The organism is Streptomyces cinerochromogenes (assembly GCF_014648635.1).
Lineage (GTDB): Bacteria > Actinomycetota > Actinomycetes > Streptomycetales > Streptomycetaceae > Streptomyces > Streptomyces cinerochromogenes.
In genome coordinates this window covers 227,488-285,010 of record NZ_BMRM01000001.1, presented here as the reverse complement: position 1 = coordinate 285,010, position 57,523 = coordinate 227,488, and the positions used below count along the sequence as shown (strand labels likewise).

Here is a 57,523-nt window from a genome sequence, read left to right as displayed (position 1 = left end):
GCTGCTGACCACCAGCGAGCGCTGGCGGCGGGACTTCCTGGACCGGGACGAGATGCTGCGGGACCTCATCGCCAAGTACCGGGCGGCCATGGCCGAGCATGTGGCCGAGCCCGCGTGGAAGCAGCAGCTGAACCGGCTCCTCGGGGTCTCCGCCGAGTTCCGCGAGCTGTGGGAACGGCACGAGGTGGCGCCGATGTCCCCGCACGTCAAGCGGTACCGGCACCCGGTGGTCGGGCTGGTCCGGCTGGAGCACCGGAACATGTGGCTGGCCCCGCAGGCCCCGGCCCACCGGGTGGTCGCCTACCTGCCCGCGGACGAGGAGAGCGAGGAGCGGCTGGAGCGGCTGGCCGAGCTGCCGGACGAGCGCCCGGCCGGGTGAGGGACAATGGAGCCTTGCCCCTGCCGCCGTAGATCCGTCCCGGAGCCCTGACGATGACCCACCCGCTCTCCATCGGACCGCACGCCGTGACGCCGCCCGTCGTGCTCGCACCCATGGCGGGGATCACCAACGCGCCCTTCCGCACCCTGTGCCGGGAGTTCAGCGGCGGCAAGGGCCTGTTCGTCAGCGAGATGATCACCACCCGGGCGCTGGTCGAACGCAACGAGAAGACCATGCAGCTGATCAGGTTCGACGCGAGCGAGCAGCCGCGCTCGATCCAGCTGTACGGCGTCGACCCCGCGACCGTCGGCAAGGCCGTCCGCATGATCGCGGAGGAGGGCCTGGCCGACCACATCGACCTGAACTTCGGCTGCCCGGTGCCCAAGGTCACGCGCAAGGGCGGCGGCTCGGCGCTGCCGTACAAGCGGAACCTGCTGCGGGCCATCCTCAGGGAGGCCGTGAGCGGTGCCGGTGACCTTCCCGTCACCATGAAGATGCGCAAGGGCATCGACGACGACCACATCACCTACCTGGACGCCGGCCGCATCGCCGTGGAGGAGGGCGTGACGGCCATCGCCCTGCACGGTCGTACGGCCGCCCAGCACTACGGCGGCACCGCCGACTGGGACGCCATCGCCCGGCTGAAGGAGCACGTGCCGGAGATCCCCGTGCTCGGCAACGGCGACATCTGGTCGGCCGAGGACGCGCTGCGCATGGTGCGGGAGACCGGCTGCGACGGGGTCGTGGTCGGCCGTGGCTGCCTGGGCCGGCCGTGGCTGTTCGCGGACCTGGTGGCCGGGTTCGAGGGGCGTACCGAGGACTACGTACGGCCGACCCTGCGGGAGGTCGCCGACGTCATGGTCCGGCACGCCACGCTGCTCGGTGAGTGGAGCGGCGACGAGTCCAAGGGCGTGGTCGACTTCCGCAAGCACGTCGCCTGGTACCTGAAGGGCTTCGCGGTCGGCTCCGAGATGCGCAAGCGGCTCGCGATCACGTCGTCCCTTCAGGAGCTGCGGTCCGGCCTCGACGAACTGGACCTGGACCAGCCGTGGCCGTCCGGCGCGGAGGGCCCGCGCGGGCGTACGTCCGGCAACAACCGGGTGGTGCTGCCGGACGGCTGGCTGAAGGACCCGTACGACTGCGCGGGCGTCACGGAGGACGCCGAACTCGACACGTCGGGCGGGTGACCGTCAGCCCTTCCTCGGATGCGGAGCAGAGCCGTAAGCCCGCAGGAAGCGGTCGCGGAAGGAGCTCATCTTCCAGACCGGGGCGTCGTGGGCGGGGCGGAGGCCGTCCGTCCAGTTCCAGTCGGCGATGTGGTCGAGCAGCTTCGGGTCCTTGGCGACGATCGACACCGGGACGTCGCGGCTGGCGTGGTTGCCGCTGACGCGCGCGATGGGCTGGTGGTCGCCGAGGAAGACCAGGACGGTGTCCTTGGTGCCGTAGCGCTCCAGCCACTCGGTCAGCGCGGTGACCGAGTACTGGATCGACTTGCCGTACTCCTCCCGGGACCTGGTGCTGTCGGCGATGACGTCCTCCGCCTTGTTGCCCGCCGCCTCGATGCCCTTGAAGACGGAGCCGTCGCCGAGCCGGTCCCAGCCGACCATCTTCGGGATGGGCGCCCAGGGCTGGTGGCTGGAGGTCAGGATGAGCAGGGACATCCGCGACCTGCCCTTGGCCGGCGGCTTGCTGTGCACCCGTTCCTGGTACTGCTGGAGCGCGTACTGGTCGGGCATGGTCGACCAGCTGAACTTGGGGCCCCGGTAGCCGAGCTGGAAGGCGTTGTACACCTTGTCCAGGCCGTACCACTTCTGCTCCGGCCACCCCTTCTGCACCCCCGGCATGACCCCGACCGTGTCGAACGCGCCGGTCTTCCGGAACGCCTCCGTCAGGCTGAGGTGGTCGCTGGCCATGACCGTGCGGTAGCGCTGCTGGTTGCTGATCCACAGGCCCGACATGGTGGTGGAGTGACCGAGCCAGCTGCTGCCGCCGTAGGTCGCCGAGGTCAGCCAGCCGCTCTTGGCGTGGAAGCCGGCCTTGGCCAGGGCCTTGGTGCGGATGTCGAGGGTCCGGTCGACGCCGGGCGCCATGACCGGGTCCTCGATCGCGCTCCGGCCGTAGCTCTCGATGAAGGTGAAGACCACGTCCTTGCCGCGCAGATCGGGGACCAGCTGGCTGCCGGGCGTGTTCCCGAACGCGTCGACCCGGGCCACCTTCTCGAACTCGGCCTCGTCCTCCAGCGTGTCCGAGACCCGGCGGGCCTGTGCCTTCAGCGCGGTCGCGGTGCGGTCGGAGGCGAGCGGCACACCGGCCATCTGGAGGCCGAGGGAGGAACAGGTGATCCAGACGACCCCGGCGACCAGCGTGCCCCGCGTCGCGGCCTGGGGGTGGCGGGCGAGGAGGTTGCCCAGCCGGACCACGGACAGGGCCAGCAGCACGCACAGCAGCAGGATCAGGGCGATCACCCCGGCCACCGCGGCGATCGTGGTCGTACGGCCCAGGGAGTCCTCCAGGTACGACTCCGCGTCGCCGAACAGGCTCCAGTCCAGTACGACGTTGAAATCGCGGCCGAGGTACTGGTTGAACCCCATGTCCAGCGCGTTCAGCACGGTCATGATCCCGAGCAGCACCCCGGACACCGCCGCCACCACCACCCGGGGCCGCCGCGGCAGCGCGAGCAGGACGGCGGCCCCGATGACCGCTTCCGCGGGTATGCGGAAGAACTTCGCGGGCCCCAGCCGGACCACCGTGGCGGGCATCACCAGCGCGGCGACGACGAGGGCGGCGGCGAGGACGGTGACGGTGACGGACAGGGCCTGAACGGCGGTGGGGTACCGCTCCCGCCAGCGCTGCCTGGACACGGGCGCGGTGACCTCGTCGGGGACGGTCTCCTCGGCTGACTGGAGCGCACTCATGCCCTCCCGTACGGCCCGCGGGAAACCACCGTTCAGGACGGCCGGGCAAACAGCTGGTCAATCCCCCGGCACCTCAGGCGCCTCCCACCGCCGTCAGCAGCGCCAGGGGTGCCGCCGCCGACCGGGCCTCCCTGCCGCACGCGTGCGGGTACGGCACCGGCGAGCCCTGGGGGGTGCGGCCGTAGCCCGCCAGGACCTCCGGCAGTCGGTGCCCGCCCCTCGTCGCCGCGTCGACCAGCGCGTGGGCGACCGTGCGGGCCTCGTCGTGCAGCCCGTACCGGGCGAGCCCCAGGGCGATCAGGGCGTTGTCGTGCGGCCAGACCGAGCCGCGGTGGTAGGAGAGCGGGTGGTACGCCGGCTGTCCGGCGGCGACCGTGCGGACGCCCCATCCGGAGAAGAAGTCCGGCTCCAGCAGCCGTCGGCCCACCACCTCGCCGTACTCCTTGTCCAGCAGCCCCGACCACAGCAGGTGTCCCGCGTCGGAGGCCAGCGCGTCGATCTGCCGGCCCCGGTCGTCCAGCGCCAGCGCCGGGAAGGACTGCTCCCGCATCCAGAAGTCCCGCTGGAAGCGGTCCCGGAGGTCGGCCGCCGCCTGCTCCAGTAACGCGGCGTACGTCTCGTCCGCCCACACCGACCGCGCCACCCCCGCCGTGCGGCGCAGCGCGTCGTAGGCGTAGCCCTGGGCGCCCGCCGCCATCACCGCGCCGGTGGGCCGGGTGCCGTCGGCGCAGCAGATCGCGCCAGGGGAGTCCTTCCAGTTCTGGTTGGCGAGGCCGCCCTCGTCGGCACGGTAGACGAGGTAGCCGCGCGAGGTGAGGCCGCCGTGGTCCAGCATCCAGCCGATCGCCGCGCGGGCGTGCGGCTCCAGGCGGCGGGCCAGGTCCGTGTCGCCGGTCTGTTCGACGTAGGCGCCGAGCAGGACCAGGAAGAGCGGGGTGGCGTCGACCGAGCCGTAGTAGCGGCGGAAGGGCACCTGGCCGAAGTGGGCCAGCTCGCCGTGCCGTACCTCGTGCACGATCTTGCCGGGCTGGGCGACCGGGGCGCCGCCGGTGCCGGTGGCCTGGGTGGCGGCGAGCGCGGGCAGGGTGGCGGCGGCCAGCCCGGGGCGGTACGGCAGGGCGAACAGGGAGGTGAGGAGCGCGTCGCGGCCCAGCAGGGTGAGGAACCAGGGCGCGCCCGCCGCCGGTACGCGCAGCTCCTCGCCGTCCGGTCCGGTGGCCGGTACCTGGAGCGCCGCGAGGTCGGCGAGGCCCCGGGCGCAGGCGGCGGACAGCTCCGGCCAGCCGGTCGGGAAGGCCACGCCCTCCATGAACTCGGCTTCCCGGTCGAGGAGTTGCCCGTGCACGGCGGCGGGGTCGCGGGGCACGCGCAGGGCGCGCTTCTCGCCGTGCGGGCGGGCGATCACCCGCAGCAGCAGCTCGGTGGTGCCGTGCGGGTCGAGGTCGAGGCTCCACACCAGGCGGCGGGCGCCGGTGCCGGTCTCCTCCACGGCGTCGGGGGCCGGGTCGGCGGTGATCGTCGTACAGGAGCGCCACTCCGCGCGCCGGTAGGTGAACTCGATGCCGTCGTCGAGGACCTCGCGGGAGCGTACGGCGCCGGCCTTTATGTAGGTGCGGTGGTCGGAGCGGAGTTCGAACTGGTCGGTGAAGTCGGCGTCGACGGTGAGCGCGAGCCGGACGGTGGTGGGCACCGGCCGGTTGCTGGTCACCTTGACCGATTCCACGAACGAGCTGTCGCCCACGGCCTGTTCCCGGAACAGGGTGTGGGCCGGGGGCTCCTGCCGGCCGCCGCGCGGGACGAGGACGCAGCGGGCCGCGTCCCCGTCCGTGACCGGGGTGAGCACCTCGGGCACCGCGCCGTCGACGGTGAGCTGCCAGCGGCTGAGGTGCCGGGCGTCCCGGACGAACAGCCCGTCCGGGGTGCCGCCGCCTCGCACCCCGCTGATGTCGCCACGGTCGCCCACGGCGGCGAAGGTGGCGCCGTGCACGAGCAGATGATGCCGGTCCGTCATCCCCGGTCCCCTCCTCTGTCACTCCTGTCGAACGGTGCGCTGTCCGTGGGGGGTACGTCTCTTTGTGGGCTCTTGTCCAAGCCTTGTGAGTTCTTGTCCGGCCGTTGACGCTGGGGGGCCCGCTCTTGACGCTTCGGCGGTGCGGGCCGCTGGTGGTGCAGGTCGAGCGCGAGGGCCGCCGTCCAGCTGAAGCCGGTGGCGCCGCAGGCCTCGCCGGTGAACGGGTCGACGTACTCGGCGAAACCGGTGGCGGCGGCGAGGTCCAGCACCGCCTCCCGCAGGGCGTCGGCCCGCTCCCGCTCGCCGTGGGTGCGCAGTCCCCGCTCCAGCAGCCAAGCGGTGTTGAACCAGGCCGGTCCGCGCCAGTAGCGGTGCGGGTCGAAGGCCTCGCCGAGGAGGTCGTAGCTCGCCGGCAGCCGGGTGCGGCCGCCGAGCGCGAAGTGCGGGCCCGTCAGGGTGCGGACGAGCGCGGCGGCGATGTCCCGGGGCAGTCCGGGCAGCAGCAGCGGGACCAGGCCGGAGACGCTGCGCTCGAAAACCGGGCCCGCGCCCCGCAGGTCCCGGCACAGGAACATCCCGGCCTCCGCGTCCCACAGCCGTTCCACCAGGGCCGCCGTCAGCCGTTCGGCGCGCGCGTGCCGGGCCGAGCCGGCCGCGCCCAGCTCCCCGGCGATCCGGGCGAGGGCGTGCTCGGAGGCGATGAGGAGCGCGTTGAACGCCGGGTCCTCCACGGCGAACCGCCCGGTCCCGTCGGCGTATCCACCGTCCCGGTAGTCGGCGGCCAGCCGCACGTACCGCCCGTAGTCCAGGTCCGTCGGCCGGTCCTCGGCGGCGCCGTGGTGAAGGTCGGCGCGCCGGAAGGAGCGGGCCGGGGCCGGGGCGATCCGGGCCAGCGGGGCGTCCCAGCAGGGGCTGTTGTCCATGCCCTGCTCCCACGGATGGACCACGGACGCGAGTCCGCCGCCGCCCAGGTCCCGCCGGTGCAGCAGGTACCGGTGCCAGGCGGCCAGCCGCGGGTACAGGCGGGCCAGGAAGCCGCGGCTCCGGGACAGCTCCGGGTCGGCGCGGTGGACCAGCCAGGCGGCCAGCGCGTGCACGGGTGGCTGCACGATGCCGGAGGTCTGTACGGTGCGCGGGGCGCCCGCGGTGCGCCCGGCGGTGGAGGAGCGCCAGAAGTCGGGGCTCGGGAAGTACGCGTCGAGCGGGACGGAGGGGTTGAACACGATGTGCGGGACCCGGCCGTCGGCCCACTGGGCCGCGAGCAGCGTCTCCAGCTCCGTCTGGGCCCGCAGCGGGGAGATGTGCCGCAGCCCGATGGCGACGAACGCCGAGTCCCAGGACCACTGGTGCGGGTACAGGTTCCGGGACGGCACGGTCGAGCCGCCGGTCCAGTTCGCCTCCAGCACCGCGGCGGCTCTGACGTGCAGGGACGCCGTGGTCGCCGGTGCGGCCGGTGGATCGTATGCGATCTCTCGCTTCGTGGGACGGGCAGTGAGCTGGGCAGTGCGATCCACTCGGGGCTCCCCGAAGACGTCCGGCCGGCCGGGTTTGGCGGCGGCCACCGTAGGGTTACGTCTATTTAACACGCAAAACCCACTATGTAATGCAGGCTTGAGGAACACAAGGGGGTGCGCATGACGGGACGTCCGGGAAGGACCGGCAAGGGCGGAAACCAGGCCGGGGCCGGCGATCTGCTCGAACTGGTGCGCAGCGGGCGGGCGGTGACGCGTGGCGCGCTCCAGCAGGCGACCGGGCTCTCCCGGGCCACCGTCGGCCAGCGCCTGGACCGGCTGTTCCGGGCGGGCTGGCTGCGCGAGGGCGCCGGCGGCCCGGTCGGGTCACCGCTCGGCGGACGCCCCTCCATCACCCTGGAGTTCGACGACTCGCACGCGGTGGTCCTCGCCGCCGACCTGGACACCCGGCACGCCCGTGCGGCCGTGCTCTCCCTGACCGGGGAGATCCTCGCCGAACACGGCGGCACGCTGGTGGTCGAGGACGGCCCGGACGCCGTCCTCGGCGAACTCGGCCGCTGGTTCGCCGAGTTGCTGGCCAAGACCGGGCACCGGGGCGGGGAGGTCTGCGGGATCGGGCTCGCGGTGCCGGGCCCGGTGGACAGCGAGAGCGGCCGCGTGGTCCAGCCGCCGATCATGCCGGGCTGGGACGGCTACGACATAACGGGCAGGCTCTCCCGTGCCTTCACCGAGCACACCGGCGCGCCCGCGGTCCCGGTCCTGGTCGACAACGACGCCAACCTCATGGCCTACGGCGAGCAGCGCACCGGGCACCCCGACTGCACGGCCTTCGTGCTGGTGAAGGTGTCCACGGGCATCGGCGCCGGGGTGGTCGTGGACGGCTCGATCTACCGGGGCGTCGACGGCGGCGCCGGCGACATCGGGCACATCCGCGTCGGTGCCGACGCGCTGTGCCGGTGCGGGTCGTACGGCTGTCTCGCGGCGGTCGCGAGCGGCGGCGCCGTGGCCCGGCGGCTGGCCGCGTCCGGGGTGCCGGCCGCCTCCGGCTCGGATGTGCGGGACCTGCTGGCCGCCGGGCACCCGGAGGCCGCCGCGCTGGCCCGGGAGGCCGGGCGCACGGTCGGGGACGTGCTGGCGACGGTGGTGACCCTGCTCAACCCGGGCGTGCTGATGATCGCGGGCGACCTGGCCGGTACGCCCTTCCTGACCGGGGTGCGCGAGCTGCTCTACCAGCGGGCGCTGCCCCGCTCCACGGCCCACCTGGACGTCGTCACCTCCCGGCTCGGCGACCGGGCCGGGCTGGTCGGCGCGGGCGCGCTGGTGGTGGAGCACCTGTACGCGCCGGACCGGGCGGAGGAGCGGTTGTCGGAGATGGGCGTCTGACGCCCGTGTTCCGGTCCTGGAACCGGTCCGCGGGAGGGTCCGCATGGTGAAACGGGGCGGTCTGTGGCAGCGTGATTCTCGCCACCCTTGATAAGGGTCGCGCTCAGATGAGCGAATCGAGCACGACTGCACTTCCTCAAGGGGTGGCACTCGGTGCCACCCCTTGATCGTTCATCGACCGAAATCAGTCGTGCTGGAGTCCGCTCATCTGAGCGGAAAACCGCACCTGTGGGCGCGCTTGTCTTCAAGAAGTGAAAACATACGGCTGGCTTCGCTTGCCAAGCTTTGACTTTCGATCCGCTGGCGGACGAGTGGTTACGGGCGCATGACGCGCAAGTGGACGTACCCAGGAACCTTCGATCTGGGTATGTTCCTGGCCGTCAGGGCAGCCACCGTGGCCTCAAGGAGTCGAGACCCGTGTCGGAAAACAAAGAACCCCACGTAGCGAAGTTCGTTTACGACTTCACCGAGGGCAACAAGGACCTCAAGGACCTCCTCGGCGGCAAGGGTGCCAATCTCGCCGAGATGACCAACCTCGGTCTGCCGGTCCCTCCCGGCTTCACGATCACCACGGAGGCCTGCAAGGTCTACCTGGAGAGCGGTGAGGAGCCCGCGGCACTGCGTGACGAGGTGACCGCGCATCTCGACGCCCTCGAAGCGAAGATGGGCAAGAAGCTCGGCCAGGCCGACGACCCGCTGCTCGTCTCCGTCCGCTCCGGCGCCAAGTTCTCCATGCCCGGCATGATGGACACCGTCCTGAACATCGGCCTCTCGGACAAGTCCGTGCAGGGCCTCGCCGCCCAGGCCGGCGACGAGCGGTTCGCCTGGGACTCCTACCGCCGCCTCATCCAGATGTTCGGCAAGACCGTCCTCGGCGTCGACGGCGACCTCTTCGAGGAGGCCCTCGACAAGGCCAAGGCCGCCAAGAAGGTCACGGTCGACACCGACCTGGAGGCCGCCGACCTGAAGAAGCTGGTCACCACCTTCAAGAAGATCGTCAAGAAGGAGGCCGGCCGGGACTTCCCGCAGGACCCGCGCGAGCAGATGGACCTCGCCATCAAGGCGGTCTTCGACTCCTGGAACGGCGACCGCGCCAAGCTGTACCGCCGCCAGGAGCGCATCCCGCACGACCTGGGCACGGCCGTCAACGTCTGCTCGATGGTCTTCGGCAACCTGGGCCCCGACTCCGGCACCGGTGTCGCGTTCACCCGTGACCCCGCCTCGGGCCACCAGGGCGTCTACGGCGACTACCTGCAGAACGCGCAGGGCGAGGACGTGGTCGCGGGCATCCGCAACACCGTCCCGCTCGCGGAGCTGGAGCAGATCGACAAGAAGTCGTACGACCAGCTCATGCAGATCATGGAGACGCTGGAGAACCACTACAAGGACCTCTGCGACATCGAGTTCACGATCGAGCGCGGTCAGCTGTGGATGCTCCAGACCCGGGTCGGCAAGCGCACCGCCGGCGCGGCCTTCCGCATCGCCACCCAGCTGGTCGACCAGGGCCTGATCGACGAGACGGAGGCGCTGCAGCGCGTCACCGGCGCCCAGCTCGCCCAGCTGATGTTCCCTCGCTTCGACGAGCAGGCGAAGGTCGAGCAGGTCGCCCGGGGCATCGCGGCCTCGCCGGGCGCCGCGGTCGGCAAGGCGGTCTTCGACTCGTACACGGCGGTCAAGTGGTCCCGCTCGGGCGAGAAGGTCATCCTGGTCCGCCGTGAGACGAACCCGGACGACCTGGACGGCATGATCGCGGCCGAGGGCATCCTCACCTCGCGCGGCGGCAAGACCTCCCACGCCGCCGTGGTCGCCCGGGGCATGGGCAAGACCTGTGTCTGCGGCGCGGAGGAGCTGGAGGTCGACACCAAGCGCCGCCGTATGACGGTCCCCGGCGGACACGTGGTGGAGGAGGGCGACCTGATCTCCATCGACGGCTCCTCGGGCAAGGTCTACCTGGGCGAGGTCCCGGTGGTCCCGTCCCCCGTCGTGGAGTACTTCGAGGGCCGGATGCACCCGGGCGCGGACGACGCGGACGAGCTGGTCGAGGCGGTCCACCGGATGATGGCCTTCGCCGACCGCAAGCGCCGCCTGCGGGTGCGCGCCAACGCGGACAACGCCGAGGACGCGCTGCGGGCCCGCCGTTTCGGCGCCCAGGGCATCGGCCTGTGCCGCACGGAGCACATGTTCCTCGGCGAGCGCCGCGAGATGGTCGAGAAGCTGATCCTCGCCGACACGGAGGAGGAGCGCGAGGCCGCCCTGCGGGAGCTGCTGCCCCTGCAGAAGAAGGACTTCGTCGAACTCTTCGAGGCGATGGACGGCCTCCCGGTGACGATCCGTCTCCTGGACCCGCCGCTGCACGAGTTCCTCCCGGACATCACGGAACTCTCGGTCCGCGTGGCCCTGGCCGAGTCCCGTCAGGAGCCGCACGAGAACGACCTGCGCCTGCTCCAGGCGGTCCACCGCCTGCACGAGCAGAACCCGATGCTGGGCCTGCGCGGTGTCCGCCTCGGCCTGGTCATCCCCGGCCTGTTCACGATGCAGGTCCGCGCCATCGCGGAGGCCGCGGCCGAGCGCAAGAACGCCAAGGGCGACCCGCGCGCCGAGATCATGATCCCGCTCGTCGGCACGGTCCAGGAGCTGGAGATCGTCCGCGAGGAGGCTGACCAGGTCATCGCGGAGGTCGAGGCGGCGACGGGTGCGAAGCTGAAGCTGGCGATCGGCACGATGATCGAGCTTCCGCGGGCGGCCCTGACGGCGGGCCAGATCGCGGAGGCGGCGGAGTTCTTCTCCTTCGGCACGAACGACCTGACGCAGACGGTGTGGGGCTTCAGCCGCGACGACGTCGAGGCCAGCTTCTTCACCGCCTACCTGGAGAAGGGCATCTTCGGCGTCTCCCCGTTCGAGACGATCGACAAGGACGGCGTCGGCTCCCTGGTGAAGGCGGCCGCGGAGGCCGGCCGCCGCACCCGCCCCGACCTCAAGCTCGGCGTCTGCGGCGAGCACGGCGGTGACCCGGAGTCGGTCCACTTCTTCCACGAGGTGGGTCTGGACTACGTCTCCTGCTCCCCGTTCCGCATCCCGGTCGCCCGCCTCGAAGCCGGCCGCGCGGCCACCCAGTCGGAGGGCAGCGACCACCGCTGACCTCCCGAACCCCGGAGCCGCCGCCGGTCCCCGACCCTCACCGATCGGCGGCGGCCCCGGCGCACGAAAGAGGAGGGGCGACATCCCGGTGCGGGGGGTGTCGCCCCTCCGGCGCGTCCGCCATCGCTGTCCGCAACGGCCACAACTCGTCTTCCGTAATCGTCGCCCACCGCTGATCGTTGGGCCGTGCATCGATGACGACGGACGTCAGGGGGCGCACGATGGGGAGTGTCAGTCGCAGGGGTCTGCTGGCCGCGGGAGCCGGGTTGCTCGCCGCATGCGGGTCGAACACCGGGCGCGGCGGCGGGAGTTCGGGCAGCGGGCTCGTGCAGTGGTACCACCAGTACGGTGAGGCCGGTACCGAGCAGGCCGTCCGGCGGTATGCCGCCGCCTTCACGAAGGCGCGGGTCTCCGTGCAGTGGCGGCCCGGGAACTACGACCAGCAGACCGCCGCCGCGCTGCTCACCGACTCCGGGCCCGACGTGTTCGAGGTCGACGGGCCGACCCTCGACCAGATCCAGGGCGGGCAGGTCCTCGACCTGAGCGCGTTGGTGGAGGGGGTGAAGGGGGACTTCAACCCGGCCGTGCTCGGGCCCAAGACGTACCGCGGGAGGGTGTACGGCATTCCGCAGGTCATCGACACGCAGATGCTCTACTACCGGAAGAGTCTGCTCAGGGAAGCCGGGGTCGAGCCGCCCGTCAGTCTCGACGCCCTCCTCGATGCCGCCCGCGCGCTCACCAGGGGCACGGTCAAGGGGCTGTTCCTGGGGAACGACGGGGGAGCGGGGGTGCTCGGGGGGACTCCGCTGTACGCGGCCGGGCTTCGGCTCGTCACCGAGGACGGCGGGGTCGGCTTCGACGAACCCGCCGCCGCCCGCACCCTCGGCAAGCTGCACCGGCTCTACGCCGACAAGTCCCTCCTCCTCGGCGCGCCCAGCGACTGGGCCGACCCGTCCGCCTTCCTCCAGGGGCTGACCGCCATGCAGTGGTCCGGGCTGTGGGCGCTGCCCCGGGTGCGGGAGGAGCTCGGGGACGATTTCGGGGTGCTCCCCTTTCCCGGGGACGGCGTGGGCGGCCGGCCCTCCGTGCCGGTGGGGGCCTACGGGGCCGCCGTCAGTGCGCGGAGCAGGCACAAGGAGGTCGCCAAGGAGTACGTGAAGTGGCTGTGGGTGGAGCGGACCGACCTCCAGCAGGACTTCGCGCTGGACTACGGGTTCCACATCCCGGCCCGGGTCTCGCTCGCCAGGAGAGCCCGCCGCCTCCGTACCGGTCCCGCCGCCGACGCCGTGCGGTTCGCCACCGAACACGGCCATGCCCAGCCCCTGCTGTGGACCCCGGCCGCCCAGACCGCCTACCAGGACGCGCTCAGCCGGATCATCCAGGGCGGGGCGAGCCCCGAACGTGAGGTGCGGGGGGTCGTACGGAAGGTGTCGGAGGAGCTGGCCCGGGTGACGAGGAAGCGATGAGGCGCACCAGGGCGCTCTGGTTCTGGGTGTTCGTCGGGCCGTTCGCGCTCGGGCTCGCCCTGTTCACCTACGTACCGCTGCTGTGGAGCGTGGCACTCGGTTTCTTCGACGCGCACAACACCGTCACGCCCACGCACTTCGTCGGTCTCGGCAACTACGCGGCCGTGCTGCGGGACGACGCGTTCGTCGGCAGCCTGGAGACCTTTGTCGTCTTCACCGCCTTCATCGTGCCCGCCACCTACGTCTTCTCCCTCTCCCTCGCCCTGATGGTCAACCGGGTCCGGCGGGCCCGGGCCTTCTTCCGGTCCGTGTTCTTCCTCCCGGCCGCGTGCAGCTACGTCGTCGCCGCGCTGATCTGGAAGATGTCGATCTTCAACGGGGTGCGGTCCGGGCTGGCCAACACCGTGCTGGGCTGGTTCGGGGGCGAGCCCGTCGCCTGGCTGGCCGGCACGGATCCGCCCTGGTACTGGCTGGTCGTCGTGACCGTACGACTGTGGCTGCAAGCCGGGTTCTACATGATTCTCTTCCTCGCGGGGCTGCAGCGGATCGACCCGGTGCTGTACGAGGCGGCGGCCGTGGACGGGGCCCGGCCCGGCTGGACGGTGCTGCGGCACATCACGCTGCCGCAGCTGCGGGCCACCTCGGTCGCCGTGGTGCTGCTGCTCGTCGTCAACGCCTTCCAGGCCTTCGACGAGTTCTACAACCTGCTGTCCGACGCCCGCGGCTATCCGCCGTACGCCCGGCCACCGCTCGTCTACCTCTACTACACCGCCCTCGGACAGGGACAGAACCTGGGGCTCGGCAGCGCGGGCGCGGTGATCCTCGCGCTGGTCGTCGCCGTCGTCACGGTGGCGCAGGCGCGCTGGCTCGGGCTGGGCAGGAGGGAGGGCGATGGGTGACGGCCCGGTGCGGGTCGGGCGGGCGCTGCGGCTGGTGCTGCTGATCGCCCTCGCACTCCTGTTCCTGATCCCCTTCTGGCTGCTGGTGCGCAACGGGCTGGCCGCCGACCGGGACATCACCTCCGCCGAGTGGAGCCTCCTGCCGCGCCAGGTGCGGTGGTCGAACGTGCGTGAGGTGTTCGGGGACTCCTCCGTGCCCTTCGCCCGCTCCCTGCTCAACTCCGCGCTGATCGCCGTCGCCACCACCCTCGGCACCCTGCTCCTGGCCTCCCTCGCCGGTTACGGGCTCGCCCGCATCCCGTACCGGCACGCGAACAAGGTCTTCTACGGCATCCTGGGGACCCTGTTGGTCCCGGCGGCCGTCACCTTCGTGCCGAGCTTCGTGCTGGTGTCGTCGCTGGGCTGGGTCTCCACGCTGCGCGGGCTGATCGTGCCGACCCTGTTCTCCGCGTTCGCCTGCTTCGTCTTCCGGCAGTACTTCCTCGGTTTCCCGCGGGAGCTGGAGGACGCGGCGCAGATCGACGGACTGGGGTACTGGCGGACGTACTGGCTGGTCGTCGTGCCGAACGCGCGGCCCGTGTTCGCGGCCGTCGGGACCATCGTGTTCCTCGGCGCGTGGAACTCCTTCCTGTGGCCGCTGGTGATCGGGCAGGACCAGAGCGCCTGGACGGTGCAGGTGGTCCTGTCCTCGTACACCACCGCCCAGGTCGTCCGGCTGCACGAGCTGTTCGTCGCGGCGGCCGTGTCGATCCTGCCCCTGCTGCTGGTGTTCCTGTGCTTCCAGCGGTGGATCGTGGCGGGGGTGGAACGGTCCGGGATCGACTGACGGGGGACGGGAAGGGGCAGGCGGCCCGGGCCGGCGGGCCCGGGGTCAGGCCGTGGCGCCGCTGTCCACGACCAGGTCCGTGCCCACGACCGAGGCCGCGTCGTCGGAGGCCAGGTACAGGACGGCGGCGGCGACCTCCCGGGTGGTGGAGATCCGGCCGAGCGGGAGGGTGGCCCGGGCGCGTTCGGTCCGCTCCGCCTCCGTCTCGCCCGGCCGCAGGGACATGGAGGTCTCGGTGGCGCCGGGACTGACCACGTTGATCCGGACGCCGTCCTGGATGTGGTCCAGGGCGGCGCCCCGGCTGAGGGCGGTCACGGCGGCCTTGGTCGCGGAGTAGGCGGCGGCGCCGGGGGAGGAGGCGTGCCGGCCGAAGGTGGAGGAGACGTTCACGATCGCGCCGCCCGCCGGCTGGGTGCGCATCTGCCGGATCTGGGCCTGGAGGGCCAGGTGGACGCCGGTGACGTTGATCGCGAGCTGCTCGTGCCAGTCCTCCTCCGGCAGGTCCGCGAGCGGCCGGCCGCCGCGGAAGACACCCGCGTTGTTGACGGCGACGTCCAGCGAGCCGAAGTGCTCCACGGCGGCCCGCACCAGTGCCTCGGCGTCGGCCGCGCGGGAGACGTCGGCGGACACGGCGAGGGCCTTGCCGCCCTGTTCCTCGATCAGCCGGACGGTCTCCGCCAGGGGCTCCTGCCGCCGCCCGGCGACGACGACCCGGGCGCCCTCGGCGGCGAGGGCCAGGGCGACGGCCCGGCCGATCCCGGAGCCGGCACCGGTGACGAGGGCGGTGCGGCCGGTGAAACGGTGCGACATCATGAACTCCCTTTTTCTTGACCGTTCGGTTCAGTATTCGGGCGGGGAAAACGCCCCCCGGTGGAGGGCGGTTCTCAGTCGAGCAGGGTCAGGGCCTGTTCCGCGGCGTCCCGGACCCGGGCCGGGTCGGCCGACGCCTTGCCGACGACCCGCAGGCCCTGCATCAGCACCAGCAGGGTGCGGGCCACGGCGAGCGGGTCGCGGTCGGCCGGCAGCTCGCCCTGGGCACGGGCGCGGACCAGCGCCGAGTGCAGCAGTGTCTCCAGCTGGTCCCAGTTGCGTTCCACGCGCCGGGCCGCGGCCGGGTCGTGCGGGGCCAGTTCGGCCGCCGTGTTGGTGACCATGCAGCCCTGGAGCCGCAGCCGTTCGTCCGCCGCCTCCCGGGCGTAGCGCCGCACGAGGGCGCGTACGGCCGGCAGGGCGGGTCCGGGCCGGGACAGCTCGTCCACGATCGGCGCGAGGCCCGACTGCTCGTAGCGCTCCAGCGCCCTCAGGTACAGCTCGTGCTTGCTGCCGAAGGTGGCGTACAGGCTCGCCTTGCCGATGCCCAGGTGTGCCACCAGGTCGGCCATCGACGTCGCCTCGTAGCCGCGCCGCCAGAACAGCTCCAGGGCTGACTGCAGCGCGGCGTCCGGGTCGAATTCCTTGGTCCTGGCCACACGGACAGCCTAGGTTTTTCCGGAACGATCAGTCAAGAACGATGGACGGTCAGGCCGCGCGGACCTCGTACGCGGTCACCCGTACCCCCTCGTCGTCCAGGCACTGCCCGCCGGCCAGGTCGAAGCGCTGCTTCAGCAGCGGGGAGGCGACGAACGGGCGGCCCTCGTGGGTGCCGGTCAGGCCGCGGGAGAGGACGGCCGCGCCGGTGAACGGGTCGCGGTTGTCGATGGCGTACAGCCGGTCCGCGCGGTCCCGGAAGACCGCCACCTGACGGCCGTCCGGCAGCAGCGCGGCGACCCCGCGGCCCGGCACCAGCATGCTCAGGTCGCAGACCGTGAACCAGGTGCCGGCCAGCCGGAGCTGGACCTTCAGAGTGGTCGTCTCAACGGTGAGGGTCATCGCTGGGCGCTTCCTTCCAGGATGTCGTCGGCGGGCCGCAGGCCGATGTTCAGCAGCGGCAGGTCGGGCTTGATCTGGTCGCGCTCGGGGACGAACGAGACGACCGGGTCCGGGGTGTCCGGTGCGTTCACGAAGGACACGAACCGGGCCAGCTTCTCGGGGTCGTTCACGGTCTCCGCCCACTCGTCGCGGTAGTGCGCGACGTGCGCCCGCATGAGCTTCTCCAGCTCGTCGCAGATGCCGAGCGAGTCGTGCACCACCACGTCCCGCACGTGCTCCAGGCCGCCGGGGATGCGCTCCAGCCAGGTGCTGGTGCGCTCCAGACGGTCGGCGGTGCGGATGTAGAACATCAGGAACCGGTCGATCAGCCGGACCAGTTCGGCGTCGGACAGGTCCTGGGCCAGCAGGTCGGCGTGGCGCGGGGTGGCGCCGCCGTTGCCGCCGACGTACAGGTTCCAGCCGTTCGCGGTGGCGATCACCCCGAAGTCCTTCGACTGGGCCTCGGCGCACTCGCGCTGGCAGCCGGAGACCGCCGACTTCAGCTTGTGCGGGGAGCGCAGGCCCCGGTAGCGCAGCTCCAGGTCGATCGCCATCCGGACGGAGTCCTGCACGCCGTACCGGCACCAGGTGGAGCCCACGCACGACTTCACCGTGCGCAGCGCCTTGCCGTACGCGTGCCCCGACTCGAAGCCGGCGTCCACCAGCCGTGCCCAGACCAGCGGCAGCTGCTCCACCCGGGCGCCGAACATGTCGATCCGCTGGCCGCCGGTGATCTTCGTGTAGAGGCCGAAGTCGCGGGCGATCTCACCGATCACGATCAGCTTCTCCGGGGCGATCTCCCCGCCGGGGATGCGCGGCACCACCGAGTAGGAGCCGTTCTTCTGCAGGTTGGCGAGGAAGTGGTCGTTGGTGTCCTGGAGCGCGGCCTGCTCGCCGTCCAGGACGTAGCCGCTCGCGCCGATCGTGGGGGCGAGGGAGGCGATGATGGAGCCGACCGCCGGCTTGCACACCTCGCAGCCGTCGCCGCCCCGGGCGCCCTCGCGGCCGTAGCGGTCCAGCAGCTCCTGGTACGACGCGATGCGCAGCGCGAGGACGATCTCGTACAGCTCCTCGCGGGTCTGGGAGAAGCAGGCGCACAGGCCCTTGTCGACCTCGACGCCGGACGCCTCCAGCTCCGCGGTGACCAGCTGGCCCAGCACCTTCACACAGCTGCCGCAGCCGGTACCGGCCTTGGTGCACTTCTTCACCTCGGGCACCGTGGTGCACCGGTGGTCGGTGACCGCGCCGCGGATCGTGCCCTTGCTGACGTTGTGGCAGGAGCAGATGACCGCGTCGTCCGGCAGCGCGGCCGGGCCGAGCCGGTCCCCCGGGCCCGCTCCGGCGGGCAGGACGAGGGACTCGGGGGAGACGGGCGGGACCGAGCCGGTGAGGGCGCGCAGGGTGCCGTACGCCTCGGCGTCACCGACCAGGATGCCGCCGAGCAGTGTGCCGTCCGCGCCGATGACCAGCTTCTTGTACAGGCCCGCACGCGAGTCGGAGTAGACGACGTCCAGGCAGTTCTCGGTGGTGCCGTGCGCGTCGCCGAAGGAGGCGACGTCCACGCCGAGCAGCTTCAGCTTGGTGGACAGGTCGGCGCCGGTGAAGGAGGCCTCGTCGGCGGCGATGGTGGCCGCGGCCGTCTCCGCCTGCTCGTAGCCCGGCGCCACCAGGCCGTACACCCGGCCGTCGGCGGCCAGCGCGCACTCACCGATGGCGAAGACGTGCGGGTCGGAGACGGTCCGGCACTGCTCGTCCACCGCGATGCCGCCGCGCTCGCCGACCGTGAGGCCGCAGGCGCGGGCCAGCTGGTCGCGGGGGCGGACACCGGCGCTGAACACCACCATGTCGGCGGCGAGTTCGGAGCCGTCGGACAGCTTCATCCCGGTGACGGCACCGTCGGCGCCGGTCACGATCTCCTGGGTGCCCACACCGGTGTGGACGGTCAGGCCCATCTCCTCGATGGTCCGCAGCAGGGCCGCGCCACCGCCCTCGTCCACCTGCACCGGCATCAGGCGCGGCGCGAACTCCACGATGTGCGCGTTCAGTCCGAGGCCCTTGAGGGCGCCGGCGGCCTCCAGGCCGAGCAGGCCGCCGCCGACCACGGCACCCGTCGTCGCCCGGGTCTTCGCGTACTCCTCGATGGCCAGCAGGTCCTCGATGGTCCGGTACACGAAGCAGCCGGTGGCGTCCTTGTTCGGGACCGGCGGCACGAACGGGTAGGAGCCGGTGGCCAGGACGAGGACGTCGTAGTCCACGACCAGGCCCGAGCGGGCGGTCACCGTGCGCGCCTCGCGGTCGATCGTCTCCGCCGGGTCGCCGAGGTGCAGCTCGATGCCGTGGTCCTTGATGAACCGCGTGTCGGTCAGGGAGAGGTCCTCGGGGGTCTTCCCCGAGAAGTACGAGGTGAGCTGCACGCGGTCGTACGCCGGACGCGGCTCCTCGCACAGCACGACCACGCGGTGCGTGGCGGTCAGGCCGCGCTCGGCGAGCGCTTCGAGGAAGCGCTGGCCGACCATGCCGTGGCCGACGAGCACGATCGTGGGGGTGGCCCCCGGGGTGGCGGTCATTCAGGAGCCTCCATCGTTGGTGAGCAGGTGGAGCAGGGGGCCCTCGTCGGGGAGCGGCTCTGCTCCCTCCCAGGCGCGGGCGAGCGCGCCGACGGTGCCGAGTTCGCCGACGAGGACCCCGCCGACCAGGCGGTCGTCGCGGACGACGACCTTGCGGTAGGTGCCCCGGGTGGCGTCGGTGATCCGTACGACGTCGTCGCCGGGGCGGGGTTCGGTCTCGCCGAACGCGGCGAGGTCGAAGGGGGAGTCGGGACCGGTGAGGGTCAGCCGGGTCAGGGAGCGGGTGCCGGTGTAGCGGGCACGGGCGTCGCCCGCCAGCAGCCCGGCGAGCGCGTCGGCCTGTTCCAGGGCCGGGGCGGCCAGGCCGTAGACGGTGCCGTCGTGCTGGGCGCAGTCGCCGATGGCGTGGATGTGCGGATCGGAGGTGCGCAGTTCGTCGTCGACGAGGACGCCCTTGTGCACGGCGAGGCCCGCCTGCTCGGCGAGACCCGTGCGGGGCCGTACGCCGCAGGCGAGGACCACGAGGTCGGCGTCGAGGGCGTAGCCGTCGGCCAGCTCGACCGAGCGGACCGCGCCGGCGACGCAGCGCACGTCCCGCACCCGGCACTCGGTGTGCACCTCGACGCCCAGGTCGGTGAGGTGCCGCAGCACCAGCCGGGACGCGTCCGGGTCGAGCTGGCGTTCCATGAGCCGCTCGGCCTGCTGGGCGAGCACCACCTGGGCGCCGCGCACGGCGAGCGCACGGGCCGCGGAGACGCCGAGCAGCCCGCCGCCGATGACGACCGCCCGCACCCCCGGCCGCACCGCCTTGGCCAGGCCGAGGCAGTCGTCCATGGTGCGGAACGCGTGGACGCCCTCGGGAAGCCGGCGGTCACGGGTGAACAGGCCGCGCAGCGGGGGCAGCACCGGGTTGGAGCCGGTGGCCAGGACCAGCGTGTCATAGGCGATCGGCGTGCCGTCGGCGCAGGTGACGGTCCGGGCGGCCCGGTCGATGCCGGTGACCCGGGTGCGCAGCAGGCCGGCGTGCGGCGGGAGCGCGATCACCTCCGGGGCGTACCGGCCGGCGAGCACCTCGGCCAGCAGCACCCGGTTGTACGGCGCGTGCTCCTCGTCGCCGACGAGCAGCGCGGGCACACCCAGCTCGCCGAGCCGCCGGGCGAGCCGTACGCCCGCGAGGCCGGCGCCGATCACCACCACACGCGTATTCGAGGTCATGCCCCGAGCCTGCGGCCCGGACGTTACCCGGCAGCATCACGTCTGTTTCCCGAGAGGAACGCTGCCCTCATCGGGCGGAGGGCCGGGGTGTGAGGGCGCGGGCCCGGGCGGGGTGGGGCGCAGGCCCGGGCGGGGGCGGAGATCCGGGCGGGGTGGGGGCGGGGCCTCAGCGCACCGCCTGGGCCACGAGTGCGGCTATGCGGGCCTCCACCTCCGGCGTCACCTCGGTCAGGGCGAAGGCCGTCGCCCACATCGAGCCCTCGTCCAGCCGGGCCGCGTCGTTGAAACCGAGCGTGGCGTAGCGCGACTTGAACTTCGCCGCGCTCTGGAAGAAGCAGACGACCTTGCCGTCCCGGGCGTAGGCCGGCATGCCGTACCAGAGCTTCGGCGCGAGGTCCGGGGCGGCGGCCGTGACGACGGCGTGGACCCGCTCGGCCATGACCCGGTCCGCGTCCCCCATCTCGGCGATCTTCGCGAGCACGTCCTGCTCCGCCTGCGCCGCCTTCTCCGCGCGCGAGCCGCGGCGCGCCGCCGTCCTCAGCTCCTGCGCGTGCTCCTTCATCGCGGCCCGTTCCTCGGCCGTGAACCCCTCGTGCGTGCTGCTGCCGGTGCCGCCCATGGCAGGTCCCCCCTGGAGAATCCGTGCAGAATCCGATGTGTGCGATGTGGGGAGGACCCTACCCGGGCCCACTGACATCGGACCCCTCGCAACAACCCCCTCGCAACAGCCCCCTCACGACGGGCCCCTGGCAACAGGCCCCTGACTACGGGCCGTCGTCAGCGGCTCCCCGTCAGATGGGCGAAGACCACCACGTTGCCCTGGTAGCCGGTGGTCCGCGAGTACCCTCCGCCACAGGTGATGACGCGAAGCTCGGGGCGGGGGGCCGCGCCGTACACCTTCTCGTCGGGGAAGTTCCGCGCCGAGTACACCTCCACCGCGTCCACGGTGAACACGGCCACGGTGCCGTCCCGGCGGTCCACCTCGATGCGGGCGCCCCGCTTCAGCGCCCCGAGGTCGTAGAAGACGGCGGGCCCCTCGGTGTTGTCGACATGGCCGGCGACGATCGCGGTACCCGTCTCCCCGGGGGTGGTGCCGGCCTCGTACCAGCCGGCCAGGTTCTTCTCCTTGGCGGGCGGTGCGTCCAGGTTGCCGGCGCGGGTGAGGGCCAGGCCCGTCAGAGGGGCGTTCACGCGGATCGCGGGGATGCGGATGCGGACCGGCGGGGACGGCGGCAGCGCGGGGGCCGCGCCCCGCTCGTCACCCGGATCGAAACGGCCCTCGGCGGCCGCGGGCTGCGGTGGGGCGTGGCTGACGGCGCCGCCGCCGAGCAGCCACACCCCCGATCCGAGGGCCACGACGGTGACCGCGGCTATGGCGGTGTCGCCGAGCCTGGAGCTGCTGCGCATGCGAACCCCTCTCCCGGGGGCGGACCCCCCGAAGCCCTCTCCCCCTCCGGGCCGCGAGGGGCGTCGGACCCGGAGGGGGCGGGATGTGCGGTACCGGCGGACGGACAGCGGAGGGTGTCCGTCAGATCCCGTCGCCTCTCGCCCGGCGATGCAGGAGCCAGGTACCGCCCGCGGCGGCGACGGCCAGTGCCGCCACACCCGCCGCGGTCTGCACGGGGTCGGGGCCCAGTCCGCCGCCGACCCCCGTCTTCACGCTTCCCCGCGGCTGCACCTGTTCGTACGCCGCGCTCAACGCCACCACCAGGTCGCCCGTCACCTGCCGGTCCCCCTCGGCGCAGCGGGCGACGATCTCGTACGTCCCCGGCTGCGCGCTCGGCGGCACCCGGAACTGGCCGATCGCCTCGCCCTCGTGCGTGCTGGGCGCCAGCGTGAACTGGCCGGCGCCGACCGCGCCCGCGTCCCCGGTCGCGGCGCCGGAGTCCCCGCACACGGCGGTGTTCACCGAGACCTGGCCACCGGGTGCCACGGTGGACGGGTACACGTCCAGACGGCCGGACCCGGCGGCGTGGGCGGGTGCCGCGGCGGCCACGGCGAGCGCGGTACCGGCCAGCAGACGGGCAGTGCGTCGCATGGTGCTCCCCAGAGCTTGTCCGACTCGTCCAGGGGCGCGCCCCTGCCCTACCGAGGTAAGTCGCTCCAGGGCGCGGCCGCTTCCTGAGGGAGCGTCAGAAATGCGGTGAACGGGTGGCGCCGGCGTCCCCCGCGTGACCTAGTCCGCGTGGTGTTCCGGCAGGTCACGGGCGTATCGGAGGGTGGGACGAGATTGCAGTACGAAAAGCACACGAATGGAGCGGTGGGGGCGGTGAACGGGTGACGAAGAGGGCCGGTGCCGTGCGGCACCGGCCCTCTCGGCTGCTGTCGGGGCTGCTGGCGGTCCTCAGCGGGTGGGAGGCGCGAGGTCCACGGCCAGGGTCGTGTTGGTGCCCTCGGGGCGTTCCAGGGTGAACGTCTGCGTGTACGCCCTGCCGTCGTCGCACGTCACCGTGGCCGTGGCCATCTGGGCCTTGGTGGGCACCTTCTTGAACGTGACCTTGAACTCACCCGCGTCCGTCACGCTCGGGCTCTTGTCCTTACGGGCCTCCTGGGCCGACTTGATCGACACGACCGTGGGCGAGCTCCCGTTGGAGCAGTCGTCGACGTCCCCCTTGACCGTGACGTTCGGCGAACCGGGGTCGGCCACCGCCTGACTCGCCGCCGTGACCGTGGCCGCGCCTGTCAGAGGGAGCACCGCCGCGAGGGCGAGAATTGCGACACGATTGCGCATGACTTCTCCTAGCATGCACGGGCATTCCTCTCTCACGGTCCGGTACCGGTCCGTGGGGGTCAAGGGGAATGAATGCCCAGGGCCGAGGGGCGAATTGCCTGGGGCCGGGGAAAGGAATTTCCCAGGCGGGCCGGGGGAGGACCGCCCAGGGCGGACGGGGTGGAATTACCCACGGCGGACTTTCCGACCTGCCGCTTCAGTCCTGGCCGGTCAGGCCGTGCTCGATCGCCATCCGGGTGAGGTCCGAGCGTCGCCGGGAACCCGTTTTCTCGCCGATCCGGTCGAGGTGCGACCGGACGGTGTACTTGCTGATGGAGAGCCGGGAGGCGATTTCGTCATCGGTCGCGCCGGAGGCGACGAGCCGGAGAATGTCCTGTTCGCGGCCCGTGAGATGACGGGGCTGTTCCAGAAGGCTGTCGACGGACGCGGACAGGTAATGACGGCCTGAGGCCACGACCCGGATCGCCGTCAGCAGTTCCTCCGCCTCGGCCTGGCGGCTCAGGAATCCGCTGGCCCCCGCCCGGATGGCCTGGAGCGCGTCGATCCGCACGGAGGACGCCGTGACGATGACGGCATGTCCCCGCTCCCGCAGCTCCGCCACGGTCGCGGTGAGCTGCGCGAGCGGCTGCTGGAGGTCCATCAGGACCACGTCGGCGCTCCGCAGGGTCCCGTCCGCGCCCTGGAGGGAGGACGCGTCGGCGACCAGGCGGAGGTCGGGGGCGGTACCGATCAGCTGGGAGACGCCGTGCCGGAACACGGGACAGTCCCCGATGACCGCCACCCGCATGAACCCGGCACGCACAGGACGTCTCCGATCTCGCCCGAGGGGTCTCCCTCCTCCCCTCAGCGTCGGCGGGAGCCGGGCCACCGGCGCGCCGGACTAGCCCGTCCGGGCGCACCGGACGGCCGCCCCGGCGCACGGTGCTCCGGGGCGGCCGCGTCGGCTGTCCTCGCCGGCTCAGTTGACGTTGACCGCGCTCCAGGCGGCGGCCACCGCGTTGTACTCCGCGCTGTCCGCGCCGTAGAGGTCCTTGGCGGCGTTCAGGGTGGCGGTGCGGGCGCCCTTGTAGGTGGTGGAGGAGGTCATGTAGACCGTCAGCGCCCGGTACCAGATCCTGCCGACCTTGTCCCGGCCGATGCCGGTGACCGTCGAGCCGTTGTACGTCGGCGAGTCGTAGCCGACCCCGTTGATCGTCTTCGCGCCGCTGCCCTCGGCGAGCAGGTAGGCGAAGTGGTTGGCGACGCCGGAGGAGTAGTGGACGTCCAGGTTCCCGACCGAGGAACTCCAGTAGTCCGCCGAACTGCCGTCCTTGGACGGCTTGTCCATGAAGCGCAGCGCCGCCTTGCCGAAGCCGGGCTTCACGATCTTCTCGCCGATGAGGTAGTCACCGGAGTCGGAGGAGTTGTCCGCGTACCACTCGACCATCGTGCCGAGGATGTCCGAGGTGGCCTCGTTGAGCCCGCCGGACTCGCCGGAGTACGTCAGCGCCGCCGTCTTCGACGTCACGCCGTGGGTCATCTCGTGCCCGGCGACGTCGAGGGCGACCAGCGGTCCGAAGGTGGTCCCGTCACCGTCGCCGTACGTCATGCAGAAGCAACTGTCGTCCCAGAAGGCGTTGTTGTAGTTGCTGCCGTAGTGGACGCGGTTGTACGAGCCCTTGCCGTCGCCGGCGATGCCGTTGCGGCCGTGGATGTTCTTGTAGTAGTCCCAGGTCTCGTCGGTGCCGTACTGGGCGTCGACGGCGGCGGAGGCGCGGTCCGCGGTGGTGCCCGTGCCCCAGTGGTTGTCGGCGTCCCCGAACAGGGTCGCGGGGGCGCGGCTGAAGCAGATCCCGAAGACGCACAGGTCGGTCTTGTTCTCGGCGTCACCGGTGTAGGTGTTGCCGCGCGTCGGGTCCTTGAGCTGGTACGACGACCCGGACTGGGTGGTCTCCAGCGGTACCGTCCCGCTGTAGAGGGCCTTGCCGTCGCCGGTGGCCGTCTCGATGCTGTCCCAGGCGTCGATCCGGGCGCCGGTGCGCGCGTCGGTCAGCACGGTCCGGGCGACGGGGTTGCCGAGCGAGTCCAGGCCGGCCGCGTTGGTGCGCCAGGCGAGCTTCGGGCCGCCGTGCAGGGCGTCGACGACCAGCTCCGGCTTGGCCTTGACCTGCTTCAGTGCCGTACCGGGGGTGGCCGCGCGCAGGGCGTTCACGGCGAGACCGGCGGCCTTGGGGCCGGAGACCCGCGGGGTGACGGAGGGCAGGGAGATCGCCTGCCGGGTGGCGCGGTCGGCGCCGCGGTAGCCGCCGTCGGGGGCCAGGTGGACGACGAAGTCGCCGCCCACGACCGGGAGTCCGCGGTAGGTGCGGTCGTAGCGGACGTGCTGGGTGCCGTCCCTGTCCACGATCACGTCACGGACGCTGGTGTCCTGGGGGGAGGTGAGGCCCAGGGCGGTGGCGTGGGCGAGAAGCGCCGACGCCGCGTTCTCGATCGCGGTGGCCCGGGTCGGTCTGCCGTCGGCGTGGGCGGCGGGGGAGAGGCTGACGGCCAGCAGGGTCGCGGTGGTGAGTGCGACACCGGCGGTGGCCGTGCGACGGGTTCCTCGGACGTGCTGCCGTATCCGGCTCATCTGTCTCCTCGGGGAGGCGCCAGGCTGGGCGTGGGGGTGGCGCTGGTCCCCGAGATTTAAGTGCCCATGACATGTCATGTCCATAGGGCCTTCATGGAGATGTGTGGGGAGCGGGCGAGGGTACAGAATCGTTTCCGTGATCGCCGAGGACCGCTCCCGCGAAGACGCCCGCGAGGACACCCACGAGGACTCCCGCGAAGACGCCCGCCCCCTGCCCTTCTTCGTCTACGGCACGCTCCGCCCCGGCGAGCCCCACCACGGCCTCTTCCTGCGCGGCCGCACCCTCGCCGAGGAGCCGGGACACCTCGCCGGGGCCGTCCTGTACGACGGCCCCGGCTACCCCTACGCCGTCGAGGGGCCCGGCACCGTGCGCGGCGAGCTGGTGACCGCGCGCCCGGAGGCGTACGGGGACCTGCTCGCCGCGCTGGACCGGCTGGAGGAGTACGTGCCGGGCGACCCCCGCAACCTCTACGAACGCGCCGCCCGGGACGTCGTCCGCGCCGCCGGCGGCACCGTGCGCGCCTGGGTCTACCTCGCGGCCCCCGGCGTCGCCGCCCGGCTGCGCGAGACCGGCACCCGCATCCCGGACGGCGACTGGCTCTCCCGCCGCTGACCCGGTCCGGCAGCCCCGGGCCGGGCGGCCCCAGCACGGCAGTCCCAGGCAGCCTCGGCCCGGCGGCTTCCGGCCGGCAGTCTCAGCCCAGCAGCTTCAGGCCCTCCGGTACCTCGATGCCGAACTCCTCCTCCACCAGGCGCCGTGCCTCCGCCTCCTGGGTCAGGGTGCGCTCGGTCACCGTGCCGTCGGCGCGGGTCTCGGTGAACCGGGCGCCGTCCAGAGCGAGATGGCGCTCGGCGGTGGTCCGCTGGAGGTAGGGACGGCGGGTGAACGGGGAGCGCGGATGCGTCCCGACGAACCAGTTGAACACCTCGAAGTCCGGTGCGGCGAACGGCTCCTGGGTGAACGCGTACTGCCCGGCCCAGACCCCGTCCCGGGCGTCGTAGGCCTGCAGCTCCCACAGCTCCAGCGGTCCCTCGTGCGGCAGCCGCGCCAGCCGGTGCCGGCGGCCCGCGCCCTCGAACCCGGTGCCGGTCACCAGCGGTACCGGCAGCAGCAGCGCCCCGGGCGCGCCGAAGCCGACGTCCGCCAGGTACGGCCGCGGTTCGCCCGGCACCTCGACCCGGAGCATCGCGTGGGTCCGCGGCCGGCTCTCCGGTGTGCCGGCGCCCACCACCACGCGGCCGGCCAGCGGGGTCACCCGGAAACCGAGCGCCTCCAGCGCCAGCCGGAGCAGGGTGTTGTGCTCGTAGCAGTAGCCGCCGCGCCGGCCGTGGATCATCTTCGCCATCAGGTCGGCGGGCGCCAGCGAGGGGGCCGTGCCCCGCACCGGGTCCAGGTTCTCGAAGGGCAGCGACAGCGCGTGCGCCAGGTGCACGCCCCGCAGGGTGGCGAGGTCGGCCCGCCGCTCGCCCTCCCAGCCGATGCGGTCGAGATAGGCGTCCAGGTCGTACGAGGGGGTCTGCTCGGTGTCGTCGGTGTCGGACATGCCCCGAACCTATGCGAGCCCCGCAGCCCGCGCCGCGTCCGGCGGACGGAACCGCGCTACTCCCCCGGCCCCAGGACCTCCACCCGCACCGCGCACGACTTGAACTCCGGCATCCGGGACGTCGGGTCCAGGGCCGGGTTGGTGAGCGTGTTGGCGCGGCCCTCGCCCGGCCAGTGGAAGGGCATGAACACGGTGTCCGGCCGGATGGCGGTCGTGATCCGGGCCGGTGCCACGGCCCGGCCGCGCCGGGACACCACCGCCACCCGGTCGCCGTCCGCCGCGCCGAGGCGGGCCGCCAGCCGCGGATGCAGCTCCACGAACGGTCCGGGCGCCGCCGCGTTCAGCTCGGCCACGCGCCGGGTCTGTGCCCCCGACTGGTACTGCGACACGACCCGCCCGGTGGTCAGCAGCAGCGGGTACGCGGCATCCGGCTCCTCCGCGGTCGGCCGGTGCACCACGGGCACGAACCGGGCCCGGCCGTCGGGGGTGGGGAAGCGGTCGAGGAAGAGGCGGGGGGTGCCGGGGTGCGCGGCGCCGGCGTCGGCCGCCGGGTCGTCGGGCAGCGCGTCCAGGGCCGCGTCCTCGCCGTCGGCCGCACCGGTACCCCGCGGCCCCGGCTGCTCCGGGCACGGCCAGAAGACGCCGTTCTCCTCGGCCAGGCGGCGGTAGGTGATGCCCGAGTAGTCGGCGGGGCCGCCGGCGCTGGCGCGGCGGAGCTCCCCGAAGACCTCCTCCGGGTCGGTCGGGAAGCCCTTCTCCACGCCGAGGCGGGCGGCCAGCTCGTGCAGGACGTACAGGTCGCTGCGGACGCCGGGCGGCGGGGTGACGGCCTGGCGGCGCAGCAGCACACGACCCTCCAGGCTGGTCGTCGTGCCCGTCTCCTCCGCCCACTGGGTGACCGGCAGCACGACGTCCGCCAGCTGCGCCGTCTCCGACAGGACGACGTCGGCCACCGCGAGGAAGTCCAGTGAGCGCAGGCGCTGTTCGACGTGGGCGGCGCGCGGGGCCGACACCACCGGGTTGGAGCCCATCAGCAGCAGCGCCCGGACGTCCGTGCCGAGGGCGTCGAGGAGTTCGTACGCGCTGCGCCCGGGACCGGGCAGGCTGTCCGGGTCCACGCCCCACACCCCGGCCACGTGCCGGCGCGCCGCCGGGTCGTCCAGCTTGCGGTAGCCGGGCAACTGGTCGGCCTTCTGGCCGTGTTCGCGTCCGCCCTGGCCGTTGCCCTGCCCGGTCAGGCAGCCGTACCCGGACAGCGGGCGGCCCGGACGCCCCGTCGCCAGGCACAGGTTGATCCACGCGCCCACCGTGTCCGTGCCCTTGGACTGCTGCTCCGGGCCGCGGGCGGTGAGCACCATCGCCGACTCCGGCGCGCAGAACATCCGGACCGCATCGCGCAGTTGCGGCACCGGTACCCCGGTGATGCGCTCCACGTACTCCGGCCAGTGCGCCATCGCCGCGGCCCGGGCCTCCTCCCACCCCGTGGTCCGCTCCCGGATGTACTCCTCGTCCGTGCGCCCCTCCGCCACCACCAGGTGCAGCAGGCCGAGGGCGAGGGCCAGGTCGGTGCCGGGGCGGGGCGCGAGGTGCAGGTCCGCCTGCTCCGCCGTCCTCGTGCGGCGCGGGTCGACGACGATCAGCGTGCCGCCGTTGTCCCGCAGCTCCGTGAAGAAGCGCAGCGACGGCGGCATGGTCTCGGCCGGGTTGGACCCCACGAGGATCACACACCCGGTCTTCGGGACGTCCTCCAGCGGGAACGGCAGGCCCCGGTCGAGACCGAACGCCCTGGTGCCGGCCGCCGCGGCCGACGACATGCAGAACCGGCCGTTGTAGTCGATCTGCGAGGTCCCCAGCACGACCCGCGCGAACTTGCCGAGCGTGTACGCCTTCTCGTTGGTCAGCCCGCCCCCGCCGAACACGCCGAGCGCGTCCGCGCCGTACCGCTCCCGGACCGCGGAGAGCCGCTCGGCGATCCGGTCCAGCGCCTCGGTCCAGCCCGCCTCCACCAGCCGGCCGCCCTCCCGCACCAGCGGCGCGGTCAGCCGCAGGGCCGGGGACAGCACCTCGGCCGCCGCACGGCCCTTGCCGCACAGCGCGCCCCGGTTGACGGGGAAGTCCGGACGCTCGGTGACCTCGACACCCCCCTGGGGCAGGGGCGTGATGTTCATCCCGCACTGCAGGGCGCAGTACGGGCAGTGGGTGGGCGTCGAGGTGTTCTCCATACCGTCCAGCGTGCGTCGGGCGTGTTACGCCCCCGTGCCGCATCCGGTTACGCCCCCGGCACGGCGACCTCCCCGCCGCTCGGGTCCCGCCGTGAGGTCCCCGGGGCGCGCCTACTGGCGGCTCAGGGACCGGGTGACACCCGCCGCGATCGTGGTGGCGAGCACCCAGCCGGTGGCGATCAGCAGGTACGACAGCCACTGGTACCAGCCGCGCGGCGCGAAGGCGCCCTGCTGGCCGAAGTCGACGATCGGCAGCAGCAGGTCGAGGGCGTAGACGAGCGGGTTGAACGCCGGGGCCTCCGAGGGCTTGAGCGCCGGCGGACGGTGCAGGGCGAACGCGAGCGTGCCGGTGCACAGCAGCATCAGCAGCCAGCCCGCGGCCCGCATCGGACGGAAGCCGTAGCCGACGGCCGCGTCCTGCACACAGCCCCACACCCGGGCGTACGGCGGCAGGGTGCGGCGGTGGCGGCGGAGCCTGGCCAGCTGGACGGTGCGCGCGGCCGCGTCGTCGCCGACCGCGCGGTAGGCGGTGGCCAGCTGCTCGTAGGGCTGCGGGAGATATCCGGCAGGTTCGCGTTCCAGCAGCTCAAGGCGTTGTGCGGCCGGGAGGTGCGGGGTCAGCGCGCGGTAGGTGAGCCCGTCGGTCGCGACCTCGGGCGGCCACACCTCGGGCGGCACGTGCACCAGGTCGAGCCGGGCACGGCGCAGATTGACGGATCCCTCCATGGGCGCCGCGTCCCGCAGCCACAGCTCGCCGATCACGGCGCTGCTGGCGCGCAGCGCCTGTCCGCCCGGGTGGGACAGACGGGCATGGGCGAGATTGAGCTGCCGGGGGATCCGCGCACCGCCCAGGTTCACCCGGCCCCGGACCCGCAGCCGCATGGCGTGCAGGTCGGTGCCGACCGTCAGGACCTCGGCGTGCAGCGCGGTCTGTCCGGGGGCGGTCAGCTCCGCGTCGTCGAGGTTCACCTGGTTGCGGACGACCGCCCCGTTCAGGTGGACCCTTCCGTGCGCCACCAGGCCCGGGGCCCACACGTCCGTGCCGACCTCGGCGTGGTTGAGCTGGAGCACGGGCTCCTCGGGCACCTCGCCGGGCCTGCCGAGCCGCGCACCGTTCGCGAAGAACGCCCCGGCCAGCTTCGCCCCCTGCAGCCGCACCGGGCCCGTGAAACGGCAGCAGGTGATCCGCACCACCCCTTCGGCACGCAGGTTCCCGGCCGTCAGCCCCGGCAGCGCCGAGTCGCTCAGGACCAGCGCGCCGACCTGCGCCCCGTACAGGTCGGGCGGCTCCTCGAAGTGGCAGGAGCGCAGCCGGACCGGGTGGCCCACCGTGCCGTACTTGAGATCCAGGCGCCCGGTGATCCGCGCGCCCGTCACCTTCAGGCCGGCGATCCGTCCCTCCCGCACCGGCCCGTCCAGCAGCAGCTCCCGCAGCACGTCCGCGCGCAGGGTGCGCTCCGGCCCCCAGGAGCCGCCCCGCTCGGGATCCTCGTCGTCGCTCCGACGGAAGTCGACGCCCTCGCCGAGCGGGAACGCCTCCAGGACGCGGCGCTCGGCGGGCGTCAGCCCGGTGGTCTCCATGCTCAGTCCCGGCCCCCCGCCAGTGCCCTGGCGACCCCCGGTTCCCTCGGCCCCAGGAACCGCGGATCCGGCCGCAGCACCGCGTCCAGCGCCGCCTTGCCCGCCGCGAACACCTCGCGGGTCCCGCCGTAGTACCAGGTCACGTCGTGCTTCGCGTCGACTCCGACGCCGTACGACGCGATCCCCGCCGCCTCGCACAGCGCCACCGCCCGCCGGATGTGGAACCCCTGGCTGATCAGCACGGCCCGGTCGACGCCGAAGATCCTCTTCGCCCGGACGCAGGAGTCCCAGGTGTCGAACCCGGCGTAGTCGCTGACGATCCGCGCGTCCGGCACCCCGTGCTTCGTGAGGTACGCGCGCATGGCGTCGGGCTCGTCGTAGTCCTCCCGGCTGTTGTCCCCGGTGACCAGGACGACCTCGATCCGCCCCGCCCGGTACAGCTTCGCCGCCGCGTCCAGCCGGTGCGCGAGGTACGGCGACGGCTCCCCCTGCCACAGCCCGGCCCCGAACACCACGGCGACCTCGGTGCGCGGAACGTCCGCCGTCGTCCGCAGCCGGTCCGCCGTGGACACGTACAGCCAGGCCGACGGCAGCAGCGCCAGCACACACCCGGCCATCACGGCCTGCACCAGCCGCCGCTGCCCGGCCCGCGTGCGCGGCCACCGCAGCCATCGCGGCCGACGGATCCCCATACGGTCCCCCTCCGTGATCGCCTCCGACCATGGAGGACGCCGGCGACGCCGGTCCGGTTCGCCTCACACCGCGCGGGCGTCCGAGGTGAACCCACGGAAAACACCCGTGACGGCCGCGCAACGGGCACGCAACGCGCCCCGGTCAGGATCCTTGCATGACGGCGTCCACCCCACCCCGCACCAGCAGCCGGCTCGTCTCCCCGCTCGGCCGCCGCCGCCCGGCCCCGCCCGCCCTCGTCCTGGTCGCCCACGGCAGCCGCGACCCGCGGGCGCTGACCACCGTACGGGCCCTCATGACCCTGGTCCGCGCACGGCGTCCCGGCCTCCCCGTCCACCTGGGCCACATCGAGCTGAACGAGCCCCTGCTCCCCGGCACCCTCGCCGCCCTCGGTGACACCCCCGCCGTCCTCGTCCCGCTCCTCCTGGGCCGCGGCCACCACGTGAAGCAGGACATCCCGGAGACGGCCGCGGCGGCGTCCGCCGACACCCGCACGGCCCCGCCCCTGGGCCCCCACCCCCTCCTGGCCGCGGCCCTGCACGCGCGCCTGCTGGAGGCCGGCTGGCCGGCCGCGATGGACGGCACCGCCCGCCGCTCGACCGCGGTCGTCCTCGCCGCGGCCGGTTCCCGCGACCCCGACTCGGCCGCCGACACCCGCCGCACGGCCCGCCTCCTCTCCGCCCGCCTGGGTGTCCCGGTGGTCCCCGCGTACGCCTCGGCGGCGACGCCGACGGTGCCGGCCGCTGTGCGCGCCCTGGCGGCGAGGGGCCGTCACCGGGTGGCGGTGGCTTCGTGTTTCACGGCCCCGGGGCGCTTCGCGGCACAGTGCGCCGAGGCAGCGCCGTGGATCGCGTCGGCCCCCCTCGGAGCCCAGGACGCGATGGCCCGCCTGGTCCTGCACCGCTACGACCAGAGCCTGTCGACGAGGTCGGCCGAAGCCGCCTGAGCGGCACGGGGTGGCTTACTGTCGACTCATGGAAGGCACCGCACTCTCCACGGCGTACGACCCGGCGTCGGTCGAACGCTGGGCGCCCGAACCCGACAAGCGCCCCGGCCGTACCGCCTTCCAGCGCGACCGCGCCCGCGTCCTGCACTCGGCCGCCCTGCGCCGCCTCGCGGGCAAGACGCAGGTGGTGGCCCCGGGAACCAGGAGCCAGATGTGGGACGCCAGTCCCCGGACCCGCCTCACCCACTCCCTCGAATGCGCCCAGGTGGGCCGGGAGCTGGGCGCGGCCCTCGGCTGCGACCCGGACCTGGTGGAGGCGGCCTGCCTCTCGCACGACCTCGGTCATCCGCCCTTCGGGCACAACGGCGAACAGGCCCTGAACGAGTTCGCCGACGACTGCGGCGGCTTCGAGGGCAACGCCCAGTCCCTGAGGCTCCTCACCCGCATCGAGCCGAAACGGTTCACTCCGGAGGGGTCCGTCGGCCTGAACCTCACCCGCGCCACCCTCGACGCCGCCACCAAGTACCCCTGGCCGCGCGGCACGCACCCCACCGACCCGGCGTCGGGCAAGTTCGGCGTGTACGAGGACGACCGCCCGGTGTTCGACTGGGTCCGGGCGTACGCCCCCGCCACCCGCACCTGCTTCGAGGCGCAGGTCATGGACTGGTCGGACGACGTGGCGTACTCGGTGCACGACGTCGAGGACGGACTGCACGCCGGCCACATCGACCCCAACTGCCTGCACGCGGAGCCGGAACGGCAGGCGGTGTTCGCGGTCGCCGTCGGCCGGTACGTGCCCGCGGACACCGACCCGGCGGAACTCGCCGCCGCCCTGGACCGCCTCCAGGACGAGGAGTGGTGGCCGCACGGCTACGACGGCACGGCCGTGGCACAGGCCCGGCTGAAGGACGCCACCAGCCAGCTCATCGGGCGGTTCTGCCTGGCCGCCGAGGGCGCCACGCGCGCCGCGTGGGGGCACCGCCCGGGCCGGCTCACCCGCTACGGCGCCGAACTCGTCGTACCGCGCGAGACCCGCATGGAGTGCGCGGTGCTCAAGGCGGTCGCGGTCCGGTACGTGATGCAGCGCGCGGAGCAGGAGCGGCTGCGCGCCGACCAGCGGGTGATCGTCGCGGAGCTGGCCGAGGCGCTGACCGCCCGCGCGCCCGAGGGCCTCGACCCCCAGTTCCGGGCGCTGTTCGACGCGGCGGCCGACGACCGGGCGCGCAAGCGGGTGATCGTCGACCAGATCGCCTCCCTCACCGACGCCTCCGCGCTCTCGCTGCACGCGAGACTGACGGGGCATATGTGAGAGGAACATGACCGGCCGTGGCCTGATCGGGTCACACCCTCTTCCCGCGGCACGCCGGGTGCGGGACGCTCGCATGTGGCGGCACCCGCCGTGTTCTCTGGGGAGACACCCCCCAGACCCCCCGTAGGAGGCATCAAGTGGTCGACGCGGACCAGACATTCATCATCGTCGGAGGCGGTCTCGCCGGCGCGAAGGCGGCCGAGACGCTCCGCGCGGAGGGCTTCAGCGGCCGGGTGATACTGATCTGCGACGAACGCGACCACCCGTACGAGCGCCCGCCGCTGTCCAAGGGCTACCTCCTCGGCAAGGAGGAGCGCGACAGCGTCTTCGTGCACGAACCCGCCTGGTACGCGCGGAACGACATCGAGCTGCACCTCGGACAGACCGTGGACCGGATCGACCGTACGGCGAAGACGGTCCGCTTCGGTGACGACGGCACCCTCGTCCGCTACGACAAGCTGCTCCTGGTCACCGGTGCCGAGCCGCGCCGCCTGGACATCCCCGGCACGGACCTGGCGGGCGTCCACCACCTGCGCCGCCTCGCGCACGCCGAGCGCCTCAAGGGCGTCCTGCACCACCTCGGCCAGGAGAACGGGCACCTGGTGATCGCGGGCGCCGGCTGGATCGGCCTGGAGGTCGCGGCGGCGGCCCGCGAGTACGGCGCCGAGGTCACGGTGATCGAACCGGAGCCGACCCCGCTGCACGGTGTCCTCGGCCCCGAGCTGGGCAACGTCTTCGCCCAGCTGCACCGCGAGCACGGCGTCCGCTTCCGCTTCGGCGTGCGGCTCACCGAGATCGTCGGCCAGGACGGCATGGTCCTCGCGGCCCGCACGGACGACGGCGAGGAGCACCCGGCACACGACGTCCTCGCGGCGATCGGCGCGGCACCGCGGGCGGCGCTCGCGGAGGCGGCGGGCCTGGAGATCGCCGACCGGGCGCACGGCGGCGGCATCGTCGTCGACGAACGGCTGCGCACGTCCGACCCCGACATCTACGCGGCCGGCGACGTGGCGTCCTTCCCGCTGCCCCTGTTCGGCACCCGGCTGCGGGTGGAGCACTGGGCGAACGCCCTGAACGGAGGCCCGGCGGCGGCCCGCGCGATGCTCGGCCGGGACGTCACCTACGACCGGGTGCCGTACTTCTTCACCGACCAGTACGACCTGGGCATGGAGTACAGCGGCTGGGCGCCGCCGGGGGCGTACGACGAGGTGGTGATCCGGGGCGACGCCGCCAAACGGGAGTTCATCGCGTTCTGGGTGAAGGAGGGACGCGTGCTGGCCGGGATGAACGTGAACGTGTGGGATGTCACAGAGCAGATCCAGAACCTCATCCGTTCCCGGTCCCGGGTGAACAGCGAGGCCCTCTCCGACCCGCACGTACCCCTGGACGGCCTCGCCTCCTGATCTCCCGGAGCACCGGGACCGTCACCGCGCCCCCGTAGACTTCATCCGTGGCAGGACGGATCAACGACGAGGACGTGAAGGCGGTACGGGACGCGGTCCCGATCGACGCCGTGGTCTCCGAGTACCTCCAGCTGCGCAACGCGGGCGGCGGCAACCTCAAGGGCCTGTGCCCGTTCCACGACGAGAAGTCGCCGTCCTTCCAGGTCAGCCCCAGCAAGGGACTCTTCCACTGCTTCGGCTGCCAGGAGGGCGGCGACACCATCACCTTCGTGATGAAGGTGGACCACCTCTCCTTCTCGGAGGCGGTCGAGCGGCTGGCCGCGCAGGCCGGCATCACGCTGCGGTACGAGGAGGGCGGGTACAACCCGGCGCACCAGCGCGGCGAGCGGATCCGCCTGGTCGAGGCGCACAAGATCGCCGCGCAGTGGTACGCGGAGCAGCTCGCCACCAGCGCCGAGGCCGAGACCGGCCGGATCTTCCTCGCCGAGCGCGGGTTCGACCAGGCCGCCGCCGTCCACTTCGGCGTCGGCTACAGCCCGCAGGGCTGGGACCACCTCACCCGCTACCTGCGCGGCAAGGGCTTCACCGACAAGGAGCTGCTCGTCTCCGGCCTGGCCCAGGAGGGCCGCCGGGGCCCCATCGACCGCTTCCGGGGCCGCCTCATGTGGCCGATCCGGGACATCGGCGGCGAGGTCGTCGGCTTCGGCGCCCGGAAGCTGTACGAGGCGGACACGGGCCCGAAGTACCTCAACACCCCCGAGACGCCGATCTACAAGAAGAGCCAGGTGCTGTACGGCATCGACCTGGCGAAGAAGGAGATCGCGAAGTCCAGCCGTGCGGTGGTGGTCGAGGGCTACACGGACGTCATGGCCTGCCACCTGGCCGGGGTCACGACGGCCATCGCGACCTGCGGTACGGCCTTCGGCGGCGAGCACATCAAGATCCTGCGCCGGCTGCTCATGGACAACGGCAGCGCCCGGGTGATCTTCACCTTCGACGGTGACGCGGCCGGGCAGAAGGCCGCGCTGCGCGCCTTCGAGGACGACCAGAAGTTCGCGGCGGAGACGTACATCGCGATCGCGCCGGACGGCATGGACCCGTGCGACCTGCGCCTCGCCAAGGGCGACGAGGCGGTGGCGGACCTGGTCGAACCGCGCACGCCGCTCTTCGAGTTCGCGCTGCGCCAGATCGTGGGGCGGTACGACCTGGACACCCCGGCGGGGCGCGCCGCCGCCCTGGACGAGGCCGCGCCGATCGTCGCCAAGATCAAGAACAGTGGCGCCCAGCACGAGGTCGCCGTGGAGCTGGCCGGCATGCTCGGCATCCTCGACACCCAGTTCGTGGTCCGCCGGGTCGCCCAGCTGGCCCGCTGGGCGCGCGACGGCAAGGGCCCGCAGCAGGAGGACCGGCGCCGCCGGCCCGAGCCCCAGTGGGCCGAGGCCCCGCGCCCGGCCGGCTCCGGCCCGGCGCTCACCCTGCGCAACCCGGTGTTCGCCGCCGAACGCGAACTGCTGAAGCTCGCCCTCCAGCGTCCCGAGCTGGTCTCCCCGGCCTTCGACGCCTACGGCGTGGACGAGTTCACGGCGCCGCCGTACGCCGCCGTGCGCCAGGCCGTCGCGGAGGCGGGCGGCGCCGAGTACGGCGTCGCGGACCCGCAGGAGTACCTGGTCCGCGTCCGCGAGGCCGCACCGGACGACACGGTCCGTGCGATGGTCACCGAGCTGGCCGTGGAACCGATCCTGCGCCGCACGGTGGACGAGACCTACGCCGGCACGGTCCTCGTCCAGATCCGGCGCCGCGCCGTGGAGCGCCGCATCCGCGACATCCAGTCCCAGATGACCCGCCTCTCCACCGGCGGCGACCCCGCCCAGCTGGCCGCCGTGCAGAACGAGCTGTGGGTCCTCCAGCAGTACGACCAGGCACTGCGGGAACGGGGCGCGCAGGCGCTGTAGCGGCGGCTGCCGCGCGGGTGGGCGATGTGGAAGCGGCCCGGCGACCGCCGCCGGCCCGCGGGTGCCGACCGCACCGTCCGACGAGCTGAGTAACCGCTCCGTCACGGACTGATGCAAAAAGTCACCGCACGACCCTCGTGGCGGACTTGTGTCGTACCCCACACTGGGGGCGGTGCCCGAGCCTCGGAGCGCACGCTGCCGCACACCTTCAGCAGCGATCATCCTGGAGGTCGCCCCCCGTGCAGACCCAGACCCTCACCCAGACCCACGGCACGACCAGCGCCACCAGCACCACCGCCGACGAACCGGACGCGGAGGCGGACGTCCTCGCGGCCGTGCCCCCGCAGAGCCGTGCCGCCCTGCATCCGGAGGTCGTGCCGGGGGAGACGGCGGAGCCTCCCGCCGAGGCGCTCGCGGACGAGCCCGAGGAACCCGTCGAGGTTCCCGTCGTCACGCGCCCCGAGGCCGGCGGGCCCTCCGCCGACCTGTTCCGCCAGTACCTGCGCGAGATCGGCCGTATCCCGCTCCTCACCGCCGCCGAGGAGGTGGAACTCGCCCGCCGGGTGGAGGCGGGCCTGTTCGCGGAGGAGAAGCTCGGCAGCACCCCCGACCTGGACAGCGAGCTGGCGCTCGACCTGGACCGGCTCGTCGTCATGGGCCGGGTCGCCAAGCGGCGGCTCATCGAGGCGAACCTGCGGCTCGTCGTCTCCGTGGCCAAGCGGTACGTCGGCCGCGGCCTGACCATGCTGGACCTCGTCCAGGAGGGCAACCTCGGCCTGATCCGGGCCGTGGAGAAGTTCGACTACGCCCGCGGCTACAAGTTCTCCACCTACGCCACCTGGTGGATCCGCCAGGCCATGTCCCGGGCGCTCGCCGACCAGGCCCGCACCATCCGCGTCCCGGTCCACGTGGTGGAGCTGATCAACCGGGTCGTGCGCGTGCAGCGGCGGATGCTCCAGGAGCGGGGCTACGAGCCGACCCCCGAGGAGGTCGCCGCCCACCTGGACCTGCTGCCCGAGCGGGTCTCCGAGGTGCTGCGCCTCGCCCAGGAGCCGGTGTCGCTGCACGCCCCGGTCGGCGAGGAGGACGACGTCGCCCTCGGCGACCTCATCGAGGACGGCGACGCGACCAGCCCGGTGGAGTCCGCCTCGTTCCTGCTGCTGCGCGAGCACCTGGAGGCCGTCCTGTCCACGCTCGGCGAACGCGAGCGGAAGGTCGTCCAGCTCCGGTACGGCCTGGTCGACGGCCGCCCGCGCACCCTGGAGGAGATCGGCCGCATCTTCGGCGTGACGCGGGAACGGATACGGCAGATCGAGTCCAAGACCCTCGGCAAGCTCCGCGACCACGCCTTCGCGGACCAGCTGAGGGGCTACCTGGACTGAGGGGCCTCAGCTCCGCCAGCGCGGGTCGAGGGCGATCCCGCGGAGCTGCGCGACGGTGAGGGCCGGGGTGGCCCGGGTGGCGGAGTCGTGCTGCGTACCGGAGTTGAAGGCGCTGATGACGACCCGGAAGCCGTCCTTGCGCATCGTGTCGACGGTCCACATGACGACGCCGTCGCCGCCCTTCTCGCCGGGGCCCTGGTGCACGGCGACCCGCGTGCCGTCGGCGAGCGTCTCGTCGTCGGGGCCGAAGAGGTCGTCGCGGACCTCGTTCTGGTCCGGCTGCACGTTGACCTGCACCAGGCTCCTGCCCTTGCCGTCGTCGACGACGACGTAGGCGAAGTCGCCGTCGTCACCGCTCCTGCCGACGATCTTCAGCCGCCGGGGCAGCAGGGACAGCAGCCGGGAACGGGCGTGCAGGCCGGCGCCGGGGTCCGTGGGGTCGGCCTCGGGCCGGCGCGGGTCGTGCGGGAGGGCGTCCACGAGGGTCCGCCACTCCTCGGCCGACGCGAGCCGGGTCAGGGCGGCCGGGTCCAGCGGGGGCTCGTCCCGGCTGACGGCGACACCCTTCTCGGAGGGCGCGTTCCACTCCGACACGGCGACGTGCTGACCGGCCGGCGTGACCAGCTCCGCGGTCCACAGCTTGGTCTGCGCACGCCGGTCCGGGTACTCGTAGCCCCGCATGACCCTGATCACCGAGCCGTCCGTGAGGCGCTTCGTGACGCAGGAGTCGTACGGGACGTAGACCTTGTCCGGGCACTCGACGGCCTGCCGCGCGTCGGTCCCGCCGGGCTCCACGCGGTTGACGCTGACGGAGACGGCGGCGGCGCCGTGGCCGTCGTCGTACACGACCGAGGCGAACGGGAAGACGGCGGGCCCCTCCTCGGACCCGCGCCCCGTCTCCTCGCCGGACTTCCCCGGCGGCAGCAGCCGTTCCAGGGTCCGGATCATCTGCTCCTTGCCGACGCCCGGCGCGTGGGTCCCGGCGGGGCGCGGGCCGGCGGCGAGGGAGGACGGCTGCGGCGCGGCCGGGGAGCCGTGCCCCCACGGCACGAGGAGCGCCCCGCAGGCTCCGGCGAGCGCCACCCCGGTGACGCCGCCGACGACGGCCGCCCGGCGCCGCAGCCGCAGCCGCCGGCCCCGCAGCGCGCCGGCCGCGGCGAGCGCGCCCCGGTCGGCCTCGAAGGCGCCGCCGGCCTGGTGCAGGGCGGCGGACAGCCGGTCCTCGAAGGAGTCGCTGTGCGGGTCGCTGTGCTGGTCGTAAGGCATGGCGGAACCACCGTTTCGGCGAGGTGAGTGAAAAGGGGTCGGGTGGACGCGGGCGGACCGCGGTGTCAGGGACGGGCGTACGCGCCGACGTCCTCGCCCAGCAGCTCGCGCAGCCGGGCCAGCGCCCGCGTGCAGCGGGTCCGTACGGCGGCGGAACTCGCGTCGAGGGCATCGGCGGTCTCCTGCACGGACCGGTCCTCCCAGTACCGCAGGACGACGACCGCCCGGTCCTTCGCGGGCAGCCGCGCGAGCGCGTCGAGCAGCGTCAGCCGCAGCGGCGTGTCCCCGGCGGCGTACGCCACCTCGGGCAGCGTGCCGGTCGCCCGCTCCCCGCTGCTGCGGCGCCGCTGATGGGCGAGGAACGCGCGGGTGAGCACGGTCTGCGCGTACGCGGCCGGGTTGTCGGCCCGCGCCACGCGTCCCCAGCGGACGTAGATCCGCCCCAGCGTCTCCTGCACGAGGTCCTCGGCGAGATGCGTGTCCCCGGCGGTCAGCAGACAGGCGGCGCGATACAGATGTCCGGCCCGCACGGCCGCGAACTCCGCGTACTCCTCAGCCCTGGCCTGTCGTCCCATCTGCTCCCCTTGCATCGCGCGGCGCGTCCACCTCATTGATGCGGTGGGGGGAGGGAAATGTTTCACGGGATTTTCCGCGGATTCCCCCGGCCGCCGCTGCGACACCGGGCCGGGCGCGCGGGCCGCCCGGGCCGGTGTGCGCAACTCGCACCTCCGGTCCGGCCGGCCCCTCGGAGGGACGCTCTAGTCGACCTCGGCGACCGCCTGCGCGAACTGGGCCTTGTACAGCCGGGCGTACGCCCCGTCCGCCGCCAACAGCTCGGCGTGCGCGCCCTGTTCCACGATGGACCCGTTCTCCATCACGAGGATGGTGTCCGCGTCGCGGATCGTGGAGAGCCGGTGGGCGATCACGAACGACGTACGGCCCGCCGCCAGTTTGGCCATCGCCTTCTGGATCAGGACCTCCGTCCGCGTGTCCACGGAACTCGTCGCCTCGTCCAGCACCAGGATCACCGGGTCGGACAGGAACGCCCGCGCGATGGTGATCAGCTGCTTCTCACCGGCGCTGACGCCGGTGCCCTCGTCGTCGATCACGGTGTCGTACCCGTCGGGCAGGGTGCGGATGAACCGGTCCGCGTGCGCGGCCCGGGCCGCCTCCTCGATCTCGCCCCGGGTGACCTCGCGCGCGGCGCCGTACGCGATGTTCTCCGCGATGGTGCCGCCGAACAGCCAGGTGTCCTGGAGCACCATGCCGATACCGGACCGCAGTTCGTCCCGGGTCATCCTGCGGATGTCGACCCCGTCCAGGGTGATCCGGCCGCCCGAGACGTCGTAGAACCGCATCAGCAGGTTGACCAGCGTGGTCTTGCCCGCGCCGGTCGGGCCGACGATCGCCACCGTGTGCCCCGGCTCCACCGTCAGCGACAGGTCCTCGATCAGCGGCTTCTCGGGGTCGTACCGGAACGACACGTGCTCCAGGCGCACCCGTCCGCGCAGTTCCTCCGGCCGCTCGCCCGGCACCGGATCCGCCTCCTGCTCCTCCGCGTCCAGGAGTTCGAAGATCCGCTCGGCCGAGGCGACACCGGACTGCACCAGGTTCGCCATCGACGCCACCTGGGTCAGCGGCATCGAGAACTGCCGCGAGTACTGGATGAAGGCCTGCACGTCACCGATGGACAGAGAGCCGGACGCGACACGAAGACCGCCCACGACCGCCACCAGCACGTAGTTCAGGTTCGACACGAACATCATCAGCGGCTGCATGACACCGCTGTTGAACTGCGCCTTGAACGCGGCCTGGTACAGCGCCTCGTTCTGCTCGGCGAACTGCTGCGCCGACTCATCCTGCCGGCCGAACACCTTCACCAGGGTGTGCCCGGTGTACATCTCCTCGACGTGCGCGTTCAGCTTGCCGGTGGAGCGCCACTGCTGCACGAAGTGCGGCTGCGACCGCTTGCCGACCCGGGTGGCGACCACGAACGACAGCGGCACGGTCACCAGCGCGACCAGCGCCAGGATCCACGACACCCAGAACATCATCGCGAGGACGCCGATGATGGTCAGCACCGAGTTGATCAGCTGACCCATCGACTGCTGGAGCGTCTGCCCGATGTTGTCGATGTCGTTGGTCGCCCGGGACAGCACCTCACCGCGCTGCCGCTTGTCGAAGTACGACAGCGGCAGCCGCGACAGCTTCGTCTGCACGTCCTCCCGCAGCCGGTACATCGTGCGGTTCACGGCCCGGTTCACCAGCCGGGTCGCGATCGCCATCAGCAGGCCCGCGACCAGGAACGTGCCGAGCGCGAGGAGCAGGACGTCCCCGACGGCACCGAAGTCGATGCCCTTGCCGGGGGTGAAGTCGGTGCCCTTCAGCATGTCCGCGACCCGGCCCTGGCCGCGCTCGCGCATGGAGTCGAGCACCTGCTCCTTGCTGGCGCCGTCCGGCATCCGCCGGCCGATGATGCCGGCGAACACCAGGTCGGTGGCCCGGCCGAGGATCTTCGGGCCGATCACGTTGAGGCCCACGCTGATGACCACGCAGGCCAGCAGGCCGTAGATCGTGAACCGTTCCGGTCGGAACTGGGCGACGAGCCGTTTGCCCGACCCCTTGAAGTCCATCGAGCGCTGGTCGGGGCCGCCCCCGGCCATCATGCGTCCCATGGGCCCGGCCATCAGGCGGCCTCCGCTTCCGTCAGCTGGGAGAGCACGATCTCCCGGTAGGTCTCGTTGGATGCCATCAGCTCGGCGTGCCGGCCGGTGCCGACGACCCGGCCCTCGTCCAGCACGATGATCCGGTCCGCGTCCCGGATGGTCGCCACCCGCTGCGCGACGATCACGACGGTCGCCTCGGCGGTCTCCCGGGCGAGCGCCGCGCGCAGGGCCGCGTCGGTGGCGTAGTCGAGTGCGGAGAAGGAGTCGTCGAAGAGGTAGATCTCCGGGCGCTGCACCAGGGTGCGGGCGATGGCGAGCCGCTGCCGCTGACCGCCGGAGACATTGGTGCCTCCCTGCGCGATCGGCGCGTCCAGGCCGCCCTCCAGCCTGCTGACGAAGTCCTTGGCCTGCGCCACCTCCAGCGCGTGCCACAGCTCCTCGTCGGTGGCGTCCGGATTGCCGTAGCGAAGGTTCGTGGCGACGGTGCCCGCGAACAGGTACGGCTTCTGCGGCACCAGTCCGACGGTCTTCGCGAGCAGCCGCGGGTCGACCTCCTGGACGTTCGTTCCGTCGACGAGGACCTCGCCCTCGGTGGCGTCGAACAGCCGGGGGACGAGTCCGAGCAGCGTCGACTTGCCGCTGCCGGTGGAGCCGATCACGGCGGTCGTCTCACCCGGCCGCGCCGTCAGGTCGATGGACTTCAGCACCGGCTCCTCGGCACCCGGATAGCGGAAGCCCGCCCCCCGGATCTCCAGGTGCCCGTGCGCGCGCAGCTCGGTGACGGGAGCCTTCGGCGGCACCACGCTGGAATCGGTGTCCAGGACCTCCTGGATGCGCTCGGCGCACACCTCCGCGCGCGGCACCATCATGAACATGAAGGTGGCCATCATCACGGACATGACGATCTGCATCAGATAGGCGAGGAACGCGGTGAGGTCGCCGATCGCCATCTGGCCGCTGTCGATCCGGTGGGCGCCGAACCACACCACCGCGATGGACGACAGGTTCACCACCGTCATCACGATCGGGAACATCAGGGCGAGCATCCGGCCGGTGGCCAGCTGCATGTCGGTCAGCTCGGCGTTGGCCTTCCCGAACCGGCCCTGCTCGTACTCGTCCCGGACGAAGGCGCGGATCACCCGGTTGCCGGTGATCTGCTCGCGCAGCACCCGGTTCACCGTGTCCAGCCGGACCTGCATCGACCGGAACAGCGGACGCAGCCGGCGCACGATCAGCGTCACGGAGACGCCGAGCACCGGCACGACCGCGACCAGTACCCCCGACAGCGGCACGTCCAGGCCGAGCGCCAGCACGATCCCGCCCACGCACATGATGGGCGCCGACACCATCAGGGTGAACGTCATCAGGGCCAGCATCTGGACCTGCTGCACGTCGTTCGTCGTACGGGTGATGAGGGAGGGCGCCCCGAAGTGACCCACCTCACGCGCGGAGAAGGACTGGACCCGGTCGAAGACGGCCCCGCGCACGTCCCGGCCGAGCGCGGAGGCGGTCCGGGCACCGTAGTACACGGCACCGATGTTGCACACGACCTGCACCAGCGAGATGGCGATCATCAGGGCGCCGAAGGACAGGATGTAACCCGTGTCACCCTTCACGACACCGTTGTCGATGATGTCCGCGTTGAGAGTGGGCAGGTAGAGGGTGGCGCAGGTCTGCAGGAACTGCAGCACCACCAGCAAGGCGATGGGTTTCTTGTAGGGCCTGAGATAGGTCCGCAGAAGTCGTATGAGCACGCTACGTCTCTCGGAGTCGGCGACAGGGGCTGAACGGTTGCCCTTGGCCCCTATCGTCGGACACTCCACCCGCGTTACCTCAACCGATTAATCCCCGGGTTCAGGGCCGGAACGCCCCCGGATGCGTCTGCTCCCGCACCGCCGTGAACTGCTGCCGCACCGCCTGTCCCACGGCCAGCTCCTCACCGGGCTCCAGCACCTGCGCCGCCGCGCCCTGCCAGGCCGGCGGGGTCCGCGGGTCGAGTGCGCCCTGCGACACGCCGAGCGCCCAGGCGGCCTGCCGGGCGGCGCCGATCGCCGTGTAGTCCGCGGGCTGCGGTACGACGACCTGCGCGCCGAACAGCGACGGCGCCGAGGCCTGCACGGCGGGCAGTTCGGCGGCCGGGCCGAGCAGGAAGATCCGTCGCACCTCCACGCCCCGCCCGCGCAGCACGTCCAGCGCGTCGGCGAGCCCGCACAGCATGCCCTCGAACGCGGCCCGCGCCAGGTGCTCGGGCTTCATCGACTCGCGCCGCAGCCCCGCGAGGGTCCCCGCGGTGTGCGGCAGGTTCGGCGTCCGCTCGCCCTCCAGATAGGGCAGCAGCACCAGCCCGTGCGCGCCCGGCGTGGACTTCATGGCCAGGTCGGACAGGCTCTCCAGGTCCGGGAGGCCGAGGAGCTCGGCGGTGCCGCGCAGGGTGCGTACGGCGTTCAGGGTGGTGACGACCGGCAGGTGCATGCCGGTGGCGTCGGCGAGCGAGGTGATCATCCCGGTCTGGTCGGCGAGCGCCTCCGGGTGCACGGCCATCACGGACCCGGAGGCCCCCAGCGACACGACCGCGTCCCCGAGGCCGATCCCCAGCCCGAACGCGGCGGCCATGGTCTCCCCGGTGCCGGCGGAGATCAGCAGCCCCTCCGGGGTCGTACCGGCCGCGTCGGACGGGCCGATCACCTCCGGCAGCATCGCCTGGTGGCCGAGCGCCAGCTCGACCAGGTCGGGCCGGTAGGCACCGGTGGCCGCCGACCAGTACCCGGTGCCGGAGGCCCCGCCGCGGTCGGTGGTCCTCCGCACGGGCCGGCCGAGCAGCTGCCAGACCAGCCAGTCGTGGGCCTGGAGCAGCACGGCCGTGCGCCGCGCGTTCTCCGGCTCGGTCTTCGCGAGCCAGCGCAGCTTGGTGACCGGCTGGGCCGCCTGGGGCACGCAGCCGACGGCCTGCGCCCAGGCCTCCTTGCCGCCGAGCGCGTCCACGAGGTCGGCGGCCGCGACCTGGGCGCGCTTGTCCCCGCCGACCATGGCCGGACGGACGGTGTTGCCCTGGGCGTCCAGCGGCACGACCGCGTTCTGCTGGGACGCCACCCCGATGGCCTGCACGCCCTCCAGCAGGCCGCCGCCGGCCGCCTCCCCGAGGGAGAGCAGCCAGGCCTGCGGGTCGACGTCGCTCGGGCGTCCGTCCATCGGGTGCGGGGCGTACCCCTGCCGTAGTACGGCACCGGTGTCCGTGTCGCAGACCACGATGCGCGTGAACTCCGGTGAGCTGTCCAAGCCGGCGACTATCCCCATGCCAAGGAATTTTGCCGTATCGGCGGGGGTGACTGTGTTCCGCCGGGTGCGGGTCCCCGCCCCCTACGTGTTGCTCGTGCCCCAGTCGTCCCCGCGGCTGCCGTTGACATCGCGCTCCCGCAGGGAGCGGACCCGCTGGGCCACCGACTCCGGGACGCGGTCGCCGACCTTGTCGCTGACCGTGTGGAAGGCCTTGCCGGCGTAGACCCGGCCCTGCTGGGCCGCGCTCTCGGCGGTGTTGCGGACCGCGGGGTTCTGCGCGATCTGCCGGGCCGACTTCTTCAGCTGCTCGTAGCGCTCGCGTCCGGCCCTCGTGCCGAGTACGTAACCGAGGGACAGTCCGGCGAGGAACGTGAGCCGGTAGCGCATGGCTGCCACCCTTCCCGTGCGTAGGTCTCTGGTGCGGCGCTGGCGCCGGGGGGTACCGATTGGCGGAGCACCCCCCTGCTTGCGCTAATGTATGTGTCGCAGCGAGCGCCCGCCCCCTGGCGAATACCCGGGTAGGTACGTTCGATGCAATCGAGGCGATCCTCCGTAGCTCAATTGGCAGAGCAGCCGGCTGTTAACCGGCAGGTTACTGGTTCGAGTCCAGTCGGGGGAGCTTCGGTCCTCCGTAGCTCAATTGGCAGAGCAGCCGGCTGTTAACCGGCAGGTTACTGGTTCGAGTCCAGTCGGGGGAGCGCAGTGAACGAGGACCCCTTGGGGGTCCTTTTTCATGTCCGTTCCCTGTTCGCGGGAACCACCGCGCCCGCGGCGGTGTCCTCAAGGTCATGAGCAGCGCGGAAGCCGACCATCCGAGGCAGGAGATCGTATGAGCGGCTATGCTGCGGCAGACGGCGCGCACACTTGTACGCGACACGCCGCTATGGGGCGGTAGCTCAGCCGGTTAGAGCAGCGGACTCATAATCCGTCGGCCGTGGGTTCGAGTCCCACCCGCCCCACCAGACACTGCGGATGCAGAAGCGTTTCTATCTGCGAAGACGCAGGAACGGCGGCCACCACCCCGGGGTGGCGGCCCCGTTCGCCCCGGCGCCGTCGCCGAAGCCGTACGGCAGTCGGGTACAGCGACCACGACGGCCGGGCGGTGCCGCCGGCAGGAGACGGTCTCTCCGGTGCTCCGGGAGCCAACCCCGACGGCTCGTCCACGGACGCTGAGGGCGGGTCAGGTCACCGGACATAACGGGCACTTGCGGAGCACCGCTTGCCGAGCACGGGACCGCACCTGCGGTCGCCCCTGGACGGGGCCTCACCCCCCCGGGCCTGCGGGGTCCTCATCCGAGCATGTCAGCGCGTCGGCCCCTGGTCAGGGGGCGGAATCCGCCATCCTGTCAGCGGCCGGCCCTGTCCGAATCCCGTGCGCCGGGGTCGCCGGGGACTGTCCGGCACGGCCCTGCCGTCCCTACGGTGAGGGGGCACCGCTTCCTCGCGCTCCCCGCGATGAGGGGGTGCCGCCTCCTCGTCCGCAGTCGCTGCGGACCGCGCCGCCATCGGGCCGGGCCCGGGAAGGAGAACGGCCGCATGACACCTGCGCCCCGGACCACGCGCGGCACACCGGAGGCCGCCCCCGCCGGTGCCGTCCCCGGCTCCGGTCTGCTCGGCGAGGCCCGTCGGCTGGCTCCCGGTGCCGTGGCGCTGCGCCGCGCCCTGCACCGGGTCCCGGAGCTGGGACTCGAACTGCCGGACACCCAGCGGCTGCTCCTCGACGCGCTCGACGGGCTCGGTCTCGAGATCCGTACCGGCCGTGAGCTGTCCTCCGTCACCGCGGTCCTCGCCGGCGCGGACGACGGGCCGACGATCCTGCTGCGGGCCGACATGGACGCGCTGCCCGTCACCGAGGAGACCGGGCTGCCGTTCGCCTCGCGGACCGGCGGACTGATGCACGCCTGCGGGCACGACGTCCACGCGGCGATGCTGGTGGGCGCGGCACGGCTGCTCGCCGGGCGGCGGGACGCGCTCCCCGGGCGCGTGGTGTTCATGTTCCAGCCCGGCGAGGAGGGCCACCACGGCGCCCGGCAGATGATCGAGGAGGGCGTGCTGGAGGCGTCCGGCGTCCGGGCGGACGCCGCGTTCGCCCTGCACGTGCACCCGAACCTGCCGGCCGGGACGGTACGGCTGCGTCCCGGACCGCAGATGGCGGCCTCCGACCGGTTCCGGGTCGTGGTCCGGGGCCGCGGCGGGCACGCCTCCGCACCGCACACCGCCTGCGACCCGGTGCCGGTGGCCTGCGAGATCGTGCTCGCCCTGCAGACGGCGGTCACCCGGGGCGTGGCCGCCGACGACAGCGCCGTGCTCAGCGTGACCCGGCTGAACGCGGGCACGGCCAACGGTGTCATCCCGGACACCGCCGAACTCGCGGGCACCCTGCGCACGCTGGCCGGGCCGACCCGGCGGCGGCTGCACGAGGCGATCGACCGGGTCGCCCGGGGCGTGGCCGCCGCGCACGGGGCGACGGCGGAGGCGACCGTCGAGACCGGCTACCCGGTCACCGCCAACGACGCCGCCTTCACCGACCTCGTGCTGTCCGCCGCCGCCGACGCGCTCGGCCCCGACGCGGTGGAGGTGCTGCCCGCCCCGCTGATGACGGCGGAGGACTTCTCGTACGTGCTGCGGGCCGTCCCCGGCGCGCTGGCCTTCCTCGGCGCCTGCCCGCCGGGCACGGCGCCGCACGAGGCCCCGCCGCTGCACTCCTCCCGCATGACCGTCGACGAGGACGTGCTCGCCACGGGCATCGCCTGCGAGGCGGCCGTGGCCCTCGCCTTCCTCACCGGCCGCGCACCGGAGCCGGCCCGGTGACCGCCTACGACATACGGGCCGCCCGGCCCGGTGAGCTGGACCAGGTCGAGGCCCTGTGGCTGGAGGCGAGCCGCTGGCTGGCCGGCCGGGGTCTCGACCAGTGGCAGTCCCCGCCGCGCCGGTGGCGGATGGCGGAGTCCATCGAGGCGGGCGACTGCTACCTCGCCTTCCGGGCCGGCCGGCCCGTCGCCACGATCACCGTCCACGGGCGGGGAGACCCGGAGTGGTGGCGCCACGACGACCCGGCCTCCGCCCTGTACGTGCACGACCTCGCGGTGAGCCGGTCCGTCGCCGGCCAGGCGCTCGGCGCCCGGCTGCTGGACTGGGCGGGCGCGCTGGCGGCCCGGCGGGGCAGACGCTGGCTGCGCCTGGACGCCTGGAAGACCAACCACGCGCTGCACCGCTACTACCTGGACCAGGGTTTCGAACTCCTGCGGATCGTGGACCTTCCGCACCGCACCTCCGGTGCCCTGTTCCAGCGCCCGGCCATCCCGTCCCCCGAACCGGAGGAGAGCCGACGATGAGCGGCACGGGGCGTCCCGCCGGCGCCGGGGACGCCCCTCCGACCGGACGAGTGGCTGCGCGCCTACGACGTGGACGTCGTGCTCCGAGCCGTGCCGGCCGCCGGACCCGGACCGTACCCGGCTGGGCATGGACGGGTCAGGTCCGGCGGCCATACTTGTCCGCATGGAACGCATCGGGGGATACCTCGTCGAGCGCCGGCTCGGCGAGGGCGGCATGGGCACGGTCTATCTCGCACGGACGCGCGGCGGGCGGGCCGTCGCGCTGAAGGTGGCCAAGGCCGAACTCGCCGCCGACCCGGTGTTCCGGGAGCGGTTCCGCAGCGAGGTCGAGGCGGCCCGCGCGGTCGGCGGCTTCCACACGGCGCCGGTGGTGGACGCCGACGTCGACGGCGACCCGATCTGGCTGGCCACCGCCTACATCCCCGGCCCCACCCTCGCCGAGCGGCTCGCCGCCGAGGGCGCCATGGACGAGCCGCGGCTGCGGTCCCTGGGCGCCGCCCTCGCCGAGGCGCTGGAGTCCATCCACTCCTGCGGGCTGGTGCACCGGGACCTCAAGCCCGGCAACATCATCATGGCCGCCGACGGACCCCGCGTCCTCGACTTCGGCATCGCCCGGGCCGTGGAGTCCACCCGCCTCACCGCCACCGGCACCGCCTTCGGCACCCCCGGTTTCCTCGCCCCCGAACAGGCCCTCGGCCACGATGTCTCCGGCGCCGCCGACGTGTTCGCCCTCGGCGCCGTGCTGGTCGCGGCGGCGGGCGGCGCGGCCTGGGGCGAGGGCACGCCGATGGGGCTGATGTACCGCTCGGTGCACGAGCCGCCGGACCTGTCCGCCGTGCCGTCCGCGCTGGCGGACCTGGTCTCGGCGTGCCTGGCGAAGGAACCCGCGGACCGGCCGACGCCCACCGCGCTGCTGGACCGGCTGACGGACCCGGCACCGGCACACGCGCCGACCGTCCTCGCCACGCCCCAGGCATCGACACCTCCGCGCGCATCGACACCTCCGCAGGCGCCCACGCCCCCGCGGACGGCAACGCCTCCGCAGGCGGCGACACCCCATCAGGTGACGCCCCCGCCGCAGCCGCTGACACCCCCGCAGGCGGCCCCACCGGCGCAGGCGTTCCCCTCCCCGGCGTTCGCCCCGCAGGCGTTCACCCCGCCCGCGCAGCCCGTCACCCCGCCGCATCCGTCCGCGCAGCCCGCCACACCCCCGCACCTGCCCGCGCAGCCCGCCACCCCGCCGCCGCCCGGCTTCGGGCCGCCGCCCGTGCCGTACGGCGGTGGGTACGGCAGCCCCGAGGCCGTGCTCGCCGACGCGCGGTCCGGTGTGGTCGTGGGCGCCACCGGAGTGCTGCTCGAAGTGGCGGGCGCCGCCGCCGACTTCCCCTGGGAGGAGATCGCCCGCGTCGAACGCCACTGGCGCGGCAACCACCTCACCGTCACCGTGCGGCTGTGGGACGGAGGGGTGTACTCCTGCGAGCTGAACGCCCGCCGCAGGGCCCGGCTGACCGCCTGGCTGGCCCAGCTCGACCCGGTCCTCGTCCGGTACCTGACGCGCTAGGGTCGCGCGGCCAACCTCCGTGATGACATGACGACTTGGCCCGCGCAGGCTTGAACGGGCCGGGTCCTGGGCACGCACCTCCTACCGGCGTCCAGCCGGGCGGTGTCGGCAGGAGGAGGGCGTCATGGACCGTCGGATCCGGGTGCGTGTCAGCCGGCGGCCGGCCGCGCCGCGCGGGCAGGAGATCGACCGCAGGACTCCCTCGGGGCGCATCCTGCCGTACTGACCCGGCGGACCGCCGCGGCCAGCGCCGTACGCAGCGGCTCCGGCGGGGCCGGTCCGCCCGGCGCCGCGCTCGCCGTGACCGCCGACGCCACCCGCCGCAGCTTGGTGTTGGTCCGCTGGGACGCCTCCCGCAGGATCTCCCACGCCTGTTCCGGGGTGCAGCCGTGCGCCGCCATCAGGACGCCGCGGGCCTGGTCGATCACCGGTCGCGAGTCCATCGCGTGCCGCAGCTGCTCTATCTCCAGGTGCAGCACGTCCAGTTGCTCGGCGCGCTCCTGCGCCACCGCGGACGCGCCGCGGTCGGTCAGGTCCGCGGGCCGGGCGGCGCCCAGCGGGTCCGCGGGGTCCAGCCCCACCAGCTCCAGCACCCGGCGCGGCTGCCCCTGCCAGCCGGTGACCCGTACCGGTACGCCGTGCCGACGACCGTACGCGCTCAGCGTGTCCAGGACCGCCAGCCCCGCCGTGTCCAGGAAGGACACGCCGGACACGTCCAGTTCGACCCCTCGGGCACCCGCCGGCAGGGCCGTCAGCGCCCCGGTGAGGATGTCCGTGCAGCCGCGGACCAGTTCGCCGTGCGCGGTCAGCAGGGCCCGGCCGCCCTCCGTACGCCCCTGGACGGCCAGGGGGACGGGCCGTCCGGTGTGCGAGGCGCCTGCCGCTGAGGTCATCTCTTCCGTCCCGCTCCGCCGTTCGTCGTTCCCCTCTCGCCTGCCCCCGGTGTGAGGCCGTACACCCGGGTCCGGGGGAACGGGGCGCATACTGGGCACACAAGTACCTGTGCGCTGGGAGACGACGTGAGCGGACCCGAGCCGGCGTGGCCCCTGCCGGCCGTCGCCGTGCCGCAGCCCGCGGTGCCGCGGCTCGATGTACAGCCGCTGACCGGGCGGACCGGATTCCGGGCGGCGGGCGAGGTGAGCCTGACCACGCGACATATCTGGGAGCGCGCGCTGGACCGGGCCGTTCGCGAGGGCGAGGACGTGTATCACTTGGAGCTTTCCGCGCTGACCTTCGTCGACGTCGCCGGCGTCGGCGCGCTGGCGGACGCCGCCGGCAGCCTCGGCGGCCGGCGGCGTCTGGTGCTGGACCGGCCGCCGGACGCCGTGCCGCGCATACTCGACCTGCTGTGGCCCGGCCTGCCCGGGATCGAGGTGGCCCCGTGACGACCGGGACGGCCGAACCCATCCAGCCCGCCGAGCCGTTCGTGCACCCGGCGCTGTTCTACGGCGACACGCGCGAGTACCTGGCCGGCACCGTGCCCTTCGTCCGGGCGGCGCTGGCGGCGGACGAGCCCGTCGCGGTCGCCGTCCCCGGCGAGAACCTGCGGCTGGTCCAGGAGGAACTGGGCGCCGACGGCGCCGGCGTGCGCTGGCTGGACATGCGGGAGGCCGGCCGCAACCCCGGCCGGATCATCCCCGGGGTGCTGCGCGCCTTCGCCGACGCCCAGCCGCCCGGCCGGCGGGTCCGCATCATCGGCGAGCCGGTCTGGGCGGGCCGCAGCCCGGCCGAGTACCCGGCCTGCGCCCAGCACGAGGCGCTGATCAACGCCGCGTTCCGGGGCCGCGAGGTCACCATCCTGTGCCCCTACGACACCGCCCGCCTCGACGAGCGCGCGCTCGCCGACGCCTACGCCACCCACCCGGTCGTCATCCCGGCCGGCTCCGGAGCGGAGCAGCCCAGCGCGGCCTACGACCCCGACGGCGTGGTCGCCCGCTACAACGAGCCGCTGCCGCCCGCCCCCGGCACCGGCCCGGACGTGCTCGGGACCGCCTTCGACGAGGACTCCCTGTCCGCGGTCCGGCACCTGGCCACCGACCACGGCGCCCGCCTCGGCCTGGCCGGCCTGGCCCTGGAGAACCTGGCCCTGATCACCGCCGAGCTGACCACGAACAGCGTGGTCCACGGCGGCGGCACGGGCGTGCTCACGGTGTGGCCCCAGGACGGGTACGTGCTGTGCGAGGTCCGCGACAAGGGCCGCCTCACCGACCCCCTGGCGGGCCGCCGCCCCGCGAGCCGCGACCAGCGCGGCGGACGCGGGCTGCTGATGGTCAACCTCCTCGCCGACCTGGTGCGGACGCACACCGGTCCGGAGGGCACGACCATCCGGTGCCACCTGCGCCGCTGAGGCAGCCGCGGGCGGGACGGCTCAGGCCGCGAGCGGGTTCAGCACCAGCGGCTCGATCCGGCCCTCCAGCATCGCGCCCAGGCCCTGGGCCGCGCACACGTCGGGCCGCTCGGCGATGTGCACCGGCATCCGGGTGGCCTGCCGCAGCATCTGGTCGAACCCGGGCAGCAGCGCCGATCCGCCGACCATCATGATCCCGCGGTCGGCGAGGTCGGCCACCAGATCGGGCGGGCAGTCCCGCAGCACCTTGCCGATGCCGTCCAGGACGGCCGTCAGCGGGGTCTGGATCGCGTCGCGCACGGCCGCGGTGTCCACCCGCACACTGCGCGCCAGCCCCGTCACCACGTCCCGGCCGTGGATCTCGGTGGACGCCGGGCCGTGCGGGGTCAGCCCGTTGCCGGACAGCGCCAGCTGCAGCGGCCGCACCGCCTGGCTGGGCAGTATCAGCTCGTGCTCGTGCCGCAGGTGCTGCACGATCGCGTGGTCCACGGCCTCACCGCCCACCGGGATCCGCTCGGCGGCGACGATGGAGCCCAGCGACAGCACCGCGACCTGGGTCGCCGCGGCCCCGCACACCATGACCATGGTGGCCTCGGGCCGCTCCACCGGCAGCCCGCACCCCACGGCGGCGGCGATCAGCGTGTCCACCAGCTCCACCCGGCGCGCCCCCAGCCCGACCAGCGTCTCGATCGTCGCCCGCTGGGCCAGCGGATCCATGTCGTGCGGGGCACAGGCCGCCGCCCGCAGCCGGGGCTTGCGGCGCAGCGCCCGGCGCATCTTGTCGCCGAGCAGGTGCCGCAGCATCCGCTGGGCCATCTCGATGTCCACCACCGTGCCGCCGGAGATGGGCCGTACGACCCTGATGTAGTCCGGGGTGCGCCCCGTCATCTTCTCCGCGAGCTCGCCCACGGCGATCAGCCCGCCGGTGCGCGTGTTCACGGCGGCGACCGAGGGCTGGTCCACGACCAGCCCGGCGCCCTTCACATACACCCGGGTGCGGGCCGCGCCCAGGTCGACGGCGAAGTGGCAGCGGCGCAAGTGCTCCAGGCTGACGGTCACGGTGGATCCTTCCGAGTGCGGTGGCCTTGGGGCCCCGCCCGAATCGGCGGGCTCACTGGCATCCTGCGCGGGGCGGGGAGCGGGCGCCCGCTGTGCGCGCCCGGGCGGGGCGCCGCTGAACGGGCGTATTTCCGGGCCGTACCGGTGTGTCGGCGGGTCACAGCGCCCGCGCGGCCTCCAGCAGCGGCTCCAGCGACGAGACGGTGACCTCGCTGCCGGCCTCCCGCAGACCGCGCCGCCCGGCCGCGCTGGGCGCGTACCCGACGAAGCGCAGGCCGAGCTGCTGGGCGGCGGTGAGTTCCGCGACCGAGGAGCTGATCAGCACCCCCGAGCGGGACGGCGTACCGCGCACCCGCAGGGCGCGCAGCAGACAGTCCGGATGGGGCGTCAGCAGGCTCAGGTCGTCACGGCGGCCGTGGATGCCGGCGAGCGGCAGCCGGTACGGCTCCAGATAGCGGTGGACGGCCTGCGTGCTCACGTCCGTCACCACGCTCACCCGGCGGCCGGACCGGTGCAGGGCGCGGACGAGCGCGAGGGAGCGGTGTGTCGTGGGCGCGTCGGGGACGGCCCGCAGCTCCAGCTCGTCGAGGCGCGCCCGCAGCAGCGGGCCCAGCCGGTCGTGGGCGAAGGCCCGCAGCAGGTCCAGCGGATGCGTGAACGCCTCCCGGCCGAGTGCGCCCGCCACCGGCAGCGGCCGGCCCGCCAGGGCGTCCTGCGGATCGCGGTGGTCGGCCACGACCGACAGCAGGTCGAGCACGGCCTCCCGTGCCGTCTGCGCCGGGAACAGCCGGGCCAGCGGCCCGTCGAAGCCGACCAGCACCGTCTCGGCGTCGGCGAGCAGCGCCGACAGGCGCCGCCGCGACGGCACCGGTGGCTCCGCCGCCGGCGCGGGCGCCCACTCCGGTACCAGCTGCACCGTGTACGACACCGCGAGCCCCGGCACCGGCCAGCCGTCCACGCCCGCGTTCACCGCCCGCTGGGCCGCGCCCGCCCGGCGCAGCGGATAGCGGCGGGTGACCGGGGCCGCCGCGGCCCGCAGGTGCTCCAGCAGCAGCTCGCGGACACCGCCGGCCTCGGCGCGGACGAACGCCACCGGGTCCTCGACCCGCCAGGACAGCTTCACCGCGGCCTGGAACGCGCCCTTCCCCGAACTCGGCAGGGACACGATCTGCCGGGCCTCGTGCGGGGCGAGGTCCACCGAGTAGTACGTCTCCGGGCGCGGCGCACGCGTGCCGTACGGCTGGATCGGGTCGAGCAGCGTGAGCGGTCCGCCGGGCCGCGTGTGCACCACCGCCGTACGGCCCGGCACGGGCACGCCCAGCTCCCGCAGGTCGTGCGTGATGAACGGCCCCTGCACCAGGTCACGTTCCCCGACGTCCGCGGAGCCCGCCCCGAGCAGGCAGTACCAGGCGGCCGGAGGGCTGTCCGGCGCGCTGTCGCCGAACACCGGCCGGAACCGCTGGGAGCGGCGGGCGGCGGAGCTGGCGGCGAAGTCGTCGTACAGGGCGGGGGGTACGACCACCACGACGTCCGCGGCTGCCTCCGGCGGCCCGGCGGACGGCCGGCCGAACGTCACCCGCAGCCGCGGCGGGTCGGTCAGCCGGGTCAGCGCGTGGGGCAGCTCGCGCAGGACGGCGACGAGGACGGGCAGCAGGTACACACCCGGCTCGGCCCGCACCAGGTAGCCGTCCGGCCGGACGTCCACCGCGTACTGCCGGGGGCTGAGCGAGCCACGCGAGAGGATCTCGTGCACCGCGGCTTCGAGGGTGATCCGGGCTTCGGGGCGGCCGGTGAGGTCGTCGGCGGCGAAGTGGATCTCGGGGTGGTGCCCGGCGGGGCCGTCGAGCAGGGCGCTCAGTTCGCGGTGCAGGGCGAGGAGCCCGGCCCGGGCCTCCCGGGCGGCCGGGCCGGGGACACCGGCCAGGGGTTCGCCGCGCCACAACTCCAGTGCCTCGGCGGCGAGTTCCCGGGCGCGGGGGAGGTCTTCGGCGGTCCGTGCCCGCTCGGCCTCGGCGGCCAGCCGGCGGAAGCGGAAGACATCCACGTCGTAGGGCGCGCGCAGGGCGTACCCGCTGTCGCCGGCCGTCAGGACGTCCGGGCCGAGGAGGTCGCGGAGGCGGCGCAGGGCGTCCGGTTCCGCCTCGGTGGCGGGCCGCCCCTCCCGCAGCAGCAGCATGCACAGGACGGCCTGGTCGTGAGGGTCGTCGACGGGGACCGGGCGGCCGTCGCGGGTGACCTGGACCGGGCCGAGGAGGGAGAAGCGGAGGGGGCCGAGGCGGAGGAGGCGTTCGACGACCTGCCGCTGGGTGGGGGGACGGTCGGAGAGGAGCGCGGCGACGGCCTTGTCCAGCTGCGCCCTGAGCCCGCCGGAGCTGTCCCGGAGCAGGGAACGCACGATCCCCCCGAGCGCGTGCAGGGTCTCCTCGCGGCTGCCGTGGGCCGGCGGCGCGGAGTCCAGGCAGGTCAGCACCGGCCCGTCGGGAGTGAGGACGACGGAGCGCGTGTCCAGCGTGCCGCGCGGCCCCTCCTGCGCGTGCAGGGCCAGCACCGCGTCGGTCAGCTTCGGGACCAGGACGGCGACTTCCTCGGCGGGCAGACCGCCCCCCGCGTCTTCGAGGCGCTGGTGCAGCGTCCGGCCCGCCACGAAGTCCCGTACCAGGTACGGCAGACCGTCGGCGAAGCCGTGGTCCCGGACCCGCGCGATCCCGGCGTGGCGGATCCGGCTCAGCTGCCGGCAGAGATCCGTGAAGGCGGCACGGGACTGCCCCGGCGGATACCGGCGCAGCACGACGGGGGCGTCTTCGTCCTGCGTGTCCTCGGCGAACCAGCCCGTCCCCCGGGATCCCGTCGGCCGCACCAGCCGGTACCGCCCCGCGAACAGCCCGCCCGCGGCCCCGTCGGGAGTGCCGGCCGCCGACAGCCGTCGCACGCTGTCCTCGCTGAGCGTGGCGAACGGGTCGGTCTCCGCCGCCGTGCCCGTCCCGCGCGGGGACGGGACCACCGCCCGGAACTCGCCCGGGGCGCGGCCCGCCCGGCGGTCGATGAACTCGCCCATGCGGTCGAGGAGTTCGGTGGTGCGGTGGCGATCGGTGCGGGGCAGGCCGAGGAGGAGCAGCTCGCGGACGCCGTCCCGGAAGGCGTAGGAGCCGGGCGGCCCGCCCGGGACCGTGCCGAGCATGCCGCTGAGGATGACCTCGGCCAGGTGCTGGGGCCGCGGATCCGGTGCGACCGCCGCCTGGACGAGTCGCATCACCGGCAGGTCGGGGCGGCCCACCGCGAGATGGCCGGCCAGCCGCACCGCCTCGGGGGAGGCGGTCGCCCGGAACCGCAGGACCAGTTCCTCGGCGGACAGCCGCCCGACGTCCGTCCGGTCCTCGGCGTCGGCCGGCAGCGGACGCCCCAGCCGGGCGGCGGCGCCGGGGATCGCCGCGCCGCCCTGCGTGGTGAGCAGCGCCGCCCAGTTCGC

Annotated in this window: 44 protein-coding genes, 3 tRNA genes and 1 pseudogene (2 of these 48 running past the window's edge); 21 read left to right on the top strand and 27 right to left on the bottom strand. The window is 73.3% G+C overall.

Annotation, left to right across the window (positions count from 1 at the left end; translation table 11 throughout):
• Both IEZ20_RS01235 and dusB read left to right on the top strand, forming a co-directional pair.
• On the top strand, positions 1 to 379 hold the 3' portion of the coding sequence (locus IEZ20_RS01235; RefSeq protein WP_189294174.1) for a helix-turn-helix transcriptional regulator. The gene continues 608 nt to the left of window position 1, outside the view; 379 of the gene's 987 nt are visible here — the last part of the coding sequence; its start codon lies beyond the left edge, outside the window; its stop codon occupies positions 377 to 379.
• A gap of 53 nt (positions 380 to 432) precedes the next feature.
• The gene (dusB, locus tag IEZ20_RS01230) at positions 433 to 1,566 is read left to right on the top strand and encodes a tRNA dihydrouridine synthase DusB (RefSeq protein WP_189294173.1); all 1,134 of its coding nucleotides are present in this window, start codon (positions 433 to 435) and stop codon (positions 1,564 to 1,566) included.
• Between the two features lie 3 nt (positions 1,567 to 1,569).
• Here the strand turns inward: dusB and IEZ20_RS01225 are convergent, their stop codons facing one another.
• From IEZ20_RS01225 to IEZ20_RS01215, 3 genes are all read right to left on the bottom strand, one after another.
• Positions 1,570 to 3,294, bottom strand: coding sequence for an alkaline phosphatase family protein (locus IEZ20_RS01225; protein WP_229895830.1), 1,725 nt, complete (start codon positions 3,292 to 3,294; stop codon positions 1,570 to 1,572).
• 73 nt (positions 3,295 to 3,367) lie between these two features.
• Entirely contained in the window at positions 3,368 to 5,305 is a 1,938-nt protein-coding gene (locus tag IEZ20_RS01220) for an amylo-alpha-1,6-glucosidase (protein ID WP_189294172.1), read from the bottom strand.
• Positions 5,302 to 6,819, bottom strand: a complete 1,518-nt coding sequence (locus tag IEZ20_RS01215) for an MGH1-like glycoside hydrolase domain-containing protein (protein WP_189294171.1) — start codon at positions 6,817 to 6,819, stop codon at positions 5,302 to 5,304. The genes IEZ20_RS01220 and IEZ20_RS01215 overlap by 4 nt, the downstream gene beginning before the upstream one ends.
• Before the next feature lie 120 nt (positions 6,820 to 6,939).
• Here IEZ20_RS01215 and IEZ20_RS01210 point away from each other — a divergent pair, with 120 nt between their 5' ends.
• The 5 genes from IEZ20_RS01210 (at position 6,940) to IEZ20_RS01190 (ending at position 14,489) form a co-directional block, all read left to right on the top strand.
• Positions 6,940 to 8,160 carry an ROK family transcriptional regulator gene (locus IEZ20_RS01210; protein ID WP_189294170.1) on the top strand — a complete coding sequence of 407 codons (1,221 nt, stop codon included), beginning with the start codon at positions 6,940 to 6,942 and terminating at the stop codon, positions 8,158 to 8,160.
• Between the two features lie 417 nt (positions 8,161 to 8,577).
• A complete protein-coding gene (ppdK, locus tag IEZ20_RS01205) occupies positions 8,578 to 11,298 on the top strand; it encodes a pyruvate, phosphate dikinase (RefSeq protein ID WP_189294169.1) in 2,721 nt (906 codons plus the stop codon).
• 221 nt (positions 11,299 to 11,519) lie between these two features.
• Positions 11,520 to 12,764 (top strand): ABC transporter substrate-binding protein, encoded by a 1,245-nt coding sequence (locus tag IEZ20_RS01200; protein ID WP_189294168.1) that lies wholly within the window; start codon positions 11,520 to 11,522, stop codon positions 12,762 to 12,764.
• On the top strand, positions 12,761 to 13,663 hold the full coding sequence (locus tag IEZ20_RS01195; RefSeq protein ID WP_189294167.1) for a carbohydrate ABC transporter permease: 903 nt from the start codon (positions 12,761 to 12,763) through the stop codon (positions 13,661 to 13,663). The genes IEZ20_RS01200 and IEZ20_RS01195 overlap by 4 nt, the downstream gene beginning before the upstream one ends.
• On the top strand, positions 13,656 to 14,489 hold the full coding sequence (locus tag IEZ20_RS01190) for a carbohydrate ABC transporter permease (RefSeq protein ID WP_189294166.1): 834 nt from the start codon (positions 13,656 to 13,658) through the stop codon (positions 14,487 to 14,489). Before IEZ20_RS01195 ends, IEZ20_RS01190 begins: the two co-directional genes overlap by 8 nt.
• 45 nt (positions 14,490 to 14,534) lie before the next feature.
• On the opposite strand, the gene IEZ20_RS01185 is transcribed toward IEZ20_RS01190, so the two are convergent.
• The 11 genes from IEZ20_RS01185 to IEZ20_RS01135 form a co-directional block, all read right to left on the bottom strand.
• Positions 14,535 to 15,302, bottom strand: a complete 768-nt coding sequence (locus IEZ20_RS01185) for an SDR family NAD(P)-dependent oxidoreductase (RefSeq protein ID WP_189294165.1) — start codon at positions 15,300 to 15,302, stop codon at positions 14,535 to 14,537.
• Between the two features lie 71 nt (positions 15,303 to 15,373).
• On the bottom strand, positions 15,374 to 15,958 hold the full coding sequence (locus IEZ20_RS01180) for a TetR/AcrR family transcriptional regulator (RefSeq protein ID WP_189294164.1): 585 nt from the start codon (positions 15,956 to 15,958) through the stop codon (positions 15,374 to 15,376).
• Positions 15,959 to 16,007: 49 nt separating this feature from the next.
• Positions 16,008 to 16,358, bottom strand: coding sequence for a nitrite reductase small subunit NirD (gene nirD / locus IEZ20_RS01175; RefSeq protein ID WP_189294163.1), 351 nt, complete (start codon positions 16,356 to 16,358; stop codon positions 16,008 to 16,010).
• Positions 16,355 to 18,964, bottom strand: coding sequence for a nitrite reductase large subunit NirB (gene nirB / locus IEZ20_RS01170; RefSeq protein WP_189294162.1), 2,610 nt, complete (start codon positions 18,962 to 18,964; stop codon positions 16,355 to 16,357). Before nirB ends, nirD begins: the two co-directional genes overlap by 4 nt.
• Positions 18,965 to 20,179, bottom strand: coding sequence for an NAD(P)/FAD-dependent oxidoreductase (locus IEZ20_RS01165; protein ID WP_189294161.1), 1,215 nt, complete (start codon positions 20,177 to 20,179; stop codon positions 18,965 to 18,967).
• Between the two features lie 166 nt (positions 20,180 to 20,345).
• Positions 20,346 to 20,798, bottom strand: a complete 453-nt coding sequence (locus IEZ20_RS01160; RefSeq protein WP_189294160.1) for an iron chaperone — start codon at positions 20,796 to 20,798, stop codon at positions 20,346 to 20,348.
• Between the two features lie 158 nt (positions 20,799 to 20,956).
• Positions 20,957 to 21,586 carry a class F sortase gene (locus IEZ20_RS01155; RefSeq protein ID WP_189294159.1) on the bottom strand — a complete coding sequence of 210 codons (630 nt, stop codon included), beginning with the start codon at positions 21,584 to 21,586 and terminating at the stop codon, positions 20,957 to 20,959.
• Between the two features lie 121 nt (positions 21,587 to 21,707).
• Positions 21,708 to 22,217, bottom strand: a complete 510-nt coding sequence (locus IEZ20_RS01150) for a hypothetical protein (protein ID WP_189294158.1) — start codon at positions 22,215 to 22,217, stop codon at positions 21,708 to 21,710.
• Between the two features lie 306 nt (positions 22,218 to 22,523).
• Positions 22,524 to 22,910, bottom strand: coding sequence for a hypothetical protein (locus IEZ20_RS01145; protein WP_189294157.1), 387 nt, complete (start codon positions 22,908 to 22,910; stop codon positions 22,524 to 22,526).
• A gap of 196 nt (positions 22,911 to 23,106) precedes the next feature.
• A complete protein-coding gene (locus tag IEZ20_RS01140; RefSeq protein WP_229895829.1) occupies positions 23,107 to 23,712 on the bottom strand; it encodes a LuxR C-terminal-related transcriptional regulator in 606 nt (201 codons plus the stop codon).
• Between the two features lie 156 nt (positions 23,713 to 23,868).
• Positions 23,869 to 25,518, bottom strand: a complete 1,650-nt coding sequence (locus tag IEZ20_RS01135) for a M4 family metallopeptidase (RefSeq protein WP_189294156.1) — start codon at positions 25,516 to 25,518, stop codon at positions 23,869 to 23,871.
• A 211-nt stretch (positions 25,519 to 25,729) separates the two neighbouring features.
• Here IEZ20_RS01135 and IEZ20_RS01130 point away from each other — a divergent pair, with 211 nt between their 5' ends.
• The gene (locus IEZ20_RS01130) at positions 25,730 to 26,131 is read left to right on the top strand and encodes a gamma-glutamylcyclotransferase family protein (RefSeq protein ID WP_229895855.1); all 402 of its coding nucleotides are present in this window, start codon (positions 25,730 to 25,732) and stop codon (positions 26,129 to 26,131) included.
• 82 nt (positions 26,132 to 26,213) lie between these two features.
• On the opposite strand, the gene IEZ20_RS01125 is transcribed toward IEZ20_RS01130, so the two are convergent.
• The 4 genes from IEZ20_RS01125 to IEZ20_RS01110 all read right to left on the bottom strand — a co-directional run bounded on the left by IEZ20_RS01125 (position 26,214) and on the right by IEZ20_RS01110 (position 31,557).
• Positions 26,214 to 27,062: an arylamine N-acetyltransferase family protein gene (locus tag IEZ20_RS01125; RefSeq protein ID WP_189294154.1), complete on the bottom strand. Its 849-nt coding sequence runs from the start codon at positions 27,060 to 27,062 to the stop codon at positions 26,214 to 26,216.
• A gap of 56 nt (positions 27,063 to 27,118) precedes the next feature.
• A complete protein-coding gene (locus IEZ20_RS01120; protein WP_189294153.1) occupies positions 27,119 to 29,284 on the bottom strand; it encodes a molybdopterin oxidoreductase family protein in 2,166 nt (721 codons plus the stop codon).
• Between the two features lie 111 nt (positions 29,285 to 29,395).
• Complete coding sequence (locus tag IEZ20_RS01115) at positions 29,396 to 30,865, bottom strand: membrane-associated oxidoreductase (RefSeq protein WP_189294152.1); 1,470 nt, start codon at positions 30,863 to 30,865, stop codon at positions 29,396 to 29,398.
• A 2-nt stretch (positions 30,866 to 30,867) separates the two neighbouring features.
• Entirely contained in the window at positions 30,868 to 31,557 is a 690-nt protein-coding gene (locus IEZ20_RS01110; RefSeq protein WP_189294151.1) for a SanA/YdcF family protein, read from the bottom strand.
• Between the two features lie 155 nt (positions 31,558 to 31,712).
• On the opposite strand from IEZ20_RS01110, the gene IEZ20_RS01105 reads away from it, so the two are divergent.
• From IEZ20_RS01105 to IEZ20_RS01085, 5 genes and pseudogenes are all read left to right on the top strand, one after another.
• On the top strand, positions 31,713 to 32,501 hold the full coding sequence (locus tag IEZ20_RS01105) for a sirohydrochlorin chelatase (RefSeq protein WP_189294150.1): 789 nt from the start codon (positions 31,713 to 31,715) through the stop codon (positions 32,499 to 32,501).
• A 28-nt stretch (positions 32,502 to 32,529) separates the two neighbouring features.
• A complete protein-coding gene (locus IEZ20_RS01100; RefSeq protein ID WP_189294149.1) occupies positions 32,530 to 33,810 on the top strand; it encodes a deoxyguanosinetriphosphate triphosphohydrolase in 1,281 nt (426 codons plus the stop codon).
• Between the two features lie 137 nt (positions 33,811 to 33,947).
• On the top strand, positions 33,948 to 35,213 hold the full coding sequence (locus IEZ20_RS01095; protein WP_189294148.1) for an NAD(P)/FAD-dependent oxidoreductase: 1,266 nt from the start codon (positions 33,948 to 33,950) through the stop codon (positions 35,211 to 35,213).
• Between the two features lie 47 nt (positions 35,214 to 35,260).
• On the top strand, positions 35,261 to 37,165 hold the full coding sequence (dnaG, locus tag IEZ20_RS01090) for a DNA primase (RefSeq protein WP_189294147.1): 1,905 nt from the start codon (positions 35,261 to 35,263) through the stop codon (positions 37,163 to 37,165).
• Between the two features lie 163 nt (positions 37,166 to 37,328).
• A pseudogene (locus IEZ20_RS01085) lies at positions 37,329 to 38,547 on the top strand (RNA polymerase sigma factor).
• Between the two features lie 6 nt (positions 38,548 to 38,553).
• Here the strand turns inward: IEZ20_RS01085 and IEZ20_RS01080 are convergent.
• From IEZ20_RS01080 to IEZ20_RS01055, 6 genes are all read right to left on the bottom strand, one after another.
• Positions 38,554 to 39,813 (bottom strand): hypothetical protein, encoded by a 1,260-nt coding sequence (locus tag IEZ20_RS01080; protein ID WP_189294145.1) that lies wholly within the window; start codon positions 39,811 to 39,813, stop codon positions 38,554 to 38,556.
• Positions 39,814 to 39,878: 65 nt separating this feature from the next.
• A complete protein-coding gene (locus tag IEZ20_RS01075) occupies positions 39,879 to 40,388 on the bottom strand; it encodes a SigE family RNA polymerase sigma factor (RefSeq protein ID WP_189294144.1) in 510 nt (169 codons plus the stop codon).
• Between the two features lie 183 nt (positions 40,389 to 40,571).
• Positions 40,572 to 42,500 (bottom strand): ABC transporter ATP-binding protein, encoded by a 1,929-nt coding sequence (locus IEZ20_RS01070; protein WP_189294143.1) that lies wholly within the window; start codon positions 42,498 to 42,500, stop codon positions 40,572 to 40,574.
• On the bottom strand, positions 42,500 to 44,233 hold the full coding sequence (locus tag IEZ20_RS01065) for an ABC transporter ATP-binding protein (protein WP_189294142.1): 1,734 nt from the start codon (positions 44,231 to 44,233) through the stop codon (positions 42,500 to 42,502). Before IEZ20_RS01065 ends, IEZ20_RS01070 begins: the two co-directional genes overlap by 1 nt.
• Before the next feature lie 100 nt (positions 44,234 to 44,333).
• Positions 44,334 to 45,773 (bottom strand): FGGY family carbohydrate kinase, encoded by a 1,440-nt coding sequence (locus IEZ20_RS01060; protein WP_189294141.1) that lies wholly within the window; start codon positions 45,771 to 45,773, stop codon positions 44,334 to 44,336.
• A 63-nt stretch (positions 45,774 to 45,836) separates the two neighbouring features.
• Positions 45,837 to 46,142, bottom strand: coding sequence for a YtxH domain-containing protein (locus tag IEZ20_RS01055; RefSeq protein ID WP_189294140.1), 306 nt, complete (start codon positions 46,140 to 46,142; stop codon positions 45,837 to 45,839).
• A 159-nt stretch (positions 46,143 to 46,301) separates the two neighbouring features.
• Between IEZ20_RS01055 and IEZ20_RS01050 the strand changes: the two genes are divergently transcribed.
• The 6 genes from IEZ20_RS01050 (at position 46,302) to IEZ20_RS01025 (ending at position 50,651) form a co-directional block, all read left to right on the top strand.
• Positions 46,302 to 46,374 (top strand) — tRNA-Asn (locus IEZ20_RS01050).
• 6 nt (positions 46,375 to 46,380) lie between these two features.
• A tRNA-Asn gene (locus IEZ20_RS01045) sits at positions 46,381 to 46,453 on the top strand.
• Between the two features lie 187 nt (positions 46,454 to 46,640).
• Positions 46,641 to 46,717: transfer RNA gene (locus tag IEZ20_RS01040), tRNA-Ile, on the top strand.
• A gap of 574 nt (positions 46,718 to 47,291) precedes the next feature.
• On the top strand, positions 47,292 to 48,566 hold the full coding sequence (locus IEZ20_RS01035; protein WP_189294139.1) for a M20 metallopeptidase family protein: 1,275 nt from the start codon (positions 47,292 to 47,294) through the stop codon (positions 48,564 to 48,566).
• Positions 48,563 to 49,090: a GNAT family N-acetyltransferase gene (locus IEZ20_RS01030; RefSeq protein WP_189294138.1), complete on the top strand. Its 528-nt coding sequence runs from the start codon at positions 48,563 to 48,565 to the stop codon at positions 49,088 to 49,090. The genes IEZ20_RS01035 and IEZ20_RS01030 overlap by 4 nt, the downstream gene beginning before the upstream one ends.
• A 163-nt stretch (positions 49,091 to 49,253) precedes the next feature.
• Positions 49,254 to 50,651 carry a serine/threonine-protein kinase gene (locus IEZ20_RS01025; protein ID WP_189294137.1) on the top strand — a complete coding sequence of 466 codons (1,398 nt, stop codon included), beginning with the start codon at positions 49,254 to 49,256 and terminating at the stop codon, positions 50,649 to 50,651.
• Positions 50,652 to 50,800: 149 nt separating this feature from the next.
• Here IEZ20_RS01025 and IEZ20_RS01020 read toward each other — a convergent pair whose 3' ends face one another.
• The gene (locus tag IEZ20_RS01020; protein WP_189294136.1) at positions 50,801 to 51,544 is read right to left on the bottom strand and encodes an ANTAR domain-containing protein; all 744 of its coding nucleotides are present in this window, start codon (positions 51,542 to 51,544) and stop codon (positions 50,801 to 50,803) included.
• A gap of 126 nt (positions 51,545 to 51,670) precedes the next feature.
• Between IEZ20_RS01020 and IEZ20_RS01015 the strand changes: the two genes are divergently transcribed.
• The gene (locus IEZ20_RS01015) at positions 51,671 to 52,036 is read left to right on the top strand and encodes an STAS domain-containing protein (RefSeq protein ID WP_229895828.1); all 366 of its coding nucleotides are present in this window, start codon (positions 51,671 to 51,673) and stop codon (positions 52,034 to 52,036) included.
• Complete coding sequence (locus IEZ20_RS01010; RefSeq protein WP_189294135.1) at positions 52,033 to 52,998, top strand: anti-sigma factor RsbA family regulatory protein; 966 nt, start codon at positions 52,033 to 52,035, stop codon at positions 52,996 to 52,998. Before IEZ20_RS01015 ends, IEZ20_RS01010 begins: the two co-directional genes overlap by 4 nt.
• 21 nt (positions 52,999 to 53,019) lie before the next feature.
• On the opposite strand, the gene IEZ20_RS01005 is transcribed toward IEZ20_RS01010, so the two are convergent.
• Together IEZ20_RS01005 and IEZ20_RS39455 are read right to left on the bottom strand one after the other, a co-directional pair.
• Complete coding sequence (locus IEZ20_RS01005) at positions 53,020 to 54,057, bottom strand: rod shape-determining protein (protein ID WP_189294134.1); 1,038 nt, start codon at positions 54,055 to 54,057, stop codon at positions 53,020 to 53,022.
• 157 nt (positions 54,058 to 54,214) lie between these two features.
• On the bottom strand, positions 54,215 to 57,523 hold the 3' portion of the coding sequence (locus IEZ20_RS39455) for an SAV_2336 N-terminal domain-related protein (protein ID WP_308434632.1). It continues 1,536 nt past the right edge of the window; only the last 3,309 of its 4,845 coding nucleotides appear in the window; its start codon lies off the right edge, out of view — the gene reads right to left on this strand; the stop codon is at positions 54,215 to 54,217.

Excerpts from the sequence above, each read along its gene's own strand:
- dusB (WP_189294173.1), top strand. The coding sequence starts at position 433 with ATGACCCACCCGCTCTCCATCGGACCGCACGCCGTGACGCCGCCCGTC.
- IEZ20_RS01225 (WP_229895830.1), bottom strand. The coding sequence starts at position 3,294 with ATGAGTGCGCTCCAGTCAGCCGAGGAGACCGTCCCCGACGAGGTCACC.
- IEZ20_RS01220 (WP_189294172.1), bottom strand. The coding sequence starts at position 5,305 with ATGACGGACCGGCATCATCTGCTCGTGCACGGCGCCACCTTCGCCGCC.
- IEZ20_RS01210 (WP_189294170.1), top strand. The coding sequence starts at position 6,940 with ATGACGGGACGTCCGGGAAGGACCGGCAAGGGCGGAAACCAGGCCGGG.
- IEZ20_RS01200 (WP_189294168.1), top strand. The coding sequence starts at position 11,520 with ATGGGGAGTGTCAGTCGCAGGGGTCTGCTGGCCGCGGGAGCCGGGTTG.
- IEZ20_RS01195 (WP_189294167.1), top strand. The coding sequence starts at position 12,761 with ATGAGGCGCACCAGGGCGCTCTGGTTCTGGGTGTTCGTCGGGCCGTTC.
- IEZ20_RS01190 (WP_189294166.1), top strand. The coding sequence starts at position 13,656 with ATGGGTGACGGCCCGGTGCGGGTCGGGCGGGCGCTGCGGCTGGTGCTG.
- IEZ20_RS01185 (WP_189294165.1), bottom strand. The coding sequence starts at position 15,302 with ATGATGTCGCACCGTTTCACCGGCCGCACCGCCCTCGTCACCGGTGCC.
- nirD (WP_189294163.1), bottom strand. The coding sequence starts at position 16,358 with ATGACCCTCACCGTTGAGACGACCACTCTGAAGGTCCAGCTCCGGCTG.
- nirB (WP_189294162.1), bottom strand. The coding sequence starts at position 18,964 with ATGACCGCCACCCCGGGGGCCACCCCCACGATCGTGCTCGTCGGCCAC.
- IEZ20_RS01165 (WP_189294161.1), bottom strand. The coding sequence starts at position 20,179 with ATGACCTCGAATACGCGTGTGGTGGTGATCGGCGCCGGCCTCGCGGGC.
- IEZ20_RS01160 (WP_189294160.1), bottom strand. The coding sequence starts at position 20,798 with ATGGGCGGCACCGGCAGCAGCACGCACGAGGGGTTCACGGCCGAGGAA.
- IEZ20_RS01155 (WP_189294159.1), bottom strand. The coding sequence starts at position 21,586 with ATGCGCAGCAGCTCCAGGCTCGGCGACACCGCCATAGCCGCGGTCACC.
- IEZ20_RS01150 (WP_189294158.1), bottom strand. The coding sequence starts at position 22,217 with ATGCGACGCACTGCCCGTCTGCTGGCCGGTACCGCGCTCGCCGTGGCC.
- IEZ20_RS01145 (WP_189294157.1), bottom strand. The coding sequence starts at position 22,910 with ATGCGCAATCGTGTCGCAATTCTCGCCCTCGCGGCGGTGCTCCCTCTG.
- IEZ20_RS01135 (WP_189294156.1), bottom strand. The coding sequence starts at position 25,518 with ATGAGCCGGATACGGCAGCACGTCCGAGGAACCCGTCGCACGGCCACC.
- IEZ20_RS01125 (WP_189294154.1), bottom strand. The coding sequence starts at position 27,062 with ATGTCCGACACCGACGACACCGAGCAGACCCCCTCGTACGACCTGGAC.
- IEZ20_RS01120 (WP_189294153.1), bottom strand. The coding sequence starts at position 29,284 with ATGGAGAACACCTCGACGCCCACCCACTGCCCGTACTGCGCCCTGCAG.
- IEZ20_RS01115 (WP_189294152.1), bottom strand. The coding sequence starts at position 30,865 with ATGGAGACCACCGGGCTGACGCCCGCCGAGCGCCGCGTCCTGGAGGCG.
- IEZ20_RS01110 (WP_189294151.1), bottom strand. The coding sequence starts at position 31,557 with ATGGGGATCCGTCGGCCGCGATGGCTGCGGTGGCCGCGCACGCGGGCC.
- IEZ20_RS01105 (WP_189294150.1), top strand. The coding sequence starts at position 31,713 with ATGACGGCGTCCACCCCACCCCGCACCAGCAGCCGGCTCGTCTCCCCG.
- IEZ20_RS01100 (WP_189294149.1), top strand. The coding sequence starts at position 32,530 with ATGGAAGGCACCGCACTCTCCACGGCGTACGACCCGGCGTCGGTCGAA.
- IEZ20_RS01080 (WP_189294145.1), bottom strand. The coding sequence starts at position 39,813 with ATGCCTTACGACCAGCACAGCGACCCGCACAGCGACTCCTTCGAGGAC.
- IEZ20_RS01075 (WP_189294144.1), bottom strand. The coding sequence starts at position 40,388 with ATGGGACGACAGGCCAGGGCTGAGGAGTACGCGGAGTTCGCGGCCGTG.
- IEZ20_RS01070 (WP_189294143.1), bottom strand. The coding sequence starts at position 42,500 with ATGGCCGGGCCCATGGGACGCATGATGGCCGGGGGCGGCCCCGACCAG.
- IEZ20_RS01060 (WP_189294141.1), bottom strand. The coding sequence starts at position 45,773 with ATGGGGATAGTCGCCGGCTTGGACAGCTCACCGGAGTTCACGCGCATC.
- IEZ20_RS01055 (WP_189294140.1), bottom strand. The coding sequence starts at position 46,142 with ATGCGCTACCGGCTCACGTTCCTCGCCGGACTGTCCCTCGGTTACGTA.
- IEZ20_RS01035 (WP_189294139.1), top strand. The coding sequence starts at position 47,292 with ATGACACCTGCGCCCCGGACCACGCGCGGCACACCGGAGGCCGCCCCC.
- IEZ20_RS01025 (WP_189294137.1), top strand. The coding sequence starts at position 49,254 with ATGGAACGCATCGGGGGATACCTCGTCGAGCGCCGGCTCGGCGAGGGC.
- IEZ20_RS01020 (WP_189294136.1), bottom strand. The coding sequence starts at position 51,544 with ATGACCTCAGCGGCAGGCGCCTCGCACACCGGACGGCCCGTCCCCCTG.